The organism is Taishania pollutisoli, assembly GCF_014518315.1.
Classification (GTDB): domain Bacteria; phylum Bacteroidota; class Bacteroidia; order Flavobacteriales_D; family Crocinitomicaceae; genus Taishania; species Taishania pollutisoli.
Window position 1 is genome coordinate 173,015 of record NZ_JACVEL010000004.1, and the last position, 57,671, is coordinate 230,685.

The window sequence follows — 57,671 nt, forward strand, 5'->3', positions numbered from 1 at the left end:
CTGATTGGGGTTAAATGTAACGTCTGTCCATCCAGGTTTTTGTTCAGTTGGAGGAAAAAATTTATTTACATCTCCAAAATTGGCAGTAGACCTAATATTGACTCCCTCTCCTTGTAATCCAACCAGAAAATTGAGGTTATTTCTTACTTCAGGTATATTTGCGTGCGCAAAATTCATACCCATAATAATATCTTCTACATCCCTTCCTGCACCTTGTGGGGCAGTCATTCCCGGAGTGTATGTATGTGATTGTCCATTTTGTCCAACAATAATTATTTCTTTACCGTCAGGGTCTATTGCAATTATTGGGTTTCCGCCAACGTAATTATAAGGTGACATACTCGGATATTTTGTTGCTTTAGGGTCTGTTGACAAGAACCTTGCCACATCACTATCATAAAACCTCGCTCCCCTGTAATCCAAGCCAGTTTCCTTGTCCCGTTCGTGCTGAGTCGTGAGGAACTTCTCCGGGTCTCCGGTAGAGGTATTCACATATTCTCTTAGGACTTTACCGTATGGGAAATAATCTGTTGCGTAGTTGATGGCCAGTTCCAACACTCCTCCCGCATACGTCGGTTCATAAACTATACGTGTATTGCCCAAGTGGTCGTAAAGGTAAAACTCAATTTCCTGCGGTGCAATCATCCCGTTATGGGTCACATTCTTGATACGTGCTTCGCGCTCTGATCCGTTTACGTAGTATTCCCAGGTAGCCGCAGCCGAGCCGACTTTACGGCGCAGGGCAACGGTTTTCCCGGTTACATCCTGAAGGTAAAACTCGGTTGTTGTTTCTGTTGGGGTTACTACTTTTTTGTACATGCGTTGGTCTTCGGCTGAATAAAGATAATAAATTTCGTTATCATCTGCTTCTAAATAATACGGATAAGCGGTTCTACCGTACTCCGTTGCGGCGATTTCACGGTAGCTGTCTGTGAGTAGGTTCCCGTTTTTGTCGTACGTGTAGCTGCGGGTGGTTGTTCCCGAATACCCTGATACCTGTGTCAACCTGTTTTGACCGTTGTAATAATAATTCCATCCTTCTGCTTTACTCACTATCATCGTGTTCATTGGATCCGAATGTCGAACCGTTCTGCTCAATTCTTTAATGTTACCTATCTTATCGTAGGTATAGCGTTCGTCACCGATTTGAACGGCGGCAATCGTCGGATTGGTTCCCAGTGCCATTGCTGCAACGACAAAATCCCCGACAAATCCATCGGCATCCGTGAGTCGATTCAGTCGGTCGTATTTGTAGCCGTAAACCGTGGCATAATTAAACTGGGAAGGTGCGCTTCCATAAACACCACTGAAATTATAGCTACTCAGTATTCCATTGATGTTCCCGTTATAACTGAGCCCTGATTGCGGTATGTATTGCCCGCCGTAGAAAGGTACATTTCCGTCGTAGTGATAGAGGTGTTTCATCAGCTCGGGAGAAGAAGGGTTAATGGTCGCATTCTTGGTTACGATGCTTGTTAAACGTACCCGCTCATCATAGCTATAAGCTGTTTGTGTCAACAGTTTATCGAGCTCATGGATGCGTGTATTCACTACGCCTTCTGTATCGTCGTATGCATAGCGGGAAATGGTGGTGGCATTGTCCGCAATTCCATTGTTGTCCAGTATTTTGATAGTACGGAGTCTGCCTAGACCGTCGTACTGGTAGAAATACTGTAGTTCAGCACTACCATTGTTGTTTACATCTACCCGTTGGTGCATCAGTAAACCTTGCATGCTGTATGCCGGGTATTCGATCACTGCAGGCGTCACCGTTGTAATATCGGTAATGGTCTGCGGTGTTTCATTGAAGTAGGTTTCCTGCCTACTGATTTGCCCGCGGTAGTTGTATACATATGCAACACGTTGAATTTCATGTCCTTTCAGATCATAACTTTCCGTGTGATTCAATAGCCCGGTATTGTTCTGGTATACATATTTTTTCTCCAATTGTACCAGGTCGTGATATGGGTAGATAGTAGCGAATATAACCGGTACCACGTCATTGGGAGCATGGGGAGTATAAGGAGTGCCGTCTTCCAATTCCGTTACCTCGTAGCGTAATAGCCAGTCCTGTGTGGAGCTGTGTGAGAATACATAATCGAAATAGGCACACTCCTGTGGATTCGGATCGTAGTGAGGTACATCACACAAAGGGTATTTGATATCGTCTTCGAGGAAACCGTAGAACTCCGTTTTGTAGTGCAGCGGTCCGTATTGTGTACTTTCCCTGTAAACAGGTCCTTCGATAAATCCAACTTCCGTTGGTCGCCCGAAGGCATCGTAACGGTATTCACGGTACAGTGGTGCACGGTCGGATCCATCCATGCGGTTCCACAGCTCCTGGTCCAGCATCAGGGACACCTGCCCCCGTTTGTTGTACAGGTATTTTTTCTCGCCTGCTTCCGGTGTCGTTTCGCGGTACAACTGTCCGAGTAGGTTGTATTCGTAGGTGTTTTCCAGTTTCACCGGGTTGATCACCTTTTTAACGTTCCCCATATTGTCGAAGACAAATAAGGTAATCACTTTTTCTGAAGTATTCAGGTAGGAAATCGTTCCGATGGTCTGCCCGAACGCGTTGGTGTATACCACCGATTTGTTGTTGTCCTGGTCGAGGGTCTGCACACGGAAAAAGCGGAATCCTGCGGTGTTGCCGTCGGTCATAAGTGCCCGGAGCTCATCGCCGGAAAGTTCCAGTTCACAGGAAGTATACACATTGCTAGCAATGGCATAGCCCTTGCGCACCGTTTTGTCGAGTGGAGACGTGATGCTCACCCCGAAATCCGCTGCTTCTTTCGCCCGGTTTTTCGGGGTTCGTTCCAGATCGGACTCCGTAAATGAGGTACTGTAATCCCACTGCAATGCAGGAATGGCGTGTGTCTGCCCGGATGGAATGGTTGCCGAGGTAGATATGTTTTTGAACTTTCTAATACCCCGATCCCATTTATCGTACCAGATGCTTCCGCTGTGAATAAAGCGGGTTTCCCCGTTCTCATTGTAAGCGGTGACAGAACCGGCAGCGCGTCCCAGAGGGTCGGCATACTCGCGGGTAAAGGAATAATCGGACGGAGCGCTGCTGTTGAAGATGCGTTTTTCCACATAATTCTGTGCTGCACGTTCCATGAAATTATCTGATGTAGAACCTCTATCCCAAAGGTGGTAAGCAGCTTCGGATAGCACCAGCGTGTTGGTGCCGTCAAACTCACTCACCCGTGTCAGGCGGTTAAACCCGTCAAAGACATAGTTTGTTTTCAGACCGAGGGGACTGGTGGTCGAGGCCACCAGTGCTGCATCCGTGTAGGTGTAATCTGTTCCCATTGAGTCGGTACGTCCATGGCCTACCGTTACACGGAACGGTAGACCTGTATTCCTGTAAACAACAGTGCCATATACATCACTGTTACAATGAGTATTGCGGTAGTGATAATACGTGGGTTTCTGGTAATGGTATTTTGTCTTTAATCCCATTGCATCTTCCAGAAGTGCAACCTGTGTATGGCGGTTACGCTCCAATACTTTTTGTGACAACAACGAGGTAAACGGTAAAATCATCCGGTAGTTTTTTCCCTGGAATCCGTCGATGGGATCCGGACCGATGCTATCCATTCCGAATTCCGCCACGTAATAATTCTTGCGGTCCCACTTGTGTTTGTTGAACTCACCACTCAGTAAATAATCCACTGTGTCCACTTGTACAAAGGTACTACGCAGTTGCAATGTTTTGGAAAGTACTTCGCCCATCGGGAATATTGCAACAGGCCCGCCCGGTCCGCCCGGGTACTCAGGTCCTTCCGGCTCCGGACAAATTGCTGAGGTAATTCCGTCATAGCACGCATAGGCGTCCACTTCCCGCGGACAAACCCAGTAGGCGTATTGCCAGCCGGTTCCGTCGCCCCCCATATGGTAGTAACAGTAATCTTCTAATGGGTATCGCTGTTCCAGCAATCCCAGCTCGTACTCCCCGAAAATGTGGTTTTCATAAATACATCCGCAGGATGGTTCTGAAGGAGCGACGTAACAGGTATCTCCCGTAAATGTACGTTCAATGGATGCTCCGGGCAGATCTGTAAAATTCCAGCGGGCATCGTAGTGGTAGTATTCCGAGCGGGACACGGTTGCCGGATCTGCTGCTGTCCGGGAGAAACTGGTCTTCTGGAACGGAATCCCCCGCATGTTGTATTCCCGTGATTTCACCATCCCCTCGTATTGCGGAATTTCAGGAAGTTCCCCATACGGACGGTAAACAGCGTTCAATCCCTCGTTGTACACCACTGTATCCACAAGTGCGCTGTTGTCCCAGAACTCAGCCATTAGGTACTTGTCGTAATTGGTCACATCGTAGTTGGCCCAGTGGCGGCCATAGCGATTCTGAAGGTCATACAGGTAGAAATATTCTTCCCGCTGGTAGGCACCCGGAAGGTGTGGTGATGTTACTTTTTTGGCAAATACCTGCCAGGATGGTTCGTATTTCAGACGCAATGCCGGAATGTGTACATTATCCATCGAATAAGTGGGTACGTTTTTCGGAAAAGTAGAAGGCTCATCAATGGATGAGATCATTCCCATGAGTAGTTCATAGGCTTTTCCCTGTGCATGGCCTCTGTAATCAGCTTCGTAGTATTCGTATTCTGTCTTTGTCTCGATATAAATCCGTGAACCGCTGACAGGATTACCGCAATAAGCATTCAAGGGATTGTAACCAGACCAATTTAACCAATCATGAAAAACAATCAATGGGAAGGTTATTTCCAAGTGTCCTTTCAGGTAATTTGGTAGTGGACGCGCGACATGGTCAATGATGGCCTGCGCTGTTGCAGAATCCGTTGTGCGCTCGGTAAAGAAATAATAAAGGGTGGTATCGGAAGGTATTCCGTCTCCGTTTAGGAACAGATCAGCAATCGATGCCGTGGTCAGTTCCGTTCTGTCAATGAGAATCTGGTAATGATCATCTGTTGGTTGCTGGTGTTTCAAAACGCTTGTTAGTAAACGCCATTTCAGTTTATCGTCTTCAACGACAACTTTCAGCAGGGAGTCTGTAAACAGATGCGGTTGTGCTGCCAGTGCATCCTCATAACTTGCACCCAGCCAGTCCGACGGGGTTTGCGTAATGTAGCCCACCACATCATCCGATAAATACGCATTGTGGGTTAGGATCGCCGTTAGGATACTTTTGTCTGCCAACCTTACGGCAATGGCTTTCTTCTGGATGGTATCGGTAAAATAAGGTTGACTCAGCACCAGGCGCTGCAATTGCAGCGGAGTCAGGTACGTTGCGATATCCAGGATTCCGAGCCAGATTCCGTTTGTTAACCCTCCCTGATTAGCCATAATGTCTACCTTCTGATTGAATGTAAAGGAATCGCTTTGTCCTATCGCGCCAAGTACCTGTTGAGAGAGGGAATCGGATTGCATCAGAGCAGTGTAAGCTGCGCCCGATGGAGAATTGGTAATCATATCCAGGTAGAGTGAATCAAATGCCGTTGCTGGTTTTAGAATGCCATTACCAAAGGGATTGGGTAATTTGGGTTCCTTATTCCGCACCGGGTCGCTGACGACTACAGGCTTGGAAATTAACTGTGTCGTCAACCCATCTTCATAGGTGCGGGCAGTTTCGGAGACCAGTTTCACAAAATAGGAATTGAATGCATAGGCAGGGTTCACATAGCCTGTTGCAAGTGTATTACCATCTACATCAGAAATCGTGTACGCTGTACGTAATTTGTCATGGAAATAAAAGGGCAGGTACTTTGGATGCTCCATCGAATAACCCTGTGTTCCTCCGATTGCACGCACACTCCCTGCTATCGTCCATTTTGCAGCATCCCCTGTTTGGATTGTGGAACCAATGTCTACTGTCGGCTCATCTCCGGTGTAGTAATCCCGGTATTCGTAATTGTCGGTCACTGGCTGGTAATACCTGTTCAATTGATTTCTGTAAAAATTGGGACGTTCATAACCGTCTTCAAACGCGAGTGTATAGCTGTAATTGTACAATTTTTCCTGGTGAATTTTCCCCTGGTGATCGTACGTTTTGATGCTCTTTGGTTTCCCGTAGTACAGGTAATCGGTGATGGTGGTTGTTCCCGGTAACGTATACGGGTAATTGACATTCCCATAAAATTCATGTACGGTATAATTGCGTTCTCCTGTTTCCAGTGCCGGTTCGTATATGGTTACTTTGGCATAACCTCGTTCATAACTGTTGGCGTAGCGGCCTCTGAAATGATCGGAAGGAAGCTCAAAGCGTTTGAAGCTGAACGTAGGCTTGGTCAGATCGTACACATATTCCCATCGCCTGGTGGAGGGTGTAAAAGCCTGCGTCAGTGCATCGTAGTCTGCCGCCCGTTTGGTGATGTATTTTACTGCCAGGTTCATCGTAAAGCTTTTTTCTACACCGTAGGAAGCCGGGGAATAGGTTCCACAGTTCCAGTTGAAATTCACGGTGGAGTAGGTGCGTGTCGGTGCTGCATTGATCGGGTAGTACTCTATTTCGGTAATTCCTCCCAGGTTGTCGGTATATTTGGTCAGTGCATAATAGACCAGTCCGACATATGGTGTAGTTTGTGAATAGGTTCCCGATGCAGGAAGCAGGTTGGTGTATTCAAAATCGGTAGTCAGTACAACAGTCGGGTCGCTTAGCCCGAAATTACTTGCGTACAGGTTGCCTTCCAGTGGTACTTCGTGAACGGATTTCAACAGGATAACATCGCTGTTATTGCTTCCTGTTGAAACCGAATTACCATTTGCATAATTCCTATTCTGGCGTGCATTTACATGCTTGATTTCGTAGTTGATTCGTTTTTGGGAAACGAGTTTTTTTCCGCTCGTAACAGGCCCGCCGTATTCGCCTTCCATGCGGTATTGTTTCACACCCATGAGCATGTATCCCGTACGCCCGTGGCGAATCAGTTCAACTTCTTGCAACTTGACACTATTGTTAAATTTGGTAGGATTGTGGTGATCACCGTGTGTAACAATGTCAGCTGCGGTCATTGACCAGGTTCCTGTGTACAATTCCTCAAAAGAAGCAGGAGATCCTGTACCGCTTCCTCCTACAAGTGCGCGATGGTTGTACACGGGAACCATACTTCCCCAGGGATGTCCGGTACCGAAATTGCGAGCAATAGTTCCCGAAGATTTCAAAGACGTCTGACCTCTCAATTGTGGATAGGCTTGTAGTGCATTCGGTCGATGAGTAGTTTGAACCGGAGTAGTAGCTGTATAATATAAATTGGTGTTGGAATAATAATCGTAATCAATGTCCGAGTTCCCGGGACCTACCTGGATGTTGAATCCCTGAAAATTTTCAGGCAGATTAGGCATTACAAACAAATTGCTGGTCTGCAGGACTCCATCTCCCCAGCCCATCTGCCATTTCATGGCCATGTTGAAGGTTGAAAAGATCTGTTCTCCCCGGGTAGCATTGTAAACCGTATGAAGAATAGTCGAAGAAGGCTCCGAATAGGATGTTGTCGCATCTCCATTTGTAACCACAGCAATGTCGAGGGTTCCGTTTCCGTTTCTGAGATCCGACCCGCTTGGCCGGGTCACGCGTGTGCGGATTTCGTAGAGATCACCTGCCACCAAAGCAGTACCATCTGAAATACGCGGGCTTTCCAAAAAGCCGTGGTCAAACGGAATACCAGATGCAACGGCTGTGACACCTTCACGTGTGTAATTGTTAGATGGATTGATGTAAGGATTGACCTCGTTGATGTCTTCCGGATTGATTCCTTTAGTGCGATTGGCATGTGGATAGCGGTGCCAGCCTGAATAGGAATTTGTCGAAGTACCGTCATAGCGTTTCACAACCTGTGAACAATACATCGGGTCGGTTGCCACGGCACCCGATACGCCCGGTGTAAGTAAGTAATTACTGGACAAGGATCCATCGATACCGTATTCCAGTTCAATGATGTCCGTGTTGCCATCTACCGAAGACCCGATTACCCGTTGCAGCACGATGTCTCGGTAGGTGGTGTAATCGGGAAGGTAGCTCATTGACCGATCGACAAATACAGACCGGTGCACATCTTGGTAGTTTTCCTGCTGGAATTCCTGGAAAAAGTTCACGGCTCCGTAGCGTTCGTACTCAAAAATGATGTTTTGTCCATAGTAATTCGGATGGGCAATACGGGAACAATACCAACTGTTATAATAGATCTTCGGTTCAATGACGTTTATAGCATCTTCCTTCACAGGATAGTTATTACCCAATACAACAGCCGTTCCTTCATCACTCATACTATAAGTTGTCGCATTATTATTGTAGTGATGCTGTCGTTTGTTGGAAGGAGCTGAAAACTGGCGGATCGTCCCTTCAAATACGTACACACTTCCATCTCCTACATTTACTACCCAAGACGTCCCATAAAAACGAAGCTCCACATACGTAGAAAACTTGTTGAGGACGAATACCGCACAGTTGGCATCCACGGCGTCTACGTATTTAAAAACGGCACGTCCACTTCCCACGCCCGGAATGCTGACGTAGGGTTCCAGCCAGAACACGTCACCCTCCCAGGAACGGTCGTAACCAGAGGTGGTTACTGTATTGGAATTGTGTCCAGAAGCTCCTATGTTGTCATTACATTCATCGCCGTTTCCAAATCGGTGAAAAATGTCAGTGGTGACGGTGATCACCGGGATGTTCAATTCCCAGCCTTCTCCGTAGAGCAGACCTTTTACTTTGGGTTCGTTGCTTCCGAATGAAAAGGAACTTCCCCTGTTCAATTCCAGTGTGTAACCGAGCCCCGAAAGAGTGGATACGCTTCCTAACGGAATGGATGATTGATGTCCGCCGGTAAACGTATTGACCTCTCCCGAATAAATTCCTCCGGATAATTTCCCAACTTCACTCACGGAAGGGGATTTCTGACTGTTTTCACGGCCGCCTGTTAATTGACCATGTACCTGATAACCTAACAAGGTGATGAATAGTAATAGTGCGATGATTTTCATGGTAATAGATTGATTTATTATTTGAATTCCGAAAGCGGAAATAATACGGATGTTTGAAATTTAGGTTGCTCAGATTAGGAAAGTCCCTATGATCTTTTGCCCCTTTTTTTCAAAACAGTTTGTTATAATTAAAAAAAAATGTGCCTACTCTCTGTGGTTTTCGGCTTTCCCAAAAATTCCTTGGCACTATACTGCGGAGGAAACAGATTGGATATGATTGTAATATCCGGTTGATGAGCGCAATATTAAAAATCAATTTGGTTATATCCTAAAAATCCTTTTGCGATTTTTTTGCGATTTTTCGCAAAAAGCAATTTTTGTACGCATCAATTAATTATCTTCGGTGGGTATTTTTGATAAAATAATGCCCATGAAAAAAGAAAATTTGTCCAGTCTCCGCAAGAGAAAAGGCTACTCACAGCAGCAGATCTCTGACTTATTGAACATGGATGTTTCCAACTACCAGCGCAGGGAATCCGGGGAGAAAAGTATTTCAATGGATGAATGGCAGAAGTTGGCAGAAATACTTGAAGTACCCCTCGCTGAAATATACGAAGCCGAAGAAAAGCAGGTAATTATTTTTCAGGATCATGCACAGAATCATCATGGTATAGGCAATACGTATTCGATACCTGAATATCTGCTTGAACACCAACTTAAATATATAAGCAGACTGGAAGAGGAGAATGCTAAGTTGCGTGAAATGCTGAACCGTAATACGGATAACAATAAATAAATACAATAATATCATTTCATAGTTAGTTAAGGCAATCGTAGTCCCGTTCTTGTCCTAAAATAGTTTTACAATCCATTTATTGACCATTCCGCCCTCAAATGAGGTGGCAGTTATAAAATAATTCTATCTTAAAATTGAATGTTTGCCCGTTATGACCCTAAAACAGCGGTCACTTATAAATAAATCCCTAACAATATCCTTTTTTTGACCGTTCTGACCGCAAATAGATGGTCAGTTATAAATTAATTCAATCTTACAATTGAAAAACCGCCCGTCGTGACCTTAAAATGGCGGACATTTAAAAATAAATCCCTCACAATATCCACTTTTTGACCATTCCGCCCATAAATGTGGGGGCAGTTGTGAAATATTCAATGCTCGGAGTAAGTGTTGACCGTTTTGACCACAAAATAGCGGTCATTTATAAAATAATTCGGTTGTCTTCAAAATACTTTAAGTGATTATCAAGAAATAATATTCATAAGAATGGTTACTAATCACGTCTTTTATATCTTACTTCGAAGACAGAAGGTTAGCCTAATAAGTGATAAAGATTATTTGAAATTTCGACTCTGACTCAAATATAATAGAAGAAATATATCGGTTCATCGTATCGGGATATGAAATTCGTCACATCGAAAAATCAAGTTTATCGAAAATGAACCGAATCGAATCCGAATCGAAATAATTCAGATAAAAGAGTTAGACTGTCAAAATACATCGGCTCATCGTATCAAAAGATAAAATTGGTCGTATCGAAAGATCGAATTTATCGAAAATTAGCCGAATCTATTCCGTATCGGCGCTGAATCGGTATTCGATACGGAAATTGACAAAATACTATAAAGAGAATAGTGTCATGATTCGTCAATAATAAGTAACCACGTAAATGTAAAAACCAGCTATCGAACCATACAGCTCAAACCCTTGTAAGTCATCAGTATTTTTCAATAATAAAAATAACTGCCCGGTTTTATTGTTTAATTAAATTTCTTAAAAACAACTTGTTAATAAGTATTTGACCGTTTAATAAACTATTAAAGGGGCGAATAATAATTAATGATTTTTCAAAAATGCGCGTTACATAAAGAGATGATTGATCAATCGCAAAAAGAAATATCAAAAACTAAATTCAATATACTTTAATCTCTTTGTTAATAGAGGGGTTCAGCATTTTTAAGAAATTTTAATAAAAAATACGTGGGTCGGAGTTTAAAAAAATTTCGTAATTGCAAAATCCAATCACATGAAAACGGATAAAATAAGTAACAGAAAACACGTAAATGCAAGTGAATATACAACATACAGCGCAATTTGTATGCTTCATAGTAAAAAGGGGAATAACACTAAAACTGTTCCCCATGTGTGCGTTTGCTAAACATCGTATTGAGCAAGCAAAAGAACGTTTGCGAAACAAACTCACATACGAGTATATTACTTCACTTCCAAAGTACAAAAACATCACACGCAAACAATACGAAAAGTTAATAGATATTATTGAACCCGTGTGTTTGGTTTTGTTGGAAACGGTTATCAATTCTAATCAACTAAAGAATCATGGATAAATTAAGTGTGTTTAAGCAATTTGCACCCAAAGCAGAGGAACAAAATCAAACAAAAAATGCAGTTATATATACCCGTGTTTCTCACTCTAAACAGGAAGATAACACCAGTTTGGAAACACAGCTAAAGAACTGCAATAAGTATGCAGAGAGCAATGGTTATAATATTGTTTCATATTTTGGAGGAAAGCATGAATCTGCAAAAACAGATGAACGCAAAGAGTTTGGAAAATTACTTTCGTTTGTGAAGCGTACGAAAAGCGTAACTACAATTATTGTGAATACGTATGACCGATTTTCCCGAACGGGTGCAAGCGGAATCCAAATTGCAGAAGAACTGCAAAAGAAATATAAAGTTACAACCCTTTCCGCTTCGCAGGGGATTGACCCGACCACCATTTCAGGAGAAGTGCAGCGTAATATTATGCTTATTCTCGGACATTGGGAAAATCTGAACCGAACGGAAAGAACAGTAAGCGCAATGCGTGAATTGATAACAAAGGGATACACTCCGTACTCCATTCCACGTGGTTATGTGAATCTGAACAAAGGAGGAAAAGCGGTTGACCAAAAAATTGTATTGAACGAAGAAGGGAAACTATTACGTAAAGCGTTTCTATGGAAAGCTGAAAAGCAAATGCGGAATTGTGAAATCCTTACACGGTTAAACGCAATGGGGTTGAAACTGGATGACCGCAGAATAAGCGAGATATTTGCAAATCCGTATTATTGCGGGATCATTGTTTCTAAGTTCATTCCGGGAGAAGCTATCGAGGGGAAACACGAACCAATGGTATCGAGAGAGGTTTTTCTGAAAGTAAACAGCATTGTTGCAGATACCCGAAACCATCCCGTTTCCCACAAAGAAGAAGATGAAAATTTACCGCTCAAGCGTTTTGCGTGCTGTTCTGAATGTAATGCACCGTTAACAGGGTTTATTGTGCGTAAAAAGAATCTTTGGTATTACAAATGCAGAACAAAGGGGTGTAACTCCAATAAGAGTGCAAAACAGCTTCACGAACAATTTAAAATGCTTCTTTCAGCATTTGAGATAAAAGAAAGCGAAACGGAATTGATTAAAATCGGAATTACTGAAATGTACAGCGCAATTTTTGAAGAAGCAAACGAAAATCAAAAATTGTACAAAGCGAAAATTTCGGAACTGAAAAAGAAGATTGAGAGCGCGGAAGAAAATTTGGTAACGGGTGTAATTGACCGAAAAATGTTTGACAAATTCAGTTCAAAATTCAATGTTGAAATCGTGGAATTAGAAAACCAGCTTGCAAAATTCAACAGGGGGAGTTCTAACCTTGAAAAGTGCTTGAATACTGTTGTTAAATTTTGCAGAAAACCCTTGCTGTGGTGGGAAAACGCACAAGTGGGAGAAAAAATGATTCTGCAAAATTTGTTATTTCCAAGCGGAATTATCTATGACCGAAAAAATGACCGAGTTCTAACTGAACGTATAAACAGCTTTTTTGCTCCAATCCCTAAATTGGTGGGAGTTTTGAGAGAAAATAAAAACGGGGAAAATACTATTTTAAGTACTTTCCCCGTTAGAGTGACCCCGGCAGGATTCTAACCTGCAACCGCTGGAGCCGAAATCCAGTGCGCTATACAGTTGCGCCACGGAGCCTGTTGGTGTAAAACAACTGAAATCTAAAATGACCGTTGAATTACAAAACCGCTGTTAGCGGGCTACAAAGGTAATATTATCTTCCCGTTTTTGCAAATCTGATTAAATTAAATGTTAATCTCATTGGAAACTATTCTTTTTTTCTTTAATTTCATCTGTACTATACTGTAACAATATGAAGAACATTCGAAGGTTTCAGCGGGTAACATTTGTCAGTTTTGTAGGCCTAAACTCCATTGTTTATACCGAAATGGCAGAGTTTCCCATCAACGAACAAGTGATCCTGATCATTTCTGTCGTTGCCATTACAACAGGTCTGGTACTGCTTTCCTCCCTTTTTAGAAAAAAATCTACACGTAACCAACTCAACCCTTAGACAGTTCGCCGATTTTTGTCAATTTTGACTTGACAACATCCCCGATCTTCACATTGATGGTTGCGTCCAACGGCAAAAACAAGTCGATGCGTGAACCGAATTTGATAAACCCGAATTCTTCTCCGGTTGTCACGTGTTGGTTTTCTTTTACGTAATAACAAATTCTTCGCGCCATTGCTCCGGCAATCTGGCGAAACAATACCTCTTGCCCGTTGGCATGTTGTGTCACAAACGTAGACCGTTCGTTGTCCGTGCTGCTTTTCGGATGCCATGCTACCAGGAACAATCCTTTGTGGTATTTCACGTACTTGATGATTCCCGAAATAGGGTTGTAATTCGCATGCACGTTCAAAGGTGACATAAAAATGGAAATCTGGATGCGCTTGTCCTTGAAATATTCTGTTTCTTCCACTTCTTCAATCACAACGACTTTCCCGTCAGCCGGACATAAAATGTCAAATTCTCCGAACACCGCTTTTCTGTTCGGAATTCGGAAAAACTGGATGATGAGGTACAATAAGACCATCAATCCCAACGACAGGATAACGTACAACCACAACCAACCCAGGGTGCGGTACAAAAAGAAATTTCCAACTTGCAACAGAGTTACGGAAAGAAACCCGATCAGCATGATTAAATAACCTTCTCTATGAAATGTCATACTCTTAATTTAAATATACATACAACTGATGCCACATTACAAAGAACGGGATCGCAAAAAATGAAGCATCAAAACGATCTAAAATTCCACCATGTCCCGGCATGATGTTACCCGAGTCTTTTACACCCAGGCTGCGTTTGAATAAGGATTCCAGCAAATCTCCATAGATGGCGGCCGGAACGATAAACAAGACCGATACAATCCAGAACAATTGCCTTTCCGGATCAAATAATGTGCTGAGTGCAAAAGCCATTAACAGCGTGAAAAGAATTCCTCCGATGGTTCCCTCCCAGGTTTTTTTTGGTGAAATGCGCTCGAATAATTTTGTTTTTCCGAAAAACTTGCCGCTCAAAAAAGCAAACGTATCGTTGGTCCAGATCAGGAGAAACATTCCAGCCAGCAACGGAAAAGAATGCTGATCGGTTAAGTGAATTGAAATGGCTAACAATAATGGCATGCAAACATACACAAAACCAAATAGCGATATGCCGATATTGATAAGTGGTTGTTCTTTCTTTCGCCAGAGTTCCGTGCTGCACCAGATAAATACCAGGCAGAAAATGACTTCATACGCCCAGGGAGCGTAAGCATATAACTTCAGAATATATAAGCTGCTGATGAGCAATGAAAATACGGTATTGAGTTGCCAGTTGATGGTAATGCTGTTTGCATGTTGCACGAGTTTTCCATATTCTGCAATTCCCAATGTTGTAAACAGAAACAGGATGCCAACTGTATAAACAGGATTTTCCAGGAACAATGGTACAAGTATCAGGCTGATAAATACAGCTCCGGATAATGTCCTGACTAAAATATTGTTCATTGTTACGAAGAAAATTTGTTGTAAAGATAATTGCTTCTGTGATTTTTATGGTATAAAGCAGGAAGAATGTTGAAAGTGCTATAGAAAGAACAGGGAGAAAATACAGTATTCGGGGACTTCTGGAAGTGATGTGCATATTGTCATATAGTGATATCGCATTATTGCGATCTGACGATATGTGATTTATAGCATGGAATCGGATGTATGCTGAAGAGTCCGTTGATTTGCTTATATTTGCACAGCAAAATTTTGACGCAGATTTTCCATGAAAAAACTCTATAAATTTTTACTGAATAAATTACCGCGACCCCTGTTGATTCGCCTGAGTTATCCGTTTAAGAAACTAGCACCGCTGTTGTACAAAGGAAACAATGTTGAGTGTCCGGTTTGTGGAAAAAGTTATTCAAAATTCCTTTCCTACGGAGCACAAAACAGGGATAATGTTCTTTGCCCGGGAGATTTGACGCTGGAACGACACCGTTTGATGTGGTTGTACCTGCGTGATTTTTCCGATTTCTTTACAGCAGATCACCTGAAAGTGTTGCACATTGCACCGGAACAATGCTTTCACAAAAAATTTCAGGGACAAAAAAATTTAGACTATCTGACAGCCGACCTGGTTTCTCCGATTGCTGATCTGCACTTTGACCTGCATTCCATTCCGCTGGAAGACAATCGTTTTGATGTCGTATTCTGCAACCACGTTATGGAACATGTAGATGACCCCATTCAATGCATGAAAGAATTGTACCGGGTAATGAAACCCGGTGGTTGGGCAATTATGCAGGTACCACAGGACATTAAGCGTACAGAAACATTTGAAGATAAAAATATTACGTCTCCTGAGGACAGAGAAAAATACTATTGGCAGAAAGATCACTTGCGTTTGTTCGGACTGGATTACCCGCATTGGTTGGAGAAAGCAGGCTTCAGATCTGAAGTATTTGATAAAGAAGCAAAGATTGGTGAGGAAAAAATCAATCGTTACCGTTTGATGAAAGGAGAAATACTTTACATTTTTCACAAAGACTAAGAATTCATCGGAATGAAAGACAGATTGTTGGTTATACCGTTCATTGGAATTGCACTGGCGGTTATTTATTCGTGTTCACAGCAACCGGAAGTCGTTGTTGAAGAAGAAATCGATCGGGTAGAGGCAGAGCGTTTATTGGGACAGTTATTGTTCCACGAGCGCAGGTTATCAAAAGACAATACGGTTTCATGTGCTGCTTGCCACGTTGCTGAACTGGCGTTTACGGACGGAGTACCCAAATCTGCAGGAATTGAAGGAAGAACGGCTTTCCGGAATTCCCCAACCTTGTTCAACATGAAAGATCAATCCTTGTTTATGTTCGACGGTGTGATTGAAACATTGGAAATTCAGGCACTAAGCCCGATCCAGGATCACAATGAGATGGGAAGTTCCATTGCAGAAATATTGGGCAAACTGAAAGAAGACAAAGTGTACAAAAAACAGGTGCACAAAGCCTATGGCCGCGATTTGGATGCACAAGCGATTACACAGAGCCTCGCAGCATTTCAGCGGACGCTGATTTCAACAAATGCACGATACGATTTGTACCTGAAAGATCCCGGACAGTATCCTTTGAATGAAGACGAACTGGCGGGAAAGAAACTTTTTACCGAAACGTTTAATTGCATTTCCTGTCATGCACAGCCGCATTTTACGAACGGAAAGCCGGAGAGCAACGGGATTCAACTAACAAAGGAAGACTGGGGAAGATACCGTGCTACGGGGAAAGAGGAAGACAAAGGGAAGTTTAAAGTTCCGTCACTTCGCAATATCGCGATTACACATCCGTACATGCACGACGGAAGATTTGCTACATTGGAAGAAGTACTCCGATTTTACGCCGGAAAAAAAGAAGCGCATGGATCGGAAGTGGTACGCGGGTATAAAATGACGACAGGTGAACAACGGCAAATTATTGCGTTTTTGAATACATTGACGGATACCGCTTTTATTGCACAATAAAAACCGTTTTCCAGATCCGGAAAGAAACAGGTGTCATCACCCGATCAACTTGTTGATTTTACCCGTATCACCTACGATCCAGACAATATCACCGGATTCAATCACCCAGTCAGATTCGGGATTGAGATAACGCACCTTATTCCGCTCAATTCCAACGACCAGTCCCTTCACTTTTATTTTGATACCTGAATTCCGGATGGATTTCCCGATAAACGGAGAATTGTCCGTGATGGTAATGGCTTGAAGAGAAACATTGGGGTCATCAATGACAAAGTCGATGTGTCCCTTTGGCGCAATCAATCCTTGTATGTTGGCCAATTGCTCATCCGTACCGATTACACTGATTTCATCGTACGGATAAATGTGCTCTTCTGCATTCGGAATCCGGATATTGTGGTTCCCGCGGTGGATACATGCGACATTTACTCCTGCTTGTTCCCGCCAACGCAGATCCTTCAGTTTTTTACCGATTACGGGTGAATTAGCAGGAACCTGAATGGTTGCAATGTGGGCATCCCAGGGTGCAAGTTCAGGAGCTGGACGATTGTCATTTTGCTGTTGAGCAGCAGCTTCAATTTCCCGGGCGTTCAGGTTGGTTTTAAAACGGTCTTCGATGACCCGGTAGAAACGCTGAATTTTCTTCCTGAAAATAATCAGGAATGCGAAAATGATGACGGTGGCTGTTGCTGCAACAATGTCTGAAAAGAAGATACGCAGCATGAAAATGACAAAAAATACAGCCAGTCCCATCTTGACAAGGCTTACAAGGTAGACCAATCCTTTGTACCGGTCTTGTGACAGCAACCTGTTTCGCAGTTCAGAATGGTGGTTTCTGGCTACCAACGCCCAAAGGAAAGGTGCCATCGCTGATAAGGTAATCAATGCCGTGGTAATGTTGGAGAGTTTAAATTCAAACCGCTCGGAAATAAAAGGCCGCAGGTAACGGGAAGAAGCAATGATAATGCTGATCAGGATGACAGAGTAAATAACAGAATTTGTCAGGGATACCTTGATTAATTTCTGCCAGTCTTTTGTTGCGGAAGCAGATTGAGCATTGAGTGTGTACTTGTTCAAGCGATCTCTGAGTTTCTCCGGCATTTTCCGGTCTACCCATTCGTAGATAGGAACGGAGGCCCGGATCATGTAAGGAGTGGTCAAAGTTGTAATGGCAGAAACAGCAACCGCAATCGGGTAGAGAAATTCACTGATGACACCCAATGAAAGTCCGAGCGTTGCAATGATGAATGAAAATTCACCGATTTGTGCCATACTCATTCCCGTTTGAATAGATGTTTTTAATGGTTGTCCGGATAGAAATGCGCCCATGGAAGTGAAAAAACCTTTCACAAAAATGGTTACCAATGTCAGAATAACGATCGGAACAATGTATTCCAGCATCATGGACGGATTGATCAACATTCCTACGGAAACGAAAAAGATAGTACCGAACAGGTCTTTTAAAGGTTTTACCAGGTGCTCGATCTTTTCTCCCTGTTTGGTTTCTGCTAATATAGATCCCATGATGAAAGCACCGAGTTCTTTTGAAAATCCGACCTCTACGGCAAGAACAACCATGAGTAAACACAAAGCCAGGGATACAATCAGCAGTGTTTCATCGTTCATCAGCTTTTTCGTGCGCTTGAGCATCGTGGGAATGAAGAAGATTCCGGCAATGAACCACAATACCAGGAAGAAAAGTAACTTTAGAATGGCCTGGAAAATATCTGCATTTTGGGCCTCACCGGAGCTGGTGGCAATGGTTGATAATAAAACCATCATGATAATGGCAATCAAATCTTCCACAATCAGCGTTCCGAATACAACCCCTACGAATTTCTCTGTTTTTAACCCCAATTCATCAAATGCGCGAATGATAATGGTTGTGGAAGACATGGCCAGCATTCCCCCCAAAAATAAACTATCCATGGTTGTCCAACCCAGAATAGACCCGATCACAAAACCGAAAAACCCGACCCCGATGATTTCCACCAGAGCAGTTACGGAGGCGGCTCCTCCGACTTTCCCCAGTTTTTTAAAGCTGAACTCCAACCCCAGACTAAACAATAAAAAGATCACCCCGATTTCTGACCAGATGTTGATATTACTGGTTTCTCTAACTGTGGGTAACAGATCAAAGTGAGGACTGATCAGAAACCCGGCCAGAATATAACCGAGTACAAGCGGTTGTTTTAATTTTTTGAAGATAAGCGTTACTACCCCTCCTGCGGAGAGAATCAACGCCAGGTCAACAATCAAGTTTGGTAAATGATGCCCCATAATTCGATGTTGTCGCAAAAATAATGAAAATAACTGAAAAAATGGTCCGGAGAATTCAAAAACCGTACAACTATAAATTATAAAAGGGAGAACTGCTGCTCTCCCTTTTACATTAACCTAAACTACTACTACTACTTATGAAAACTAACTCTTACTACTACTATTTAATCCTACTCAAAATCTGTGCCAAATTGCTCACCTTTTTCTTTCGGTTGTGTGATTGATTCACATTACAAATGTATAACTTTTTTCTATGCATGCATATTAATTAACATTCTTTAAGAAGTGTTTAACAAATTATTAGCAACTCCTCTTCTTCTAAAACGAAAAAGAGGCTGAAATATTGTGTTTACAGGAAATAATTGATTTTTTGTGATTAGAATTGCCCTAAATACAAAAGAGAGAATCAAAATGGACTCTCTCTTTTGTATAACCTAAACTACTACTTATGAAAACTAACTCTTGGTACAAAGATACAGCGTTTTTACGTATAGGGCAGATTTTTTTTCTTAAAAAAACGTTAATTTTAGATGTATCCGTTAATAAGCCCGATCAACGGGTTTTTTAGATAGGTTGAAAACGAATTGGGGATCGGCAAACAAACCGAGAGTTGCTCTGTGTCACGATGAATCCTTTACATACAATCCCAATGTATCTTTTATGTGTATGTGCTATGAGCTTCATTGTTTCTTTTTTATCCGGGGTAAAAATGATCATTCGATTTTTAGAACAAAACCTATTTTAATTACTTTTGACAGCGTCATGTCTTTTTGACAGTGATATGACAACACAACAATGAGTCGAGATTATAAAACAATTTACATTCTTTCTCCATACCCGCACGGAACAGCTCCTTCCCAGCGATTTCGTTATGAGCAATACCTTGACAGTTTAAAACAAGAAGGGTTTTCAATTGAAGAATATGCATTTATCAGCCGCAAAGGATGGGAATTGTTGTATCAAAAAGGACAGTTTCATAAAAAAGCACTGACCATGCTGGGTGGATGCTGGAGACGATTTTTACTGTTGTTTAAGTTGAAACGGGCCGCTTTTGTGTTCGTTCATCGTGAAATGGCACAGTTCGGACCACCGGTATTTGAATGGATTGCGGCTAAACTATTGCGTGTCCGTTATATCTATGATTTTGATGATGCGATCTGGCTTCCGAATTATTCCGATTCCAATGCCCATGTTCACCGGATCAAATGTTATTGGAAAGTACCCTATTGCATTCGCTGGGCTTCTAAAGTAACCGTCGGGAATGATTACCTGGCAGCGTATGCGGGGAAATACAACAAGAATGTTGTGGTCATTCCGACAACCATTGATATGGAGAATCACCACAACCAAACAACCGATTTTCAAAATGAAAAAATAACGATCGGGTGGACAGGAACACACTCAACGATCAGGTATATCGACGATATTATCCCTGCCTTGCAACGGCTTGAGCATGAATTTGACTTTGATTTTGTTGTCATTTCCAACAAGAAACCGGAATTGGAATTGCGGTCGCTGGTCTACAAAGCGTGGAATAAAGCAACAGAAATTGAAGATTTATCTGAATTTTCAATCGGAGTGATGCCACTTCGGGAAGACCAGTGGTCGAACGGAAAGTGTGGATTCAAAGCATTGCAATACATGTCATTGGGTATTCCGAGTGTTATTGCACCAGTGGGGGTCAATACGGAAATTGTACAAAACGGGGAGAACGGATTTTTGGCTGCCACAACAGATGAAGTGTATGCTGCTTTGAAAGCGTTGATACTCGATGGCGAACTTCGAAAAACAATCGGGTTAAACGGACAGGAGACAGTAAGAAATCGTTATTCTACAACGGCAAACCTTCACAAGTACATCGAAATTTTTAGCTGAGTTTACCGGTTATCTTCTTCCGGATATTCAAACCAGATATTATCAAAAAAACGCTTCGGGCGGGGGGAGTTCATGAACTTATTTCCACCATATGCTTTGAGAATGGCGAAGTAGTGATCCGAATCAATCACCCGTACCCAGGAGATTCCTTCCGGGTATGAATCTGAGATACCCTCAATATAGCGTGTTTCATCATCAAAGACCCCTTCTGTTTTCTTTGAATCACCGGGACTTTGGATGTAATCCATCGCGACGGACTGCAATGTCTGACCTTCTTCTTTGGCGATGACTTCAATCGAATAGGAATTTCCCTGCCCCATTTCACGATAAATCAGGTTAAGGACAACACCTTCCTTGTCAATGTCAAACGGTTTTCCGGGGAAGACAGCATGTAATTGTGTGATGGAATCAAAATAATTGTAGCTCTTATTGGAAAGTACCTCGAGCTTTTCAGGAATAGCCTCCTTACTTTTTGTATACAAAACAGGTCGCAAGTGGTGCCCCTTACTTCTCAATAAATTGATAACCCCTTTCTCCCCTCCAAGGTGTCCGGCTCCGATGGCGATGAACAGGTTTTCTTTTTTGAGCAGCGAATCAATCCCGTCCGCCATGATTAAATTGCGCTTGGTAATCAGGTTGTCAAAAAAATCCGGATTCCATTTCAAACTCGTTCTCAGTAATCGTTCCAGCGCATCAATATTTCCGCTTAAATACAAATTGATGGCTTTGTCTTCCGCCTGAATAAACTGATCGGCATAGGAATATGAAAAATTAAACGGATTCTCAACCAGACTCATTTGATCTTCTATTGCCTCCAGCGCATAAAAGTTTTTATTGGCATTAAATCCGTATTGCATAAAATAGAGGTCCAGAAATTGAGGCATCCCGTCTTCATCTCCGTATGATGTTCTCGACGCTGAAGAAGATTTGGTATATGGTTTTCCCTCGTTGTCATATTCCAGGTTTAAATAATCATAACGGGTGTCCCAATCTTTGAACATGGCATAAATGTCCGTTTCCAGGACAATTGCCTTGGAGTTGTTCAGGGCTACATAAACGGAATCACTCAATTGAAAAACACGCTTATCATTGGTATGAAAACTTCCGAACAGGTAGCTTTTCTCTTTTTTTCCTTTTGTGGTGATTTCCCACAGCAATTTATTTTCGTACTGAATTTCTTTTTCTTGTGAAAAACTTGCAAAAGGAAATAAGAAGATGAAAATTAAAAACATAGTTGAAATACAAATCAGATACTAAAGGTAGTTATAATTTAGTTGTTATTCCTCATTCTCTGTAACAAAAAAAACGGTTCGAATATTCGAACCGTTTCCTAACCTAACCTAACCACTATTCACTGAAAAAGACTTCTAGTTTGATTGTATATTTATGTATAAATAACTATCAACTTTCGTGAGACAAATATACGCAAGCTAAACTGATTTAGTGAAAGTTTTTCGACAAATGATTGTATTTTTTAGACGACTTTTTTATTTTTTTTAACATAAACACGTAACTATTTGATTTATAGATGTTTAATTAATTTCACAGATGTGTTCTCATTTTAATTACAACCGTAACCTACTCATCATGCGTTTTTATCACTTATTTTGCAGAGATGAATATGCACAACCATTTCCTTTCAACGCTGGGATTTAATGAATGGACATTCGTACAGCGTGAAACCTTTGTACAGTATCCGAAACAAGATGAACTGGTGTTATATGCTCCTACGGGATCGGGAAAAACACTTGCTTACCTCATTCCATTGATTGACTCATTAAAGGGGGATACATCCGGACAGCTGAAATGTATTATTTTTTCTCCGACAAGGGAATTAGCGCTTCAAATTGAACAGGTGTTTAAGTCGTTAAAATCAGATGTAGGCATTACAGCATGTTATGGAGGACATCCGATCAAGACGGAAGTAAAAAACCTATCTGCCGGACCTGCTGTTATTGTCGGGACTCCCGGAAGAATTGCTGATCACCTTCGCCGGGGACATATTGAGATGAACACTGTTACCCATTTTGTAATCGATGAGTTTGATAAATGCCTGGAGATCGGGTTCCTGAAAGAAATGGAGGAAGTGTATTCCCGGTGTTCCAGCCTGAAGAAGCGTATTTTCTGCTCTGCAACACGGATTGAGTCGTTTCCTGATTTTGTGCAACTGAAACAACCGGTTTACATTGACGTGCTGTCGGATATGGATGAACCGGATATCACATTTTATAATGTAACAGACGGGCGAAACAGGCCGCAGAAAATGAAGCAAATGATTGCGGGATTTGCGTCGAAACCCACGATTATCTTTTGCAACTTCAGGGAAGATGTCGACGGATTGCTGACCTATTTTGAAGGGCAGGATTTTGCGGTTACACCCTATCATGGAGGGTTGGAGCAGGATGAACGTGAGCGTTCTCTGATTAAATTCAGAAATGGAAGTGCGCCTGTTCTGATCTGTACGGATTTAGGTGCCAGGGGACTGGATATTCCGAAAATCAAACATATTATTCATTACCAGTTGCCCGAAAAAGAGGATGCGTTCATTCACCGGAACGGAAGAACTGCCCGGATGAGTGAAGACGGCAGTGTTTACCTTTTCACGGAAGATCTGGAAGATGCGCGTTACCCGCTGCCGGAATGTATAGAATACAAGCCCAAAGAAACGGCGAAGTACCGTTCTCCCGAATGGACAACAGTGTATTTCAGTGCCGGTAAGAAAGATAAAATCAATAAAATTGATTTAGTAGGATTTATTTGTCAAAAGGGAGGAATAGGTAAACAAGATGTGGGAATGATTGCCGTACTGGACAGAAGTTCGTATGTCGCACTCCGATCACATTTACTTCCGGAACTGTTACCTGAGCTGAGAAAGCACAAAATAAAAGGCCAGAAAGTACGCATTTCGGTTGCCAGATAACTTCCTGCTGATACCGGATCATATTTAAACAACCCATAAAAAAAGCGAACCCATCTGAGTTCGCTTTCATTTTTTTGCTTTCGACTGTTATTAAGCCTCTGTTTCAAAAGGAACAACAGATACGAAAGAACGATTTTCTTTTTTCTTACGGAATTCTACAACGCCATCAGTCAATGCATACAATGTGTGGTCTTTTCCGATACCAACATTTTGTCCCGGGTGGTGTTGTGTTCCTCTTTGACGAACAATAATGTTACCAGCGATTGCTGCTTGTCCACCAAAAATTTTCACACCCAATCTTTTGCTTTGAGATTCACGACCGTTTTTAGAACTACCGACTCCTTTCTTATGTGCCATGTTTTATAATTTTTAACCGGACATTGTCCGATCTAGTTCTTAATTACGCTTTAATTCCGGTAACCTTAATTGCTGTAAAGCATTGACGGTGCCCGTTTTGTTTTTGATACCCTTTTCTTCGTTTCTTCTTGAAAACGATTACTTTGTCTCCTTTTACGTGCCCAACAACTTCCGCTGTTACATTAGCACCTTCTATAGCCGGGGCGCCCAAAGTTACATTCCCTCCGTTGTCAACCAAAAGAACACGATCAAACGTTACTTTGTCTCCTTCTTTTGCATCTAAGCGGTGAACATACACTTTTTGGTCTTTTTGCACCTTAAACTGCTGCCCTGCTATCTCTACAATTGCGTACATATAGCTTGTTTTTATTAATTAATTTCTAAAAAATGGATGACAAAGATAGATAAAAATTCCAAGATGTCAACAGTTGAACGTGAATAATTTGAAAATAATCCATTTATTTTTCCGGAAAGCATCAAAAAGGGAGGAAAATTACCGTTTAAACCGTTTTTTAATTCCTTCCGAACGTACAACCATATAGACTCCTGCAAAGATAACACACATCCAGAGAAGCTTAATTGCTGTGATGGATTTGGTATAATCTTCCGACAAACTGATTGCATAAAATAAATAGGCAAAGACAATGACCATCACTGGTTGCAGATAAATGTAGGTACTCGTTACACTTGCGCTGAGGAACTTCATCGCATACATGGTCAACAAATATGTAAAGAAGGTCACACCGATGATCACATAGGTAATTCGCAGCCATATACCAAACGGGATGGAGGAGAAGTCAATCAGTGTAAAATCGATCAGTGTTTGTGGAAACAGCAGTACATACATAGCACCGAAGGTAAATACGTAGGTTGTTACGGTCAGGGCAGAATATTTTTGCATCAACGGTTTGACCAGGATGAGGTAGATGGCATAACTCACAGCATTAATAAATAACAGGATATCCCCAAACAGCGTGCTGCCGTCCGTTCCGTCGGATTGCAATGCCAGAAAAACAGCTCCTGTTGCACCAATCAGTACACCCGTAATTTTGATGGTATTCATGGTTTCCTTCAGGATAAAGAATGCCATGATGGCAACCATGATCGGGTTGAGGGTCATAATGATTCCCGAATTGATGGCTGAAGAATGATTGAGCCCGTGAAAGAAGCACAGTTGATTGACAGCAACACCGAAGATGCCGCAAACGGCTAACTTCAGCAAGTCTTTTTTTGCTACTTTTTCACGTTTTGTAAACAGGGAAACCAGCCAGAATAAAAAAGTAGCACCTAATACCCTGAATGCAATGAAGACATTCGGAGTGAGGTAAGCGGGCATGACGTCCTTGGCAACAATGTTGTTGGCTCCGTATAATGCATTGACAAAAAACAGGGCTACATGGGCTTTTGCCGTATTGCCCATTTTAGTTATTCAACGATTGTTTTGCTTTTTCTACCACCTCTTTAGCGTTCCCGATAAATACAGCTTCTTCGTTGATGATAAACGGACGTTTTAAGAACGTGTACTCTTCCAGCATCAATTGACGATAGTCCTGCTCGGATAAGTTTTTATCTTTCAATCCCTGTTCTTTGTATTTGGTCGCTTTTTTTGAAAACAATGCTTCATACGAACCTTCTTTTTTTGCCAACCAGTCCAATGTATCCGCATCAATGTTTTGTTCTTTGATGTTGACCAGTTCAAAATCTGTTGTGTTCAGTTCTTTTAAAATCCGTTGATTGGTAGAACAGGTTTTTAAATAATAAATTCGTTTCATTGGATTAATTATTTCGCATGGTGTTTTTGTCCTGATCGTTAACTTGCGCAGGCGGGCAACCTTTCGTTTTCTTTTGAAACAGGTACGTCCACTTGATTTTTGCCAGCATCGGGTAATAATTAGAATCAAACCATTTGAAGTCGGAAGCTCCTTTTCTCCATTCATGGATTCCGAAAATCGGTACCTGTACGGATGGAATCAGCATGCTTCTTCGGCTCAAACGAATTCCGAATCCCAATTCGTAGTGAACGTGGGCCATAAACGGATGGTGAAAATAATGCCTTCCAGGTACAGCTGCTGTAACGAAATCCGTGTAGGCAGATCCTTCCTGACGCTTGAAGTTGAAATCTAAATTCACTCCGAATCCGTTGTCGATGAAGTATTTTTTACCGATGTAAAAGTTTTTATGAACCGTAACCCGAGCCGATGCAAACAGGTTGCGAAATTGACCGGTTTGTTCATCCGTAGCAATGATATTGTTTGTTACAGGATCCAATAAATCGATGCGTGTCGTCTCATTTCCGTTGAGCATTTTAATTCCAACACCCCAGTCGATGTAAGAAACGAAAATATACTTCAGTTTTTGAGATAATTTGGAGCGTTTTTTCGGGAAATGAATCATTCCGACTTCTGCAAAAATCCCTGGTAATCCTTTGGGAGTTGTCGTCAAATCATATGAACGCCCTATTCCCGGATAGTTTGTGGTAATAGGTGTTTTGCGGGTTGCCAGTGTGAATGTCGGCCCGACAGATAATTGCAAACCAAACGGTCTGTATTCATTGAAATCGGATGCACCGCCAAAAAAATCTTTCTTGCCTTTTCCCTTTCCGGGAACCATGTTCCGTTGTGCTGAGGCGAATTGTATCAATCCGGTGATCAGTAACAAACTGAAGATTGTTTTCATCATACCAAGCTTAAAATTTTATCAATTACTTCCTGCGAATCCCATTTTTCTTCTATTCCGGGGATAGCCATCACCTCGTCCATGACTTGATTCTGAACTTCTCCCTGTTTGTGAGCAACAGAATAGCGAATATCGCTGAACGTTACCTGAGAGTATAACGGCATCCATTTATTCGGGTACAGTGTACTGAATTTTGCTTCGATCTTTTTGCGCAACAGGAACATCGGATCGGCTACGTAGTCACGCATGACTAAGTAATTGTACAGTGACAAATCCTGTAAGGCGTCGCCATCCGGTTTTCGGGTTGCACTGTATTCTTCAAAAACAGCTTCCCAGTTTTCGTTGTGTTTCTGCATCAGTTCCCACAACACCGTACAGTCTTCAAATCCGGCATTCATCCCCTGTCCGTAAAAAGGAACCGTTGCATGTGCAGCATCTCCCATCAATACGGTTTTATGGTGATGCCACGGGTAACTTCTCATAATGGCCAGTGATGACAAGGGATGGTTGTCCCATTCATCGGCAATCTGAGGCATCAGGGCATAAAAATCAGGAAATGTTGATTTAAAAAATGCATCTACTTCTTCCCGCGTATTGACTTTGTCAAATGCATTTTCTCCGCCTTCGTGCGGCATGAACAGGGTGCAGGTATAGGAACCGTCCTCGTTGGGAAGTGCGATCAGCATAAAACGACCTCTCGGCCAGATGTGCAGCGCGTTTTTATCCAGTTTGTGTGTTCCGTCTTCATTGGCAGGAAGCAAAATTTCGCGGTATCCGTCAGCAATAAAGTTTTGAGAGAAGTTGAAGCGGTCTGTTCGTTGCAAACCGACATATCGGACTGCGGAGAAGGCACCGTCACATCCGAAAATGACATCTGTTTTATGATGGACTTGCTCTCCCGTCTTTTTATTGAGAAATGTTAATTCGTTTGTTTGTAGATTGATATCAATACATTGATGGTTGTACAGAATTTTCGCTTTTCCTGTATTTTCCGCAGCAGTCATCAGAATGGCGTTTAAATCTCCCCGCGATGTGGAATAAATGGCTTCATTTTCTTTTCCATACGGTTGAAAGGTAAGATTCCCTTCCAAATCGTGCATCATCCGGCCATACATCGGGATCGCTATTTTTCGCACTTCTTCTGCAGCCCCGACTGTTTCCAGTGCTTTCCATCCCCTGTTGGACAATGCCAGGTTGATGGATTTACCGGCAGAAATATCCGCTTTCCGGATGTCATCACGCGCTTCAAAAATGGTAACGTTGTAACCGGCTTTTGTTAGATAAACAGCCCATAAAGATCCAACTAAACCAGCTCCGACAATTGTAGCTTCTTTCATTGTTTTTGATGTATAAAAATTGTTGTCTGTCCATTCACAGTTAGACTGCTAAAGTAGTAATTTTTTGAATTGAATGTGAATTTGACACATTCAATACGTCCTGTAAAGAAAGACTTTTAATTTTCTCTGAAATTCATTATATTCGTGACTTTCACAAAAAAATATGCCTATGGGATACATCAAAATTACTCCTGTCGACAAGTGGATTATTAATCCTGTCAACCGTTTTATCAGTAAATCATCTACCGGTGGAATTGTTTTAATCATAGCCGCATTCGTCGCTATTTTTATGGCCAATTCTCCCTGGTCGGAATGGTACAATAGTTTATGGAAATATAAAATTTCGTTCGGATTGCACGATGATCTGGACCTGAACATGACGCTGCATCATTGGATCAATGACGGATTGATGGCGGTATTCTTTTTTGTAATCGGACTGGAACTCAAACGCGAAATCGTTGCCGGAGAACTTTCCAAACCGAAGAATGCGATCTTGCCTATTTTCGCCGGTTTGGGAGGAATGATTTTCCCGGCATTGATCTACACTGTGTTTAACCAGGGAACGGAATCCATGAACGGATGGGGGATTCCGATGGCGACAGATCTGGCATTTGCATTGGGAATTCTTTACCTGTTGGGTGATCGTGTTCCCGCTTCACTGAAAATTTTTCTCACAGCCTTTGCCATTGTTGATGACTTAGGATCTGTGATGGTAATCGCTATTTTCTACACGGCGGAAATTTCCATGCAGAACCTGGGAATTGGTCTGGGTGTACTCGGAGTAATGATTCTTTCCAATATACTGGGCGTGAGAAATACCTTCTATTACGGGCTTCTCGGAATTGGAGGAGTCTGGTTGTTTTTTCTGTTATCGGGAGTACATGCGACGATTGCGGCTATACTGGCAGCATTTGCGATCCCGGCCACAACGAAAATCAATGAAGTTCATTTCATTGAGAAAATGAAAATGTACCTGGAAAAATTTAAAAAAGCAGATCCGAATGACAAACCGGTGCTGACCGCTGAGCAGTTGCACATCCTGGAAGATATGGAATCATTGAATAAAAAGGCCATGTCTCCGCTTCAGAAATTGGAGCACGACATGCATCCCCTGGTTGCATTCATTGTGATGCCGATCTTTGCACTGGCGAATGCAGGTGTTGTTTTCGGTGACAATGTGTGGGCAGATGCGACTAGCAGCGTGGCGATTGGTGTAGCATCAGGCCTGATTATCGGAAAAATCATCGGAATTTTCTGTGTTTCCGGACTGATGGTTAAATTTAAACTGGCACCGATGCCCGCTGGGGTTAATTACAAGCAGTTATTCGGATTGGGATTGCTTTCTGCAATTGGATTTACAATGTCGTTGTTTATCAATGAACTGGCATTTACTCCGCTCGGAGACATAGGTGATGTATATATATCACAAGCGAAAATCGGAATTATCATTGCTTCGTTGATCGGAGGATTGAGTGGGTACTTTTTATTGCGGACGGTGGGAGCAAAAAAGAATGGGCCGGATATAGCTGAAAGTTGATTGCCAATAAAGGAATTGGTTTCTTTTGTGTAATCTTGTACTATGAAAATTCTCATCATAGGTAAAGTATGGCCTGAACCCGATTCATCTGCTGCAGGAAGGAGAATGAAACAACTGATCGCGTTATTGCAGTATCGGGGAGAAGTACATTTTGCCTGTGCAAATGCATTGACCGGGAATGAAATTGATTTGGGATCAATGGGAGTCGTTGTGCAACAAATTACATTGAACGACGACGCTGTGAATGTGTATTTCAGAGAATTGAACCCCGATCTGGTTGTCTTCGACCGGTTTTTAACAGAAGAACAATATGGTTGGAGAATCATAGAGCAATGCCCGGACGCCATCCGGGTTCTGAACACGGAAGATCTGCACTTTTTACGAAAAACCCGACAAAAATTTGTAAAAACGACCAATAGCATAGCAACGGATACGACAGTTCTTGATTTTCAGAATGAAGAGACCATGCGTGAATTGGCGTCCATCTACAGAAGCGATCTGACCCTGATGATCTCCCCGTTTGAAATGGAATTGTTGCAGCAAGAGATGCAGGTACCGGGTGAACTATTGATGTACCTGCCGTTGTTTACGGAATACAAAACCGAAAATACGACGTCATTTCAGGAGCGAAAAGATTTTCTGTTCATCGGGAATACACTCCATGAGCCAAACGCAGACGCCATCCGGATGCTGGTGGAACACATCTGGCCGGAACTTCGAAAAGAATGCCCGGCTGCGGAACTGATTATTGCCGGAGCATATCCCTCACAGCATATTTTGCAACTCGATAGTGAAAAAAATAGGATCAAAGTTGTAGGGCATGTGAAGGACCTGGATGAACTTTATAAAACGGTGCGGGTTAGTTTGATTCCACTGCGTTATGGTGCGGGAATCAAAGGTAAAATTGTGGAAACACTTGAATACGGTGTTCCGTTTGTATCGACGAGTGTGGGCACGGAAGGGATGTTTTTTGGTGCGGATTGGGAAGAATGTATTGCCGATGACTGGACATCATTTGTGCAAAAAGCGATATCGCAATATTGCGATATGACGAAATGGGAAAATTACCAAAAAATGAGAAAACAACACCTTCAAACCCACTTTGCCCGATCGCTTTTCGAACAAAATTTCCTTGATCAACTTGATAACCTGACAAAGACGATCCACGCTAAACGAAAAAAACGGTATTTCTCCAGTTTGGTGCAGCACCATTCATTGATGAGCACGCGCTATTTGTCGAAATGGATCATGGAAAAGAACAATAAAAACGTAGAATAATATTGAAAATTGCGATATTTACTATATCCCGGATGCGTTAAAGTTTGTAGGAACAGATGTCGGTCAGGTTCAAAAAAATGTTATTTTAGCAGTGATTTTTCTGAATATTAAATCTTTCAATTAAATTTGGGGCATGAGCGAGAAAAAAACGAACGAAGTAAATTTCCATTTCGGATTTAGAAAAGAAAATTACAAACTGCTTTTGATCGGTTTAGCGATCAATGTAATCGGCTTTCTGTTGATGATCGGAGGAGGTTCTGATGATCCGAATGTGTTCAAAGAAAAGGAATTGTTCAGTACAACGCGTTTAACCATTTCTCCGATTCTGATCATAGGTGGTTATGTTGTTATGATTTATGCCATCATGAAAAAAAATAAATCTGTTCAATCGAACAGCGAAGAATAAGCCCACCCGCAAATGAATTTTATTGAAGCCATCATTCTTGCCGTTATTGAAGGCTTGACTGAGTTTTTACCTGTTTCTTCTACAGGCCACATGATCATCGCCTCCACGTTTATGGGAATTGAATCCGGTGATTTTACAAAGTTATTTACTGTTGCCATCCAGTTTGGAGCCATTTTATCGGTTGTGGTTGTGTATTTCAAGCGTTTTCTCCAGTCATGGGAGTTTTATAAAAAACTTGCATTCGCTTTTATTCCGACCGGAATTATTGGTTTGTTACTCAAGTCACACATCGATGCGTTGCTTGAAAATGTATGGGTTGTTGCGACTTCACTATTGCTGGGAGGAATTGTACTTGTTTTTGTCGATAAATGGTTTGCAAAAAATGAAACAGAAGGAACAGAAGAAGTTTCTTACAAAACCGGCTTTCTGATCGGAATTTTCCAATGCATCGCCATGGTACCGGGAGTGTCACGCTCTGCTGCAACGATTATCGGAGGATTGACTCAGAAATTGACGCGAAAAGCAGCGGCAGAATTTTCTTTTTTTCTGGCCGTACCTACCATGTTTGCCGCGACAGCAAAAAGTATCTGGGATGAAAAAGAACTCTTGATGAAATCTTCAGATAATGAATGGCTACTGCTGATTGTAGGAAATATCGTCGCATTCCTTGTTGCATATATTGCGATACGAACATTTATTGCATTCCTTTCCAAAAACGGATTCAAAGCATTCGGATATTACCGTATCATTCTCGGAGCGGCATTAATCATCCTGTTACTTTCGGGAATTAACCTTCAAATTGTTGATTGATGCTGAAGGAATTTGCGCAGGGAGCAACCATTTTAATTGACAAACCACTTCATTGGACTTCGTTTGATGTGGTGAACAAAGTTCGCTGGAACCTCAAACGAAAATTAGGAGTAAAAAAAATCAAAGTGGGTCATGCAGGAACACTTGATCCGTTGGCAACAGGACTGTTGATCCTTTGCATTGGCAAAAACACGAAATTGATCGATTCCATTATGCCGGGTGAAAAGCAATATACCGGAACCATTCTGTTGGGAAAGACGACACCTTCTTTTGACCTGGAAACGGAATACAATGCTGATTTTCCGACGGAACACATCACAGCTGAATTACTGGAAGAAGTACGGCAGTCATTTTTAGGAGAACAAGACCAGGTTCCCCCTGTATTTTCGGCTAAGCAAGTAGATGGAAAACGGGCATATGACCTGGCGAGGGCAGGGAAGGAGGTAGAGCTGAAGAGCAACCGCATTCACATCTCCGATTTTCAGATCGATGCACGCAACTTTCCGCAAATAACATTCAACGTTTCATGCTCCAAGGGAACGTATATTCGTTCCATCGCCAGTGATTTTGGTCAACGGTTAAATTCCGGTGGCACCTTGATCGAGTTGCGCCGTGTTCGCTCGGGAGAATACCAAATCGAAGATGCAAAACAAGTAGATGAATGGCTTGAATTCATTGAAAAAGCAGAGTTATAATCATACCTGAAACGGAAACGACGCAATGGTAGATCCGTCGGATAATTTTCGAAGCACTACCTGATAGGTTCCCATTTCCCATCCTTGTACTGTTAGCCCGAATTTGAAACTGTGTTTTATATCTTTCTCAATCAGTTCTTTGGTTGGCATGGTCGCTTTTACTTCATTCGTAGAATTAACTACGACAATTTCAAATTCCGTTGTTTCTTTTAATGTCACTTCTAAATTTCCCTTTACTGCTATAGTAGCACGTTGGATAGGGCGTCCGGGTTCCGCGAGAACGGTTTGCCCGCTGGTATACCAGGGATCTTTTTGCTTTGTCAATACAGCGATGTGCTCCCGTAGTTTTTTGTCTGCAGGTGTAAGCGGTTCAATGGCAGCGATGGATTCCTGGTCTGTCAATGCCCATACAGCAGCCTGGTAATTGACAGGTGAAGGTTTATTGGTCTTTAAAAATGTCAATAGAGAATGTAGTTGTGCGTTGCTGGTTGTCCCGACCTTGAACCGATTGTCGAGACGGGGAGTCATTTTGCTTAGCTGTGTGCAGTAACCGCCCACATGGATCGATTTTGTTTCTTTTCCGTTCAACGCCAGTTGTTTTTCTTCGATGTTCATTAACACTTGTTCGTTACCACCTTCAGGTTGAAAGATCGTACCTCCGGGAATGGAAACGGTGATCATTTGAGCAGTGGTATTGCTGATCGTTAATAAAACACCGTTGTTACCCAATTTTTTATAGGTTGGAACAACAGTAATTTTCCCGGTTTTCAACGCTTCGTTGATGTCAATAGTGGAGGCTGTTCCACAGAATGCCAGGATGGAGAAGGCAAGGGAGAGGAGCGATTTCATAATATCTGATTTTCAGTGTAACGGTTTCATTGTTTGTTGGTTACAATGCTTCCGAAATTCACTTAGCTGGAAATCAGATGCTGCTACAGTCGAAACGCACCTGTTCTTGCCAACTGCTTGAAAAACTCCTTTTCTGACAAGTCAATGATTCTTGCTCCCGGAAAATAAAACCGGGCAATTTGCCTGAAATCGTATCCTGAACGTGCCATTTTCATTGCCCCTTCCTGGCACAAACCAACACCGTGGCCAAATCCTCTTCCGCTGATAACAACTTCTTCTCCTTCCAAATGTGTAGAGAAAAAAGTAGACCTCAATCCGTATTTCTGGCGGATATCTCTGAGCGGAATTCCCAAAGCAGGCGTCAGGTAAAATGCTTTTCGTTCATCCTGTGTAAAATTGTACAGTTGATCTTTCCACAAACTGTCCTTAATGGGATAATTGAATTGGGTAACCATGTAATTTTCCCAATCGGTCTTCGGAATGCGTTTCTCCCATTTTGCCTGCTTGGTATAAATACAAAATGTATCTACGAATGTCGTCAGGTACGGAATCGGGTTGTTCCATACATAGTCCGGTTCACAGGTTTGTCCTCCGCAGTTGGCATGAAAATAAGAATCGATCAGTTGGTTATTGGCATCCAGCATCACACTTCCCGAAGTACTTTGAACGGCTTCCCGGATCAATGGCGTAAACCGGAGCATGCTGTGGTAAGCCTGGCAATGAACCCTGTCACACAGGGAAAATCCTTCTTTGATGTGTTTATTCACATATTTCAGGGCATACGTTCTGCTCATCAATGCCTGCACCTTGTAATATTCGATGTGCTGCCCGCCCCCACCTTCGGATTCTACAACGCCGGAAAGGTAATTGTCAATGTCTACCAGGTTGACGATTGTAATGGCATTGTCCGACACTGTCAGTTCGACATCATCTTCATATTTCCGGGGTTTGATGGACGTATTGGAACGCGGATCCAGTGTAATGGAAGATCCGATGTTATTCTGATGTACAACAATTTTGGCATACAGTCCTTTATCGACTACCCCCATTTTCAGACGGAGTTTTTTTCCTTCAACGGAAACATCGATGAATTCATTCGGGAGAATGGATCCGAAATGGGTTGTATCAGCGTAAATGGCATAGCTACCTGAATTATACGCAAGGATGATTCGTTTGATCGTATAGTCACGAAAAACCCCTATTCTCATCTGCTGGGTCATCGCAAACGAGTTTAGTAAAAAGATAAAAACGATTGAAATAAGAAGTTTCACATTACAAAAATACAGGTGAAATATGTATGATTGAACACGCTACACATTAGTTTTCAACACCGATTGTGCAATTTTTTTACTGGCACCTCCTCCTCCGAGGATTTCTTTCATTGTTTTGTAATCCGCCAGCATCTGTTCCCGCTTCGTTCCCCCGATCACAAGCCGGTTCAATTCTCCCCGGATGGATGTCGGATTGCACTCTTTCTGAATCAGTTCTTTTACAACTTCTCTGTCCATAATCAGGTTGACCAGTGAAATGAATTTGATTTTGATCAGTTGCCGGGCAATCAGGTAGGAAATCGGAGAACCGATGTAACAGACAACTTCCGGAACTTCAAACAAAGCTGTTTCCAGTGTTGCGGTTCCTGAAGTGACAATGGCTGCTTCTGCATTGGACAACAAATCGTATGTCTGGGAATGGACGATACTCACGTTGGAATATTCCTGTAAAAAAGGCTGATAAAACGATGCATCCAGGCTGGGAGCTCCCGCCACAATTACCTGATATCCTTTCAACTCTTTCACTGCCTCAAGCATGATCGGGAGTTTTTTCTTCACTTCTTGTTTTCTGCTTCCGGGTAAAATTGCAATAACCGGACATTCTTTTAAGCTGTTTCGTTCAAAAAACCGGGTTTCTGAAACCTGCGATTTATAGTTTTCAATAGCATCCAGCAAAGGGTGCCCCACGTAGGTCACCTCAAAATTGAATTGCCTGTAGAAATCTTTTTCGAACGGGAGAATAACGTACATTTCATCGACGACTTTTTTTATGGTATGCACCCGGTTTTGTTTCCAGGCCCACACTTGCGGAGAAATGTAATAAATGACTCTGATGCCCTGCTCGTGTGCCCATTCGGCGATTCGCAGGTTGAACCCGGGATAATCAATCAGGATCAGCGCATCCGGTTTGTAGTGCAGGATATCATTTTTGCAGAATTTCAGGTTGCCTAAAATGGTACGAAGGTTCATCAATACCTCCACAAATCCCATAAATGCCAGTTCTTTGATGTGCTTTACACGTGTTCCTCCGGCTTTTGACATTTCGTCACCTCCCCAGAAGCGAAAATCGCAATCCGGTTGCTCCTGCAGCATGGCTTTCATCAGGTTGCTCCCATGCAGATCCCCCGATGCTTCTCCCGCGATGACATAGTACCTGTGTGCCATCAGAGCAAGAATTTAAAGACCAACATTGCCAGTAAATCCAGTACCGTTGCAACAATCAATCCCTGCCCGAATGCCCATTTCTGCTGTCTGATCGAGACAAAATGAAACCACGGGAGGTTTCCGATTGCTGCCAGTGAAATGACTTTTGCTGTGAATTCATGCATGAATGTGAACCGTTGAAAATTGACATTAAACGACATACCATTCCGCAGGGAAAAAATCCAGATGACGATGAAAACACAGGCAATAATTGTCAGAATACCGACGATTAATCCTTTTGTATGTTCTTTTGACCAGTTTCTTAAGTTCATTATTTCCAGTTTTTTAATTCTTCAATTGCAGCATGTGCCGTCATGTCAAATTGTGTCGGAACGATGGTTGCATATCCTTCGTTGATGTAATGCAGATCCGTGTCTTCTTCCGTTTCAATTTCCTGGAATTTACCTGTCAGCCAATAGTAGGAATGCCCGAAGGGATCCTGACGCTGTTCAAAACGGTCATCCCAATAAGCAGCCGCCTGCTTACAGAATTTAACTCCTTTGATTTCATTTGCCGGTAATTTCGGAATATTGACATTCAGACAAATGTGGTGTGGAAACTGATTTCTCAGTACCAGTTCTGTTACTTCCGCTACAATTTTTTGTGCTCCCGAAAAATCGGCATCCGCTGCAAAATCACACAGCGAAAACCCGATCGAAGGGATGTTTTCCATAGCACCTTCCACCGCTGCGGACATGGTTCCTGAATACAGCACATTCGTAGAAAAATTCGCTCCGTGATTGATTCCTGACACCAACAAATCCGGTTTTCTTTTCAACACTTCATAAATTCCCAGTTTGACACAATCAACCGGTGTTCCCGTGGTGGAATATGCCTCAATATCCGGGAAAATCTTCGATCTGTCCATGCGTAGCGGGTGATTGACGGTAATTGCGTGTCCCATTCCGGATTGCGGCTTATCCGGAGCAACAACAACGACATCCCCGAATTGAATCATTGAACGAATCAACGCATCAATCCCCTTCGCTGCAATCCCATCGTCGTTTGTGATTAAAATTAAAGGTTTCCCCATCACTATTAAAATTCTGTTTTGTGCGAAAGTAACAAATATTGGACGAACTTCGGTGTTCTATGCGCTCGTTTTGTGTTTCTCAGCAATTGATCATATATGAATTAAGAATCAAACTACAGTTAATTGTGGTATTATTCTGATAACTATCGGAGTGATAACAGGTGTTTGAAAATGAACCACATAGGTACATAGGTGTGTGTAATGAGGTATTAGTGGCACATAGCAGTTCACTTCGTTTGCTGCGGGAGTGAATCAAATCGTTGATTAACAACTATTCTTTTGTACATTTAATGCAATCATTAGAATTATGTTGCGATTTTTAATGCTATCGATCGGTCTTATTTTTTTCTCTCCGCTTTTTTCTCAGGAAGAAGAGAACCTTAAATCTGTTTATTTTCCAGAATACCCTGCAAGGGAAGATGTGTCTGATTTTGCTGAAGAGGAAGCGGAATTCCCTGAGGGAGCAACCGAAATGATACGGTATTTGAGCAAAAATTTAAAATTCACCGGCGATACGCTAACACTCGTATCCGAATGTATTCTCAATAAAATCAATATCCGTTTTATCGTTGAGCAAGATGGTTCTGTTACAGGCATACAATTCAAAAATTACAATTCGAATTGTCCTGAATTTTATGAAGAAGTAACGAAAATACTATCATCCATGCCCAAATGGAATCCCGCTCTGAGTGAGGGAATGAAGATAACAACTTACTTCTATCTCCCGATACATATAAAATGGAATTAAATTCTGTAACAGACAACAAATCTAAGATTGCTATTTCTGCATATCGTCATATCGCAATATTGCGATATGCACATTTCCGATGCAAAACAGGAGACTATTATTCTGATTTTGCAGATCGCGTCCACTTCGCTTCCGCAACCAATGCATCTATCTGCTTTTCAAAAACAAGAATTGATTCCGGGTAGTTGTGCCTTCTTTTTACTTCTTTCCGTTTCCCGTCGATAACAATGGAGGAAACGTGTGTCGGTAAATCGGTTACAGGACTGTCATATACATCATTCAATGACATGTAATTAATTTCCTTTGCTGTTTTCGTTAGCGTAGCAAGTTGATCTTTCGTGAAACGGGCTGTATAGGTCCCGACCATATCCACATTGTCTTTTCCTTCGTATACTGCATAACCGGAATTGTAGATCTTAACGGTATATACCGGGCATTTACCAAAACAATAACCTCTGTCCAATGATGCGAAAAGGGAATCAGACGCTGTTACTTTCCCCGTTTGGGAAGTCTGGTTGTTTGCTTCCGGATCTGTTGCTATCTTTTTAGAAGCACAGGAAACCTGCATTCCGACAACTACCATCAACAAGGAGGAAAATGAACCTATTTTCATAACTTAACGATTTTATACGGAAAAATAACAAAAATCCAGCCAAAGACCGAATCTGTGCGTATTAATTTGAAACTTTCATCGCTTCCAGGTAGCGATTCAGATTTGCATTTTCTTTCAATGTGTCTGCTCCGATGAACAACACATTCTTGCATCCGTTTCGTTCCAGCCACAAAGAGAAGTTGGAAACACCTACCATCAATGTACCGTTGATATCAATGCGTTGAACAGGTTTCAACGAGTCGTCAAATAATTTGCGAATATCTAACAAGTCTTTTTCAACATCCGAATTCTGGTTGAAAATCACAAGCCCCTCTACAGCCTTATCAAATCCGTCTTCAAGCGGAAGTTCTTCGACTTCCAATCCGTTTGAAGCAGCCCAATCCGCTATTAAAGCACCAAAAGATGAGCCCGGCTTAATAAATATCTTTCTTAATTTCATGTCTTTATGTGAAAATCCGCATTCGGATTAGCCGGCAAAGGTAATCATTAGATTTAATCCTGCCGTTAAAATTTATTATTAATACCCTAATATTTTTAAAAAGTCATTGGCGGTTTGCTCTTCGCTGAAGATCTCCGTATGGATTTTTCCTTCCTGGTCGCGCTGAATGAGAACGTGTCTCGGTTCAGGGATCAGGCAGTGTTTTAACCCTCCGAAACCACCAACTGTTTCCTGGTAAGCTCCGGTGTTAAAAAAGCCGATATACAGCGGATCGTTTCGATCAAAACGCGGGAGATAAATGGCATTGGCATGTTGTTCAGAGTTGTAATAATCATCTGAATCACAGGTTAATCCTCCAAGTAAAACGCGCTCGTAATCTTCATTCCAACGGTTGATCGGCAACATGATGAACCGCTTGTTAATTGCCCAGGTGTCCGGAAGGTTGGTCATGAATGACGAGTCGATCATGTTCCATTTCTCCCTGTCATTTTGTTGCTTCTGGTGCAATACGCGGAAAATCGCCCCGCCGCTTTCTCCGACTGTAAACGAACCAAATTCCGTAAAAATATTCGGCTCCGGAATGTCATTATCGGAACAAACACGTTTGATCTGCATCAGGATTTCACGCACCATGTAGGCATAGTCATAATCAAACGCCAGTGACTGCTTGATTGGGAATCCCCCTCCGATGTTCAGTGAATCCAATGTCGGGCAGACTTTTTTCAGGTCGCAATAGACACGCAAACATTTGGTCAACTCATTCCAGTAATAGGAGTTATCGTTGATTCCCGTATTGATGAAAAAGTGGAGCATCTTCACTTTCACCCGTGGGTTGTTTTCCAGGATTGCTTTATAAAAAGGAACAATTTCCCGGTAACGGATTCCAAGGCGGGAGGTATAAAACTCGAACTTCGGTTCTTCTTCCGATGCGATACGGATTCCGATGTGAATGTCCTTGTCCGTCTTCGCCAACAAATCCTGTACTTCCTGCGTATTATCTACAATCGGAATCACACGTAATTTATCTTCTTCGATCAGCCCTGCAATGTTGTCAATGTATTTCGGTGGCTTGAAGCCGTTACAGATCACAAACTGACCGTCTTTCAATTTTCCCTGTTCATTGAGTTTTTTAACGATGTCAATATCAAACGCAGATGACGTTTCGATGTGTACATCGTTTTTCATAACTTCGTCCATGACAAACGAAAAATGAGAACTTTTGGTACAATAGGAATAATGATACGCTCCCTGGTAACCGATGTTGTTCATCGTTTCCCTGAACCATCCTTTTGCACGTTGAATATTGTGTGAAATCTGGGGCAGGTAATTGAACTTGAGTGGTGTTCCGTATTTTTCCACCAGTCTCATCAGGTCAATTCCATGAAACATCAAACGATCTTCAACCAGGTTGAACTCATCCTGCGGAAAATCGAACGTCTGGTCAATCAGATCTATGTATTTTGTTCTCATTTACACCGTTAAAATTAATGTTCGAATGATCAATTACTTCACACGAACAGTTAATACATCATTTTCTTTGGTTACTGCCGCAACTCCCATTTTTGTCAGGGCTTTTATCCCCAAATCCCATTGTTTGTTACTCAGACCCGTTTGGTTTTTCAACGCATTCAACTCCATTTCTTTTTCTGCGGAAAGGATATCGAAAATGGCTTTTTCATTTTCGGACAGCGTTAGTTTTTTCGCTTCCGGGCGCATTTGCGGGAAGAACAGTACTTCCTGGATGGACGGATTATTTGTCAAAAACATGATCAAACGATCCATTCCGATTCCCAATCCTGAAGTAGGCGGCATTCCATATTCCAGTGCACGTAGAAAATCCTGATCAATAAACTGTCCTGCCTCGTCATCCCCTTTTTCTGCCAGGCGTACTTGCTCTTCGAAGCGCTCACGCTGATCAATGGGGTCATTCAATTCCGAGTACGCATTTGCAATTTCCTTGCCACAAACCATCAACTCAAAACGTTCGGTAAGTTCCGGATCGTTTCGGTGTGACTTACACAGCGGTGACATTTCTTTCGGGTAATCGGTGATAAATGTTGGCTGGATATAATTTCCTTCACATTTTTCCCCGAAGATTTCATCAATGAGTTTTCCTTTCCCCATTGTTTCATTTACGTCGATGCCCATTCCTTTTGCAGCTGCACGCAATTCATCTTCTGATTTCCCGGCAATATCAAATCCTGTAAAATCCAGGATCGACTGACGCATCGTTACCCGTGCATACGGCGCTTTGAAGTCAACTTTATGTTCCCCGAATGTAGCTTCTGTTGTTCCGTTCACAGCGATCGCGCAATGTTCCAGCAATCGTTCGGTGAAGTCCATCATCCAGTTGTAATCTTTGTAGGAAACATAAATTTCCATTGCTGTAAATTCCGGGTTGTGTGTCCGGTCCATTCCTTCGTTTCGGAAGTTTTTGGAAAATTCATACACACCGTCAAATCCACCAACAATCAGTCGTTTCAGGTATAGCTCATTCGCAATCCGCATGTACAGCGGAATATCCAGTGCATTGTGGTGTGTCACAAACGGACGAGCAGCGGCTCCTCCCGGAATGGATTGCAAAATCGGTGTTTCCACTTCCATGTAGCCGGCATCGTTAAAAAACTGGCGCATGGCATTGAACAACTTTGTTCGTTTAATGAATATCTCTTTTACATGCGGGTTTACTACCAGGTCAGCATATCGTTGACGGTAGCGCATTTCAGGATCTGTAAATGCATCGTGTACTTTTCCATCCGCATCTGTTTTCGGCAATGGAAGCGGTTTCAGTGATTTACTCAGCAGTGTAAATTCTTTAACATTCACAGATGTTTCACCAACCTGCGTTTTGAACACAGTTCCTTTTATACCGATGAAATCACCCAGATCCAGTAATTTCTTGAAGACTTCGTTGTACAATGTTTTATCTTCTCCCGGACACATTTCATCCCGGTTAAAGTAAACCTGAATCCGTCCTGTGGAATCCTGCAGTTCGATAAAACTTGCTTTTCCCATAACGCGTTGACTCATCATTCGTCCCGCAATACAAACCTCCTTATTGTCTTCGAACTTTTCCTTGATGTCCTTTGCATAGTCCGTTACCGGGTATAATGCTGCAGGGTATGGATCGATGCCCATTTCCCGTATCTTGTTCAACGTTTCTCTGCGTTGAATCTCCTGATCGGATAGTTCGATAAAACTCATAATTTTCTATTCTTTTTTTGTGGGACTGCAAATTTAGGTAAATACTAAATATCTGCCACAGATTCACGGATTAAATTGAAACAGGAGTGCCTAAAAATTGCATTTGTACTGTTTTTCTCACTGCAATTACATATTTTTGCAGAATAAATTATAGATGTTATGCTTATTCCAATCGGTTGCGACCACGCAGGATTTCAATTAAAACAGGAACTGATCAGTTACCTGGAAGAAAAAGGGTACGAGGTAAAGGATTTTGGTTGTTATTCCGAAGAAAGTATTGATTATGCGGATTATGCGCACCCGGTAGCGGAATTGGTGGAACAAAACAAAGGAATGCGTGGCATTCTGATTTGCGGATCGGGCAACGGAATCAACATGACGGCCAATAAGCATCAGGGAATTCGTTCGGCACTTTGCTGGCAGCCGGAAATTGCAAAGCTGGCACGGGAGCACAACGACGCGAATATCATCGCATTGCCTGCACGATTTATCTCTTCTGAAAGTGCGAAAGAAATGATCGATCTGTTCTTTTCAACTGACTTTGAGGGGGGAAGACACCAAAAACGCATCGAAAAGATTCCGTTCTGTTAACCCGGGGTTAAAAAAGTTTGAACGGATGTAGTACGTTTTCAAAAAAACTTTATACATTTGTCGCCCGTTGGTAAAAGAATCAACGGGTAATATTTTGAAATGCATTACGCGAGAATAGCTCAGTTGGTAGAGCACGACCTTGCCAAGGTCGGGGTCGCGGGTTCGAATCCCGTTTCTCGCTCACAGAAAGAAGCGGGGTTTCCCGTTCTTTTGATAGATATACCGAATGCTCGAGTGGTGGAATCGGTAGACACGCCGGACTTAAAATCCTGTGCCCTTTTGGGCGTGCGGGTTCAAGTCCCGCCTCGAGTACACAACCCCGTCAGAAATGGCGGGGTTTTTGTTTTTAAAAATGCTTACAATGGGGCTTCCACCCTTTGTTTGTAAGGAAGTCTGGCTTTTATTAGTCAGACTTTTTTTGTTTTGTATTCCTGGACTCGTTGTTGCCTCATGTGTGTTTGTATTCAGGTAAGGATTTTTGGAAAGATGAAAGATAGTCCCTAAATGACTTCACTAGTGACAAAGCTGAATGATAAAAATTATGATACCTATCACAAGGACCAGAATGAAATAATTTTGATACATGTCTTTTTTTGCATAGTGCTCGTACTTTTCCCTTCGAAATCATTGACTCCTCATCTAATAAAAGCACCCGAGAAGTTTAGCAGGTATACCAAAATGAATTCAACAATAATTTATAGAATTAATTTCATTTTCTGTATAAAACAATAATGAGGAAGTGAATTGATAACATTACCAATCTATTTGATTTTCTATCCATGTTTTGAAGCTCCACTCAGGCTTATGTGTTATCCCTAAAAAAGTGTATCTATATATGCTATCAACTAATACATCCAGTTCCTTTTTTCCTTCACAATAGATCATTATAACAAGTCTTACATCTATTTCTTTGTGAGAATCATGCGACATATTTAAGCTCGATAAATTCAGACAATCAGAAAAATTGTTCAAAACACTTGTGTCAGAAATAATTTTCCTTTTGATCCAATCAGATTTTATTGACAAGAACGTAGCTTTTGTATATGAAATTGGAGCCGTGAGGGTTTTAGGAAGATATATTAATTCAATGCTATCAATTTTTATTGAAAGATTCTGACTAAAGCTAAACATTGTTATGCACATTAGTGGTATAGAAATAAGAAACCTCATTCTTTAGGATATTAACATAGATCTACTTATTTATATAGTTTCCTTATCTCATTTTTAAGTGTTGATGTTGTTCCTCCTTCTTAAAGTTTTGCGGATAAAGTGTACTGAATTAGACAAAGATACATGTTTAAGTTGGATTATTAACATGTTGAATGTATTCCTTTTTTGTCAGATTTATATCAAAAAAACCAAGTGTCAACGATGCTTGTTTTTCTTTCCTATTTTTCAGGATACTTCTTATTTTCGTTAAGTTTACATTTGTTGAGGGGCGCTTCACAGGAAGTAGATTTGCAGTTAGTCTGGAAATGGATACTCCAAAATAAAATGAGACACTTGTGATAACATAAACAAAATAATCTATTTTAGCACCGTTAAATTGTACAATGTAACAAACCACTTAAAAATTAATACAACAACTACTATGAACAAACTATTAATCAGGAATATCGGATGGATCGTATTAATTGCGGTATGGAGTTTTTTAGCAGGTGCCTACTTTAATCTTGGATGGGTTCGCAATCATTCGGTGGATTACAAAACAGGATTCTTCATAGGTGGAATAGGGATGTGGATTGTGTTTATCGGAATGGGAATACTGATCTACCGGTTTGCAAAAAAGAACGGGGCTCAGGATCCGGCAAAACCTGCTCTTTACGTTGTGAGTTTCTTTACGATCTGCTTTTTAATTATCGCATCGATCAAGTACAACGATGTGAAAAAAGACAAATTTGTTGACGATCTTGAATATAGTTTTGTTGACTATTACACCTACAAGGCAGCTGAAAAAGGATTAAAAATCACTGATTTGAAATGGGAATTGCAAGATCTGTATTTATTCATTCGGTATGATTTAAAATCACATGCTGAACTTGAGAAGATCATGCGGCTGGAAACCGAAGAGGCTGTTTTTGAAGAAAACAAGGTAATTGCTGAATTATGTATCAATGCATTGGAATTAACTGAGAAATCGAAGTATCCTTCACCTGAAGGAATGAAAGAGTTATTTGAATAAGGTTTTGTTCTAAAAAGTATTTTACCACAGATTTTATTGCTCGGTTATAAACAACGATCATAGCACTTATTTTACTGTAGGTGTTGATTTATCTAATTAACAGAACACTAACAAAAAAGTTACCCCGAATTGTTTCCACAAGTCCGGAAAAATGAATAATTTTGCCCTGTTATGAACCGTTTTTTCCATACAACAATGATCGCAAAACCCTGGATTGCCTAACCGGGGGAACAGGAATGCTCCTCCGATTATTTGTGTGAAGACAACGTCCTGTTGATCTTCTTTGTTGTAGTTGATAATCATTTCAAAAAAAATTCATGGAAAATAATCAGTGGTTTCGTACCTATCTATTTATATGGGCCGGTCAGTTTGTATCGATGATCAGCAGTTATTCCGTCCACTTTGCCGTTATTATCTGGCTCAGTCTGAAACACCAGTCTGCCGAAGTACTCGCACTGGCTGGAATTGCCGGATTGCTCCCGCAAGCCATTATCGGTCCGTTTGCAGGTGTATTTATTGATCGCTGGGACCGCAAGCTGGTCATGATTCTGGCCGATGCGTTCATTGCTCTGTGTACGTTTGTGATGACCTTTATTATGAACGATGGGGATCCGAACCTGGTATTGGTCTACTTCCTGTTGGGATGTCGTTCTGTCGGAAATGCATTCCATGCTCCGGCCATGCAGGCAGTTGCTCCGTTGATTGTACCCGAACAGGAATTGCTGCGTGTATCGGGGATTAACCAGATGTTGCAATCGTTCAGTGGAATTGCCGGTCCTGCTTTGGGAACATTGGCCATTACTTATTTCCCGATTGCAAAAGTATTGTACCTTGACATCATCGGGGCACTGGTAGCCATTACCTCGTTGTTTTTTGTATCCATTCCCCGGTTAAAACGTGAGAAAACAAAGCCTTCTTTCTCATCGGTGATTCATGAATTGAAGGAAGGAGTGCAGGCGGTTTACCACAATAAAGGACTTTCACTGTTATTCCTGTTTGCGATGATCGTTACCTTTTTCATCATGCCGGTAGCCATTATGTTTCCGCTACTGACCACCGGGCATTACGCCGGAGGAAAATGGGAAATGGGACTCATCGAAATTATCTGGGGTGTTGGCATGCTGATTGGCGGATCGATACTGGGTATTATGCGGGTAAAGACTTCCAAAATCGTGCTGATTAATGCGATGCACATCATTATTGGATTAACCTTTACTTTTTCGGGATTCTTTCCCGGTACATGGTTTCTTGGTTTTGTTGTACTGACAGCATTCGGGGGAGTGGCACTTTCTATCTTTTCAGCAGCGTTTATGACGATCCTGCAGGAGGAGGTCGATCCGGATAAACTGGGTAGAGTTTTCTCCCTGTACTTTAGCATGGCGATGCTTCCCAGTATTGTCGGGCTGTTGTTTACAGGGAGTATTGCGGAAAATGTGGGAGTTCCATATTCCTTCATTGTATCCGGTATACTTGTCTCACTCGTGGGAGTGATTTCATTTTTTGTCCCGTCGCTGATGAAGTTGGGAAAACAAGAGTAGGGTGTTACATTCAGTATTTATTTCACCGGGCAGTCGATGATTTGCCCGGTTTTTTATTGTTATTTCATAGCGGTACGAATAAAAATCAGGTAAAAATACGCTTTTGAAATCCCGGTGAAGTAGCCTATCTTAGTAAGCCAAAAACCCTCACTAATTATGCAGGAAAACATTCAACAATTGCTCGGCAATTTGCAGGATAACCGTTTTGTCCCCTTGGGGGAATGGACACAGATTCCGGTTGCGAACCTGACGAACTCCCTGCAGAAAAAAGGAAGAGAAACCAAAGATAAGGTATGGGGAACGCTGGGTTGGGAAAATGATGCGCCGTTCGGACCTTCCGGTGAGTTGGTTTTCTCAAGGGAAGGAAATTCCGATGAAGGATTGTACAATACGGAAACAAAAAACGTTCTGACCCGAAAAGAAATTGCAGATCTGAAAGCTGTTAATCCGGAATTGAGCATCCGAAGAAGAAAAGAAGTACACGAATATTATATCAATTTTGACGCCGTTGAGTTTTCACTTCCGGAGGTATTCAACCCGGTGGAATTGCCTCGTCTCCGCCTGACCGTATTTATTGAGCCGGATGAAGGGGCCATTGTGTATTTTCAGCGGAGCAAAAAAGGAGATTTTTTTGATGAAAACGCTTTCTCCGAGTATATTTTACATGAGCAGGAAAAAAAATCGACCAGGGACCGGCTGACCTATCTCTTTCCGGTAGAACCTAAATACATCCTGAAACCTGTACCGGGGGAAGAAGATCGCTACCGGCAATCTGAACGTGAAACAGGAATGAGTTTCATTGTAAAAGTGTTGGTTTTTAAACAAAAAAGAGGGTCAGAAAAGCAATTGTACAACCGGTTTCTGAAAACCATTAATCAATCAGAGAAGGGGAATACCAAGGTAGCCGGGAAAGATAAATACGCACTGTTGAGATTGGATCCGGTTAATGGTGCATTTAGCCCCATAACAACCGCTAATCAAATCGATCCGCACGCTAAAACCGTGTTACTGATCCACGGCACATTTGTAGATACGGCATCTTCTTTTGAACACTTGCTCAAAACCCGGTCCAGTGGAAAGAATGTATTGCAGGAATTACTTTTAAACAGGAAATTTGAGCAAATTCTGGCATTCAATCATCCCACCATATCCGATCATGCAGAAGGGAATGTTGCCTGGTTGTCTGCTTTTCTTCAACAACTGGGTATACAGCTGTCGCAACCTCTTCAGATCATTGCATCCAGTCGTGGGGCATTGGTGGCCGAATGCATGGCTTCGGATACCACGTTGCGTCATTCGGTTCCGGTAATCAGTAAAATTATGTTGTTTTCTGCGGGAAATGGTTGCGGTTATTTCAACCTGGGACATAAAATATCGCGGGCTCTCGCCATCTGGGGAGCGGTTTCTCCCGGTCCGGCCGGAAAAATAATCGCTTCCTTTGCGCAATTATCCGTGCAATGGTTTCTTTCACAACCAGGTTGTAAAATGATGACCATCAATAGTCCTGAGTTGAATGCGATCCTGTCCAAACCTCCGCTCAATCCATCTATCCGCTATACATCGGTTCTCGCTGACTGGCACAAGTGCCTGGTGGATGAAAAAGGTTTTTTCAAACGCGTGGGTAGCACCAGTTTGGATGCGGTTATACGCATTGCATTGGGAAGAGAACACGATTGGGTTATTGGTGTGGAGCAACAAAAACGGATTCCCGTAAATTCAGGTATTCCGGATCAAATCCTCCGGTATTCTACGCATGGCCGCTACCTGGAAGCAGGATATGTACGCGATGCATCCTGTAATGTTATACAGGATCCATATCAGATTCTGTATGATTTTTTTGATTAATAACCCAAAAGCTCTGTTCCACCATCTGACTTTTAGAACAAATCATAACAAAAAATCCCTTGTCAATACAACAAGGGATTTCAATGCTTTATACGTTCGATGAATGAACCAGCACTTATTTTTTGATCACTTTTCGCGTCATTTTTGCCTGTTTACTGTCAATCACTTCAACCAGATACTGTCCGGTGCTTAACCCCGATAAATTTACAGATTCCCGGGAAGTTACCTGTTGCTCCATTACCAACTTTCCTTTTTGGTCAATTAACCGGAAAGTACGTGGCTGAGCATCTGAAAAAATGACAGTCAGTTGTCCTTCTGTAGGATTGGGATACAGTACCAAAGTTTCTGCTTCTTGTTGCAGGCCTGAAACAGATAAATTTGAATTTTGCGTAATTGTACCAGTCTTATTAATAATATAATTCAGCGGATCAACAGCATTGACAGCAACAAAGTTTTCGATTCCGGAAATGGTAGCAACTGTCTGAGCAGAAGTAATATTCACGCGAACGATCGTGTCGCCTAATCCCCCGCTTCTAACGATTCGCACATCTACCGGATTTGTAAAAAGCGGTGTTACCGCAGGCCTTGAAACCGTCTGTGAAATGAGTACATTCACATCTGTACCGGTCGCATTGTACTGAACAGAATACGTAGGATACCCTTCTCCAAAGTACCATTGGTTAAAAAAGTCTGTCAAATCCAATCCGGTAGCCTGTTCTGCATAGGACTTAAACTCTAATCCTGTTGCGGTGCTGTTTGCGAAAGCAATCTGAAAACCTTTCAATAAGTCAAAGAACGCGGCATCGTCATCAACCAGGTAGCGCAATGTATGTACAATTGCCCCCCCTTTGTCATAGACCAGCCTCCCGCTGAAAATCGCACTTTCATTCAGGCTATCTGCCACCCAGGTACTTCCTCCCGGCTGTGACATTACATTGGTATGAACATCGTTCATATTGGTCTGTGCGGTGTTGAACGAATACAAATTCTCCAGCATCAGGTATTCCGAATAAGAGGCAAACCCTTCATTTATCCAGATATCCGCCCATGAACCGCATGTTACATGATTTCCCCACCACTGGTGCGCTAATTCGTGCGCCGTCAGTGAGCGTTCAAAAAAGCCTTGTGTCGTCATTGTCTGGTGTTCCATTCCCCCGGAAAGAGGAGCAACACAATGTCCGTATTTTTCATCCTGAAACGGATAAGGGCCGTACAAATCGGCAAATAATTCTATAAAATCGACCGTTTCATCAATGTCTTGCTGGAAAAACGGTAAAAATTGCGGATTATCATAAATGAAATTCTGAATCATGACAGGTTGAGGTGACCCTGCCGGATTTGCATAAACAGTGTATTCCTGGTAACTGGCAACTGCGACGGAAATCAGGTAGTATGCAATCGGGTGCCGGTGCATCCAGTGAAATGTTTTAAAACCGCCGACTGTGGTAACGCTGTCCAGTACGCCATTGGAACCAGCCATCAGGTGATCAGGAACAGTGATGCTGACCTGTACCGAATCAGCCTTGTCTTTGAGGTCTTGTTTGCACGGAAACCATTCCAGTGTAGAAAAAGGTTCGGAGAGTGACCAGGTGACCTGATTTCCCCAGGAAGGAGAAGAAGCATTGGTCATTCCGGAGCCACCCAACGGATTTGTCGCTGCCGTAGGAGGTGTTCCTGCATAATCCACGGAAACGACAAATTGGTCTCCCACTGCACGATTCAACGGAATGGAAAGCAAGGATCCGTACCGGGAGTAGGGAGTAGGGACTCCGTCGACTTCAATCGCATTAATGGTAAATCCACTGTAAAATTCCAGTAAAGCAGAATCAATTGCCTGTACAGCTGTTGCCTGAATTTCTACCACTCCTGATAAAGCAGTTGTTGTATTGGTCATATTCAAATCTAACCTGTAAAATGTGACGTTGTACTTTTTTTGTTGAAGTACCTGCGCTGCATCAACGTAGGGAGAGATTTTCAGCTGGTTGGAATACCTGGCCCGTTTGGAACAATGTGTTGCTGTTTCCTGGGCAAAAATGCCACAACAGACTGCTGTAGAGAAAAGGGAGAATAAAATTTTGTGCATGGTTTCACTTTTTGTTGACGCTAAAGTAAACTATTTAATTGACGCTGAAAAATTATTTTACGGATCAGTTACGCTTTAACGATTCCTAAAATTTTAAAGAGATTTCTTACCAGCGGAATAATAAAAAAGACCATAACGGGAACAACGATAAGCGTTGTGATCAACGTTTTTAGTGCGAAATGCCAGGATCCGATAAATGGGTGCAATAAGGAAGATACGATTAACAACACCGGGTAAAGTCCTGTCCAAATAATAGCCGATGTAATGATTTTCTGACGCATGTAATTTGAATTTTAAAGTGCAAATGTATTGAAGAATTGAGAATAATCCCACGAAAAAAGGGACATCAAAAAGTTGATGTCCCTTCCATAAAGAGATTGGATGCTTCTTGCTTATTTTTTATTGCTTTTCGCGATGAATCCACCCAGCATTTTACCTGCTTTGGCATACGCTTCGGAGATACGTGTACTTGTATCGAAATCATATCCCATTGCCTGTGCGCCCGGTACATTTGCCTGTGTATATTTTGCAACGACTTTCTTTGTTGCCGAATCAACGAAAATGTATTCAAAGCTAACACCCGCAGGTTTACTTGCAACTCCTACATTAAATCCCGGTTCGGTAAAAATAGTTTTTACGATCAATGTATAGTTTGCATTCTCATTGTTTCGGGAAGCTGTCAGGCCTGAATATTTGTTGAACAATTCTTCAAATTTAGGATGGTATACACGATCTCTTGAACCTTCCCAGCTTTCTTTCCACTTGTCTCCTTTTCCTGCTTCTTTCTCGTTGTATTCTTTTACTTTACTGTTGACGTATTCTTCTTCGGTTTTGAATTTTCCTACTCCCATGTCCTCATAGTTGTATTCAAGGTTCAATGTTTTCTCTGACTTCAGGAATGCTAAATCCCCTTCTGTTTTTATTATTTTTTGAGAAAACCCCATGCCTGCCAACCCGACAAACATCATCAATAACGTCATTTTTCCTATTTTCATAATTTTCAATTTAGTATGTAGCAAATATAGATGATAGTTTGACAATCTGTTAAATACAGCTAAAATAATTTGAAAAATACGCCGAAAGCAGTATTAAACAGCTTCAAAACATCCAGAATGAAAAGTTAATCCGTATTTTTGAAATTCTATAAAACACACATGCAATATAGCTTAACCAATTAATCAAGAAAATAGTTAAATGATATGAATAAAATCAGAAAAGACTGGAATGAGATAAAGATTAACGACAGCTGGGCGATTTTTAAAATCATGGCCGAGTTCGTAGAAGGGTATGAAAAAATGGCAAAGATAGGACCGTGTATTTCGGTTTTCGGATCTGCCAGAACGTCTGAAGATAATAAGTATTACCAGCTGGGAGTTGATATCTCCAGGCGACTTGCTGAAGCAGGTTACGGAGTAATTACCGGTGGAGGCCCCGGGATCATGGAGGCGGGAAACAAAGGAGCGCAAGCGGGTGGAGGAAAATCGGTTGGGTTGAACATTGATCTGCCTTTTGAGCAATTTCACAACAAATACATCGATGAAGAATCCAATCTGAAATTTGATTATTTCTTTGTGCGAAAAGTTGTTTTTGTGAAATATTCCCAGGGATTTGTTATTCTTCCCGGGGGATTCGGAACAATGGATGAATTATTTGAAGCATTGACACTTATCCAAACCAACAAAATTAATAAACGACCGGTTGTACTGATCGGAAGTGCATACTGGACCGGTTTAATCGACTGGATCACAAATGTGATGTTAAAGCAGGAAAATAATATTTCCGAAAAGGATCTGAATTTATTCAAGATTGTTGATACGGCTGAGGAGGCGTACAACTATATCGATGACTTCTACAAAACACACGAATTGACGCCTAACTTCTGATATGCAACTGAAGGAAATCATACAATACCTGGAGTTCCTTGCACCATTGAGCAGCCAGGAGAGTTACGACAATTCCGGACTGATCACAGGCAATGTGAACATGCCGATCACACAAGCACTAATCTGTCTGGACAGTACGGAAGAAGTGGTTGACGAGGCAATTGAGAACGGGTGTAACCTGATCATTGCGCACCACCCGATTGTGTTTCAGGGACTGAAATCCCTCACCGGTAAAACGTATGTTGAACGCGTAGTATTGAAATGCATAAAAAACGATATTGCATTATACGCCATCCATACCAACCTTGACAATTATCGATTTGGCGTCAATGACGAGATCGGACGCAGATTGGGATTGGAAAACATGCAGATACTGTCCCCAAAAGCCGGTGTTTTAAATAAAATTACGGTGTTTGTCCCGTTGGAAAACCGGGAGCAGGTTGCCCAAGCAATGTTTAATGCCGGAGCAGGTTCCATCGGTCAGTACAATGCGTGTAGTTTTTTCGGGGAAGGGACAGGAACATTTACTCCCGTTGCCGGAGCTAACCCTTACATCGGAACACCGGGAACGGCCGAACAGGTAAAAGAAAACAGGTTGGAAGTACTGGTTTCCACCCATCAACTGGCGGCCGTTGTATCAGCGATGAACGAAAGTCATCCGTATGAAGAAGTGGCGTATGACATTGTTGCGCTCCGGAATTCAAATGCATTTGAGGGGACGGGGATGATCGGAAAATTACCTGTTCCGATGCCGACAGAAGCATTTTTAAATTTGGTGAAAAATGCGTTCAATTGCGGAGTTATCCGACATACAAAACTGGTGAAAACTACGATTGAAACCGTTGCGTTCTGCGGAGGATCCGGATCGTTTTTACTGAAGGAGGCTATTCGTTCAAAAGCAGATGTTTACATTACCGGAGATTTTAAATACCATGAGTTTTTTGATGCGGAAGACAAATTAATCATTGCAGATATCGGACATTTTGAAAGCGAACAATATACGATTAATTTATTAAGTGCTATTTTGACAAAAAAATTTCCTAACTTTGCGCTTCGTTTAACGACGATTAATACGAATCCGATAAATTATTTTTAAAAATATATGGCAACTGCAACAAAGAAAGAGGCAACGGTAGCGGAAAAATTGGACGCACTTTACGAATTACAAAAAATTGATTCTGAGATTGATAGAATCCGTACAGTTCGTGGAGAATTACCTTTGGAAGTACAAGACCTGGAAGATGAAATCGAAGGATTGGAAACGCGCATTGCTAAGATTCAGGACGAAGTCAAAGAAGTAGAAGTAGAAATTTCCGACCGAAAAAATGCGTCAAAAGATGCGGAACTGGCGATCGGAAAATATAAGGAGCAGCAAAAAAACGTACGCAACAACCGTGAGTACGAATCGCTATCGAAAGAAATTGAATTCCAGGAATTGGAAATCAAATTGCACGAAAAGAAATCCAAAGAAGCAAAAGCGCGTATTGCTCAGAAAAAAGAATTGCTGGATGAAGCAAAAGAGCGATTGAATTTCAGAAAAGAAGATCTGAAAACAAAAAAAGCGGAGTTGGATGAAATCATTGCTGAAACACAAAAAGATGAAGACGGATTGGTAAAGTCTTCTGAAAAAGCAAAAGCACAGATTGAAGATCGTTTATTGGTTGCCTATACACGTTTGCGTCAAAATGCGAAAAACGGATTGGCAGTCGTTCCGGTAGAACGCGACTCGTGCGGTGGATGTTTTAACCAAATCCCGCCTCAACGGCAGTTGGATATTGAAATGAAGAAAAAAGTAATCGTTTGCGAGCACTGTGGACGTATTCTGGTGCCTTCTATTAAAGAAGATTAAGTTTAAACGACCATATTGGAAAAGGTATCCGGTTTTTCGGGTACCTTTTTTTATGCAATTATTCACATATCGCATTATTGCGATATAGTGACATCGGCAATTAGCAGATAGTACTATCTTTATACAGACTCAGAAAGGAAAAAAATACAGCATGAAATTCAAAGATTATAACATCAATAAAGCAATTCTGGAGCAACTGGACACCATGGGATTCGTTCGTGCAACAGACATCCAGTACAAAGCAATCAAACCGATTCTTGATGGTGAGGATGTGATGGCCATTGCACAAACCGGAACCGGTAAAACGGCTGCGTTTGCAATTCCTGTGCTGCATTTTCTTTCAAAAAAATCGAAGTACTCAGCAAGTAGCGTCCGTTGCCTGGTATTGGTTCCAACCCGTGAATTGTCCCAACAAATTGCAGATGTGTTTGTTGAAATCGGAAAAAAAACAGCGGTGAAAGTACTTGGGCTCTACGGTGGTGTGGAACAAGATCATCAAATCAATACATTGAAAAAGGGAGTAGATGTACTTGTTTCTACTCCGGGACGTATGTTTGACTTGATTGCACAAGGGCATTTGGATGTCTCCAATGTCGAATTCCTCATTCTTGATGAAGCTGATTTAATGTTGGCGATGGGATTCAACAAAGACATCCAGGATATTCTCAAAAAGATTCCGAAAAAACGCCAGACCTTATTCTTTTCAGCAACGATTGACAAAAAGATTAAATCACTTGCTTACGATGTCGTTAAAAATGCCATCCGCATTCAGATTTCTCCTAAAAACCCGGTTGCAAAATCGGTGGAACATGCTGTTGCGTTTATTGAGATGGATGACAAACGGTTTTTCCTGGAGAATATATTGAAGGAATATCCCGATAAACGAATCCTGGTATTTGTGCGTACCAAAGTTCGTGCAGGACGAGTTGTCGCGGCTATGAAACGGGTTGGCATAGATTCCGAAGAAATTCACGGGGGAATTGAACAAAAACAACGTTTTGCCATCCTGGAACGCTTCCGCTCCGGAGAAAACCTGATTTTGATCACAACAGATGTTTCTGCACGTGGAATTGACATTCCGAATGTTGATTATGTGATCAATTACGATTTGCCGGAGGATCCTGAGAATTATGTTCACCGTTGCGGACGAACAGGCCGTGGGGAAAAGAACGGTCAGGCATTGAGCTTTTGTGCCCCGTCAGAAGAAAACTTGCTCAAAGAGATAGAAGAATATACCGGTGAAGAAATTATGCACTACGACATCCATCCGGATGACTACAAGGAGATTCTCACGGATTCAGATGACCCGACTTACAATTGGCAAAAATTGATCGATCAGGCCAATCAGGAAGACGGAACGGAAGATAAGTGGTAGGAAATTTTGAATACTGAATTTTGAATGTTCTGGTTTTATTATTCAAAATTCAGTATTCAATAGTACAATTACGCCCGGTTTGCTTCCCGAACTTCTTTCACAGAATAATAGAACACCATTCCGAATCCGATTCCCAGCATCAAGTGAAAAGGAACCATTCCCAAATCTCCGTAAACAGCGCGGTTGATTGCCGTAAACAAGAATACAACTGCAAAGATTCCCTCCAGGATATTGACAAGGTTCAGTTTCTTCTTATCGTATTTATTTTGCTTGAATTCTGATTTGCGGGAAACGTTGAATTTTGGTGTGCGGACAAACGAACTCTTAATTCCCAGGTACCCTTCAATCACAGCAACCGTATTATTAATTGACATTCCCATCGACATGATCAGGAAGGTAAAGAAACGACCAATAAAATGGAAAAAAGATTTTTTCCCGTTCGCTTTGCGATCTCTGAATGAAAACCAATAATAAACCATCAGGAAAAGTGTACTGATAATGAAAACACTCATGAATCTCAGGATATAGTTCAGATCTGAGAAGCTGTCCTTTACATGCAATACTACCAAACTCAATAAGGCAACCATTAAAATAAATAAGAAAACAGAAGAGTTAAACAAGTGAGAAATTCCATGAATCCGGTCTGCTGTCTTCACCCCTTTTGTTGTCAACAAGCGCTTCCACATCTTTTTAAAACACTCTACTCCACCTTTCATCCAACGGTGTTGCTGGCTTTTCAATGCCGACATGGTAATGGGTAATTCTGCAGGAGACACAACATCTTCCAGGTACTGGAATTTCCATCCTTTCATCTGAGCACGGTAGCTCAAATCCAAATCTTCTGTCAGTGTATCGTGTTCCCATCCTCCGGCATCTTCGATACATGTTTTTCTCCAAATACCACCGGTACCGTTAAAGTTGATGAAATGTCCTGCCGAGTTTCTTCCTCCCTGTTCAATTGCAAAGTGTCCATTCAATCCGAATGCCTGCAATTCCGTCAGTAATGAATAGTCTTTGTTCAAATGCCCCCAACGTGTCTGAACCACACCAATGTGTTCGTCCTGGAAATAAGGCATTGTTTTTTTCAGAAAATCAGGCTCGGGGATGAAATCCGCATCAAAAATCGCAATAAAATCTCCTTCTACCCGGTCCATGGCAGCATCTAATGCTCCCGCCTTGTAACCTGTCCGGTCTACACGGTGAATGTGTTGAATATTGATTCCTCTTGCAGCAACTTCGGCAACTTTTTTAGCGATCAAATCTTTTGTTTCATCCGTTGAGTCATCAAGCACCTGAATCTGTAACTTATCGCTCGGATAATCAAATGCCGCACACGATTCAATGATTCGTTCTGCCACGTACATCTCATTAAACATTGGCAGTTGAACGGTTACTTTCGGTGTTGTTGCAGGATCAAAAACCGGTTCTTGTTTCTTTCCTAATTTTTTGTTCTTAGCATAGGTAATGGCCAGATTAAACTGCAAAATGCTGTAAAAGAATATCAGTAACAGGAATAATCCGTAAATCGCCAACACAATTTTTCCGACGAGATGCGACCAGTAATGCTCCTGTATATATACTTTTCCGGTTGCATCTGTCATTTTACGATCTCCCCAGTTAAACATCCACGACACTTTCAGATTGGCAGTAATCGGTTTTCCGAACGTAAAGTTATCTGCGTGGTCCTGGTTAATATTAAACGTAAATGTACTGTCTTTTTTGTATAACTTATCCGTTATCCTGAATTCATAGTTACCGAAAGGAATGTTTTTAAACTGGAAAAATCCATTTTCATTCGTAGTAGTGACAAAAGAATCCTTTGTTTCAGTATTCTTTAACATAACAGTAACATCCTCTACTACCTTTTCACTCTTTTCGTCTATCAGTGTTCCTTTCACCAATTTAGATACCTGGGAGAATGAAATACCGGTAACGGCAAGCAACAGTATCAACAGAAAATGTTTACGCATATATAAAAAATTAGTACAAAAAACAGGCAAAGTTATATCAAATCTTGTTTACTATAACAGAAAACTAAATTAAATCATT

45 protein-coding genes and 3 tRNA genes (1 of these 48 cut by a window edge) are annotated in these 57,671 nt (G+C 41.8%); 23 read left to right on the forward strand and 25 right to left on the reverse strand.

The annotated features are described in order from the left end of the window. Positions 1–8,958, reverse strand: the 5' portion of a protein-coding gene (locus H9Y05_RS07895) for an RHS repeat domain-containing protein (RefSeq protein ID WP_216713979.1). The gene continues 378 nt to the left of window position 1, outside the view; 8,958 of the gene's 9,336 nt are visible here — the first part of the coding sequence; the start codon lies at positions 8,956–8,958; its stop codon lies off the left edge, out of view. Between the two features lie 370 nt (positions 8,959–9,328). Here H9Y05_RS07895 and H9Y05_RS07900 point away from each other — a divergent pair, with 370 nt between their 5' ends. Together H9Y05_RS07900 and H9Y05_RS07905 are read left to right on the forward strand one after the other, a co-directional pair. Next, on the forward strand, positions 9,329–9,694 hold the full coding sequence (locus H9Y05_RS07900) for a helix-turn-helix domain-containing protein (RefSeq protein WP_216713980.1): 366 nt from the start codon (positions 9,329–9,331) through the stop codon (positions 9,692–9,694). Between the two features lie 1,557 nt (positions 9,695–11,251). Further along, complete coding sequence (locus H9Y05_RS07905; protein ID WP_216713981.1) at positions 11,252–12,838, forward strand: recombinase family protein; 1,587 nt, start codon at positions 11,252–11,254, stop codon at positions 12,836–12,838. Here H9Y05_RS07905 and H9Y05_RS07910 read toward each other — a convergent pair. Then, positions 12,819–12,892 (reverse strand) — tRNA-Arg (locus H9Y05_RS07910). The two genes, H9Y05_RS07905 and H9Y05_RS07910, sit on opposite strands and share 20 nt — an antisense overlap. 175 nt (positions 12,893–13,067) lie before the next feature. On the opposite strand from H9Y05_RS07910, the gene H9Y05_RS07915 reads away from it, so the two are divergent. After that, positions 13,068–13,268 carry a hypothetical protein gene (locus H9Y05_RS07915; protein ID WP_216713982.1) on the forward strand — a complete coding sequence of 67 codons (201 nt, stop codon included), beginning with the start codon at positions 13,068–13,070 and terminating at the stop codon, positions 13,266–13,268. Here the strand turns inward: H9Y05_RS07915 and H9Y05_RS07920 are convergent. Together H9Y05_RS07920 and H9Y05_RS07925 are read right to left on the reverse strand one after the other, a co-directional pair. Next, on the reverse strand, positions 13,258–13,929 hold the full coding sequence (locus H9Y05_RS07920; RefSeq protein WP_216713983.1) for a phosphatidylserine decarboxylase family protein: 672 nt from the start codon (positions 13,927–13,929) through the stop codon (positions 13,258–13,260). The genes H9Y05_RS07915 and H9Y05_RS07920 overlap by 11 nt on opposite strands. A 4-nt stretch (positions 13,930–13,933) precedes the next feature. Then, on the reverse strand, positions 13,934–14,752 hold the full coding sequence (locus tag H9Y05_RS07925; protein ID WP_163489774.1) for a phosphatidate cytidylyltransferase: 819 nt from the start codon (positions 14,750–14,752) through the stop codon (positions 13,934–13,936). 265 nt (positions 14,753–15,017) lie between these two features. Here H9Y05_RS07925 and H9Y05_RS07930 point away from each other — a divergent pair, with 265 nt between their 5' ends. Together H9Y05_RS07930 and H9Y05_RS07935 are read left to right on the forward strand one after the other, a co-directional pair. Then, positions 15,018–15,785: a class I SAM-dependent methyltransferase gene (locus tag H9Y05_RS07930; RefSeq protein WP_163489775.1), complete on the forward strand. Its 768-nt coding sequence runs from the start codon at positions 15,018–15,020 to the stop codon at positions 15,783–15,785. A 12-nt stretch (positions 15,786–15,797) separates the two neighbouring features. Then, positions 15,798–16,748 carry a cytochrome-c peroxidase gene (locus H9Y05_RS07935; RefSeq protein WP_163489776.1) on the forward strand — a complete coding sequence of 317 codons (951 nt, stop codon included), beginning with the start codon at positions 15,798–15,800 and terminating at the stop codon, positions 16,746–16,748. Between the two features lie 36 nt (positions 16,749–16,784). On the opposite strand, the gene H9Y05_RS07940 is transcribed toward H9Y05_RS07935, so the two are convergent. Beyond that, entirely contained in the window at positions 16,785–19,025 is a 2,241-nt protein-coding gene (locus H9Y05_RS07940) for a cation:proton antiporter (RefSeq protein WP_163489777.1), read from the reverse strand. Between the two features lie 795 nt (positions 19,026–19,820). Here H9Y05_RS07940 and H9Y05_RS07945 point away from each other — a divergent pair. Further along, positions 19,821–20,900 (forward strand): glycosyltransferase family 4 protein, encoded by a 1,080-nt coding sequence (locus tag H9Y05_RS07945; RefSeq protein WP_163489778.1) that lies wholly within the window; start codon positions 19,821–19,823, stop codon positions 20,898–20,900. Between the two features lie 2 nt (positions 20,901–20,902). Here H9Y05_RS07945 and H9Y05_RS07950 read toward each other — a convergent pair whose 3' ends face one another. Then, positions 20,903–22,132, reverse strand: a complete 1,230-nt coding sequence (locus tag H9Y05_RS07950) for a TraB/GumN family protein (RefSeq protein ID WP_216713984.1) — start codon at positions 22,130–22,132, stop codon at positions 20,903–20,905. Positions 22,133–22,515: 383 nt separating this feature from the next. On the opposite strand from H9Y05_RS07950, the gene H9Y05_RS07955 reads away from it, so the two are divergent. Next, positions 22,516–23,820 (forward strand): DEAD/DEAH box helicase, encoded by a 1,305-nt coding sequence (locus H9Y05_RS07955; RefSeq protein ID WP_216713985.1) that lies wholly within the window; start codon positions 22,516–22,518, stop codon positions 23,818–23,820. A 90-nt stretch (positions 23,821–23,910) separates the two neighbouring features. Here the strand turns inward: H9Y05_RS07955 and rpmA are convergent, their stop codons facing one another. The 6 genes from rpmA to H9Y05_RS07985 form a co-directional block, all read right to left on the reverse strand. After that, complete coding sequence (gene rpmA / locus H9Y05_RS07960; protein ID WP_163489781.1) at positions 23,911–24,177, reverse strand: 50S ribosomal protein L27; 267 nt, start codon at positions 24,175–24,177, stop codon at positions 23,911–23,913. 43 nt (positions 24,178–24,220) lie between these two features. Continuing rightward, positions 24,221–24,532 carry a 50S ribosomal protein L21 gene (gene rplU, locus H9Y05_RS07965; RefSeq protein ID WP_163489782.1) on the reverse strand — a complete coding sequence of 104 codons (312 nt, stop codon included), beginning with the start codon at positions 24,530–24,532 and terminating at the stop codon, positions 24,221–24,223. A gap of 138 nt (positions 24,533–24,670) precedes the next feature. Then, entirely contained in the window at positions 24,671–25,597 is a 927-nt protein-coding gene (locus H9Y05_RS07970; protein WP_216713986.1) for a DMT family transporter, read from the reverse strand. Position 25,598: 1 nt separating this feature from the next. Then, entirely contained in the window at positions 25,599–25,949 is a 351-nt protein-coding gene (locus H9Y05_RS07975; RefSeq protein WP_216713987.1) for an arsenate reductase family protein, read from the reverse strand. Positions 25,950–25,953: 4 nt separating this feature from the next. Next, positions 25,954–26,856 (reverse strand): hypothetical protein, encoded by a 903-nt coding sequence (locus H9Y05_RS07980; protein ID WP_163489785.1) that lies wholly within the window; start codon positions 26,854–26,856, stop codon positions 25,954–25,956. Further along, a complete protein-coding gene (locus H9Y05_RS07985) occupies positions 26,853–28,190 on the reverse strand; it encodes an FAD-dependent oxidoreductase (RefSeq protein WP_216713988.1) in 1,338 nt (445 codons plus the stop codon). The genes H9Y05_RS07980 and H9Y05_RS07985 overlap by 4 nt, the downstream gene beginning before the upstream one ends. Before the next feature lie 169 nt (positions 28,191–28,359). Between H9Y05_RS07985 and nhaA the strand changes: the two genes are divergently transcribed. The 5 genes from nhaA to truB all read left to right on the forward strand — a co-directional run bounded on the left by nhaA (position 28,360) and on the right by truB (position 32,916). After that, positions 28,360–29,727 (forward strand): Na+/H+ antiporter NhaA, encoded by a 1,368-nt coding sequence (nhaA, locus tag H9Y05_RS07990; protein ID WP_216713989.1) that lies wholly within the window; start codon positions 28,360–28,362, stop codon positions 29,725–29,727. A gap of 42 nt (positions 29,728–29,769) precedes the next feature. Then, entirely contained in the window at positions 29,770–31,005 is a 1,236-nt protein-coding gene (locus H9Y05_RS07995) for a glycosyltransferase (RefSeq protein ID WP_216713990.1), read from the forward strand. Between the two features lie 133 nt (positions 31,006–31,138). Continuing rightward, a complete protein-coding gene (locus H9Y05_RS08000) occupies positions 31,139–31,411 on the forward strand; it encodes a DUF3098 domain-containing protein (protein WP_163489789.1) in 273 nt (90 codons plus the stop codon). Between the two features lie 12 nt (positions 31,412–31,423). After that, positions 31,424–32,221, forward strand: coding sequence for an undecaprenyl-diphosphate phosphatase (locus tag H9Y05_RS08005; protein ID WP_216713991.1), 798 nt, complete (start codon positions 31,424–31,426; stop codon positions 32,219–32,221). Further along, entirely contained in the window at positions 32,221–32,916 is a 696-nt protein-coding gene (gene truB / locus H9Y05_RS08010) for a tRNA pseudouridine(55) synthase TruB (RefSeq protein WP_216713992.1), read from the forward strand. The genes H9Y05_RS08005 and truB overlap by 1 nt, the downstream gene beginning before the upstream one ends. On the opposite strand, the gene H9Y05_RS08015 is transcribed toward truB, so the two are convergent. The 5 genes from H9Y05_RS08015 to surE form a co-directional block, all read right to left on the reverse strand. Further along, positions 32,917–33,765: a hypothetical protein gene (locus H9Y05_RS08015; protein WP_216713993.1), complete on the reverse strand. Its 849-nt coding sequence runs from the start codon at positions 33,763–33,765 to the stop codon at positions 32,917–32,919. An 83-nt stretch (positions 33,766–33,848) separates the two neighbouring features. Continuing rightward, positions 33,849–34,985, reverse strand: coding sequence for a SpoIID/LytB domain-containing protein (locus H9Y05_RS08020; RefSeq protein WP_216713994.1), 1,137 nt, complete (start codon positions 34,983–34,985; stop codon positions 33,849–33,851). Positions 34,986–35,075: 90 nt separating this feature from the next. Further along, complete coding sequence (gene lpxB / locus H9Y05_RS08025; RefSeq protein ID WP_163489794.1) at positions 35,076–36,200, reverse strand: lipid-A-disaccharide synthase; 1,125 nt, start codon at positions 36,198–36,200, stop codon at positions 35,076–35,078. Continuing rightward, a complete protein-coding gene (locus tag H9Y05_RS08030) occupies positions 36,200–36,511 on the reverse strand; it encodes a hypothetical protein (RefSeq protein WP_163489795.1) in 312 nt (103 codons plus the stop codon). The genes lpxB and H9Y05_RS08030 overlap by 1 nt, the downstream gene beginning before the upstream one ends. Then, positions 36,511–37,272: a 5'/3'-nucleotidase SurE gene (gene surE, locus H9Y05_RS08035; RefSeq protein WP_205729510.1), complete on the reverse strand. Its 762-nt coding sequence runs from the start codon at positions 37,270–37,272 to the stop codon at positions 36,511–36,513. Before surE ends, H9Y05_RS08030 begins: the two co-directional genes overlap by 1 nt. A 307-nt stretch (positions 37,273–37,579) precedes the next feature. Here surE and H9Y05_RS08040 point away from each other — a divergent pair, with 307 nt between their 5' ends. Next, positions 37,580–38,020 carry an energy transducer TonB gene (locus H9Y05_RS08040; RefSeq protein ID WP_216713995.1) on the forward strand — a complete coding sequence of 147 codons (441 nt, stop codon included), beginning with the start codon at positions 37,580–37,582 and terminating at the stop codon, positions 38,018–38,020. A gap of 97 nt (positions 38,021–38,117) precedes the next feature. Here H9Y05_RS08040 and H9Y05_RS08045 read toward each other — a convergent pair whose 3' ends face one another. From H9Y05_RS08045 to lysS, 4 genes are all read right to left on the reverse strand, one after another. Beyond that, a complete protein-coding gene (locus H9Y05_RS08045) occupies positions 38,118–38,633 on the reverse strand; it encodes a DUF6438 domain-containing protein (RefSeq protein WP_216713996.1) in 516 nt (171 codons plus the stop codon). A 61-nt stretch (positions 38,634–38,694) separates the two neighbouring features. Further along, positions 38,695–39,072 (reverse strand): hypothetical protein, encoded by a 378-nt coding sequence (locus H9Y05_RS08050; protein WP_163489798.1) that lies wholly within the window; start codon positions 39,070–39,072, stop codon positions 38,695–38,697. A 78-nt stretch (positions 39,073–39,150) separates the two neighbouring features. Continuing rightward, positions 39,151–40,542 carry a type III PLP-dependent enzyme domain-containing protein gene (locus H9Y05_RS08055; protein ID WP_163489799.1) on the reverse strand — a complete coding sequence of 464 codons (1,392 nt, stop codon included), beginning with the start codon at positions 40,540–40,542 and terminating at the stop codon, positions 39,151–39,153. Positions 40,543–40,575: 33 nt separating this feature from the next. Then, positions 40,576–42,276: a lysine--tRNA ligase gene (lysS, locus tag H9Y05_RS08060; protein WP_216713997.1), complete on the reverse strand. Its 1,701-nt coding sequence runs from the start codon at positions 42,274–42,276 to the stop codon at positions 40,576–40,578. 159 nt (positions 42,277–42,435) lie between these two features. Between lysS and rpiB the strand changes: the two genes are divergently transcribed. From rpiB to H9Y05_RS08090, 6 genes are all read left to right on the forward strand, one after another. Beyond that, on the forward strand, positions 42,436–42,867 hold the full coding sequence (gene rpiB / locus H9Y05_RS08065; protein ID WP_163489801.1) for a ribose 5-phosphate isomerase B: 432 nt from the start codon (positions 42,436–42,438) through the stop codon (positions 42,865–42,867). Between the two features lie 108 nt (positions 42,868–42,975). Beyond that, a tRNA-Gly gene (locus tag H9Y05_RS08070) sits at positions 42,976–43,048 on the forward strand. A gap of 47 nt (positions 43,049–43,095) precedes the next feature. Beyond that, positions 43,096–43,179, forward strand: a tRNA-Leu gene (locus tag H9Y05_RS08075). 1,279 nt (positions 43,180–44,458) lie between these two features. Further along, positions 44,459–45,049, forward strand: coding sequence for a hypothetical protein (locus H9Y05_RS08080; protein ID WP_216713998.1), 591 nt, complete (start codon positions 44,459–44,461; stop codon positions 45,047–45,049). 317 nt (positions 45,050–45,366) lie between these two features. Continuing rightward, the gene (locus tag H9Y05_RS08085; RefSeq protein ID WP_216713999.1) at positions 45,367–46,587 is read left to right on the forward strand and encodes an MFS transporter; all 1,221 of its coding nucleotides are present in this window, start codon (positions 45,367–45,369) and stop codon (positions 46,585–46,587) included. A 156-nt stretch (positions 46,588–46,743) separates the two neighbouring features. Next, positions 46,744–48,432 carry a DUF7379 domain-containing protein gene (locus H9Y05_RS08090; RefSeq protein ID WP_216714000.1) on the forward strand — a complete coding sequence of 563 codons (1,689 nt, stop codon included), beginning with the start codon at positions 46,744–46,746 and terminating at the stop codon, positions 48,430–48,432. Between the two features lie 115 nt (positions 48,433–48,547). Here the strand turns inward: H9Y05_RS08090 and H9Y05_RS08095 are convergent, their stop codons facing one another. The 3 genes from H9Y05_RS08095 to H9Y05_RS08105 all read right to left on the reverse strand — a co-directional run bounded on the left by H9Y05_RS08095 (position 48,548) and on the right by H9Y05_RS08105 (position 51,510). Then, complete coding sequence (locus H9Y05_RS08095; RefSeq protein ID WP_216714001.1) at positions 48,548–50,515, reverse strand: M1 family aminopeptidase; 1,968 nt, start codon at positions 50,513–50,515, stop codon at positions 48,548–48,550. 68 nt (positions 50,516–50,583) lie between these two features. Continuing rightward, a complete protein-coding gene (locus H9Y05_RS08100; protein WP_163489814.1) occupies positions 50,584–50,796 on the reverse strand; it encodes a hypothetical protein in 213 nt (70 codons plus the stop codon). A 111-nt stretch (positions 50,797–50,907) separates the two neighbouring features. Next, complete coding sequence (locus H9Y05_RS08105) at positions 50,908–51,510, reverse strand: hypothetical protein (protein ID WP_205729511.1); 603 nt, start codon at positions 51,508–51,510, stop codon at positions 50,908–50,910. Positions 51,511–51,714: 204 nt separating this feature from the next. Here H9Y05_RS08105 and H9Y05_RS08110 point away from each other — a divergent pair, with 204 nt between their 5' ends. From H9Y05_RS08110 to H9Y05_RS08125, 4 genes are all read left to right on the forward strand, one after another. After that, positions 51,715–52,398: an LOG family protein gene (locus H9Y05_RS08110; RefSeq protein ID WP_163489815.1), complete on the forward strand. Its 684-nt coding sequence runs from the start codon at positions 51,715–51,717 to the stop codon at positions 52,396–52,398. A gap of 1 nt (position 52,399) precedes the next feature. Then, complete coding sequence (locus H9Y05_RS08115) at positions 52,400–53,494, forward strand: Nif3-like dinuclear metal center hexameric protein (RefSeq protein WP_163489816.1); 1,095 nt, start codon at positions 52,400–52,402, stop codon at positions 53,492–53,494. A 6-nt stretch (positions 53,495–53,500) separates the two neighbouring features. Continuing rightward, the gene (locus tag H9Y05_RS08120; protein WP_216714002.1) at positions 53,501–54,247 is read left to right on the forward strand and encodes a zinc ribbon domain-containing protein; all 747 of its coding nucleotides are present in this window, start codon (positions 53,501–53,503) and stop codon (positions 54,245–54,247) included. Positions 54,248–54,398: 151 nt separating this feature from the next. After that, positions 54,399–55,622 carry a DEAD/DEAH box helicase gene (locus H9Y05_RS08125; RefSeq protein WP_163489818.1) on the forward strand — a complete coding sequence of 408 codons (1,224 nt, stop codon included), beginning with the start codon at positions 54,399–54,401 and terminating at the stop codon, positions 55,620–55,622. A gap of 68 nt (positions 55,623–55,690) precedes the next feature. Here the strand turns inward: H9Y05_RS08125 and H9Y05_RS08130 are convergent, their stop codons facing one another. Next, complete coding sequence (locus tag H9Y05_RS08130) at positions 55,691–57,592, reverse strand: glycosyltransferase (RefSeq protein ID WP_216714003.1); 1,902 nt, start codon at positions 57,590–57,592, stop codon at positions 55,691–55,693. Positions 57,593–57,671 lie beyond the last annotated feature (79 nt).

Excerpts from the sequence above, each read along its gene's own strand:
- H9Y05_RS08030 (WP_163489795.1), bottom strand. The coding sequence starts at position 36,511 with ATGAACTTAAGAAACTGGTCAAAAGAACATACAAAAGGATTAATCGTC.
- H9Y05_RS08100 (WP_163489814.1), bottom strand. The coding sequence starts at position 50,796 with ATGCGTCAGAAAATCATTACATCGGCTATTATTTGGACAGGACTTTAC.
- H9Y05_RS07915 (WP_216713982.1), top strand. The coding sequence starts at position 13,068 with ATGAAGAACATTCGAAGGTTTCAGCGGGTAACATTTGTCAGTTTTGTA.
- rplU (WP_163489782.1), bottom strand. The coding sequence starts at position 24,532 with ATGTACGCAATTGTAGAGATAGCAGGGCAGCAGTTTAAGGTGCAAAAA.
- nhaA (WP_216713989.1), top strand. The coding sequence starts at position 28,360 with ATGGGATACATCAAAATTACTCCTGTCGACAAGTGGATTATTAATCCT.
- H9Y05_RS07995 (WP_216713990.1), top strand. The coding sequence starts at position 29,770 with ATGAAAATTCTCATCATAGGTAAAGTATGGCCTGAACCCGATTCATCT.
- lysS (WP_216713997.1), bottom strand. The coding sequence starts at position 42,276 with ATGAGTTTTATCGAACTATCCGATCAGGAGATTCAACGCAGAGAAACG.
- H9Y05_RS07970 (WP_216713986.1), bottom strand. The coding sequence starts at position 25,597 with ATGGGCAATACGGCAAAAGCCCATGTAGCCCTGTTTTTTGTCAATGCA.
- H9Y05_RS07925 (WP_163489774.1), bottom strand. The coding sequence starts at position 14,752 with ATGAACAATATTTTAGTCAGGACATTATCCGGAGCTGTATTTATCAGC.
- H9Y05_RS07905 (WP_216713981.1), top strand. The coding sequence starts at position 11,252 with ATGGATAAATTAAGTGTGTTTAAGCAATTTGCACCCAAAGCAGAGGAA.
- H9Y05_RS07920 (WP_216713983.1), bottom strand. The coding sequence starts at position 13,929 with ATGACATTTCATAGAGAAGGTTATTTAATCATGCTGATCGGGTTTCTT.
- H9Y05_RS07940 (WP_163489777.1), bottom strand. The coding sequence starts at position 19,025 with ATGGGGCATCATTTACCAAACTTGATTGTTGACCTGGCGTTGATTCTC.
- H9Y05_RS08120 (WP_216714002.1), top strand. The coding sequence starts at position 53,501 with ATGGCAACTGCAACAAAGAAAGAGGCAACGGTAGCGGAAAAATTGGAC.
- H9Y05_RS08125 (WP_163489818.1), top strand. The coding sequence starts at position 54,399 with ATGAAATTCAAAGATTATAACATCAATAAAGCAATTCTGGAGCAACTG.
- H9Y05_RS08085 (WP_216713999.1), top strand. The coding sequence starts at position 45,367 with ATGGAAAATAATCAGTGGTTTCGTACCTATCTATTTATATGGGCCGGT.
- H9Y05_RS07975 (WP_216713987.1), bottom strand. The coding sequence starts at position 25,949 with ATGAAACGAATTTATTATTTAAAAACCTGTTCTACCAATCAACGGATT.
- H9Y05_RS07930 (WP_163489775.1), top strand. The coding sequence starts at position 15,018 with ATGAAAAAACTCTATAAATTTTTACTGAATAAATTACCGCGACCCCTG.
- lpxB (WP_163489794.1), bottom strand. The coding sequence starts at position 36,200 with ATGGCACACAGGTACTATGTCATCGCGGGAGAAGCATCGGGGGATCTG.
- H9Y05_RS07980 (WP_163489785.1), bottom strand. The coding sequence starts at position 26,856 with ATGATGAAAACAATCTTCAGTTTGTTACTGATCACCGGATTGATACAA.
- H9Y05_RS08005 (WP_216713991.1), top strand. The coding sequence starts at position 31,424 with ATGAATTTTATTGAAGCCATCATTCTTGCCGTTATTGAAGGCTTGACT.
- H9Y05_RS08115 (WP_163489816.1), top strand. The coding sequence starts at position 52,400 with ATGCAACTGAAGGAAATCATACAATACCTGGAGTTCCTTGCACCATTG.
- H9Y05_RS07985 (WP_216713988.1), bottom strand. The coding sequence starts at position 28,190 with ATGAAAGAAGCTACAATTGTCGGAGCTGGTTTAGTTGGATCTTTATGG.
- rpiB (WP_163489801.1), top strand. The coding sequence starts at position 42,436 with ATGCTTATTCCAATCGGTTGCGACCACGCAGGATTTCAATTAAAACAG.
- H9Y05_RS08000 (WP_163489789.1), top strand. The coding sequence starts at position 31,139 with ATGAGCGAGAAAAAAACGAACGAAGTAAATTTCCATTTCGGATTTAGA.
- H9Y05_RS08040 (WP_216713995.1), top strand. The coding sequence starts at position 37,580 with ATGTTGCGATTTTTAATGCTATCGATCGGTCTTATTTTTTTCTCTCCG.
- H9Y05_RS08110 (WP_163489815.1), top strand. The coding sequence starts at position 51,715 with ATGAATAAAATCAGAAAAGACTGGAATGAGATAAAGATTAACGACAGC.
- H9Y05_RS08055 (WP_163489799.1), bottom strand. The coding sequence starts at position 40,542 with ATGAGAACAAAATACATAGATCTGATTGACCAGACGTTCGATTTTCCG.
- H9Y05_RS08020 (WP_216713994.1), bottom strand. The coding sequence starts at position 34,985 with ATGACCCAGCAGATGAGAATAGGGGTTTTTCGTGACTATACGATCAAA.
- H9Y05_RS08105 (WP_205729511.1), bottom strand. The coding sequence starts at position 51,510 with ATGAAAATAGGAAAAATGACGTTATTGATGATGTTTGTCGGGTTGGCA.
- H9Y05_RS08050 (WP_163489798.1), bottom strand. The coding sequence starts at position 39,072 with ATGAAATTAAGAAAGATATTTATTAAGCCGGGCTCATCTTTTGGTGCT.
- H9Y05_RS08080 (WP_216713998.1), top strand. The coding sequence starts at position 44,459 with ATGAACAAACTATTAATCAGGAATATCGGATGGATCGTATTAATTGCG.
- H9Y05_RS07955 (WP_216713985.1), top strand. The coding sequence starts at position 22,516 with ATGAATATGCACAACCATTTCCTTTCAACGCTGGGATTTAATGAATGG.
- truB (WP_216713992.1), top strand. The coding sequence starts at position 32,221 with ATGCTGAAGGAATTTGCGCAGGGAGCAACCATTTTAATTGACAAACCA.
- H9Y05_RS07950 (WP_216713984.1), bottom strand. The coding sequence starts at position 22,132 with ATGTTTTTAATTTTCATCTTCTTATTTCCTTTTGCAAGTTTTTCACAA.
- H9Y05_RS08090 (WP_216714000.1), top strand. The coding sequence starts at position 46,744 with ATGCAGGAAAACATTCAACAATTGCTCGGCAATTTGCAGGATAACCGT.
- H9Y05_RS08045 (WP_216713996.1), bottom strand. The coding sequence starts at position 38,633 with ATGAAAATAGGTTCATTTTCCTCCTTGTTGATGGTAGTTGTCGGAATG.
- H9Y05_RS08015 (WP_216713993.1), bottom strand. The coding sequence starts at position 33,765 with ATGAAATCGCTCCTCTCCCTTGCCTTCTCCATCCTGGCATTCTGTGGA.
- H9Y05_RS07945 (WP_163489778.1), top strand. The coding sequence starts at position 19,821 with ATGAGTCGAGATTATAAAACAATTTACATTCTTTCTCCATACCCGCAC.
- H9Y05_RS07935 (WP_163489776.1), top strand. The coding sequence starts at position 15,798 with ATGAAAGACAGATTGTTGGTTATACCGTTCATTGGAATTGCACTGGCG.
- H9Y05_RS08095 (WP_216714001.1), bottom strand. The coding sequence starts at position 50,515 with ATGCACAAAATTTTATTCTCCCTTTTCTCTACAGCAGTCTGTTGTGGC.
- surE (WP_205729510.1), bottom strand. The coding sequence starts at position 37,272 with ATGGGGAAACCTTTAATTTTAATCACAAACGACGATGGGATTGCAGCG.
- rpmA (WP_163489781.1), bottom strand. The coding sequence starts at position 24,177 with ATGGCACATAAGAAAGGAGTCGGTAGTTCTAAAAACGGTCGTGAATCT.
- H9Y05_RS07900 (WP_216713980.1), top strand. The coding sequence starts at position 9,329 with ATGAAAAAAGAAAATTTGTCCAGTCTCCGCAAGAGAAAAGGCTACTCA.
- H9Y05_RS08130 (WP_216714003.1), bottom strand. The coding sequence starts at position 57,592 with ATGCGTAAACATTTTCTGTTGATACTGTTGCTTGCCGTTACCGGTATT.